The sequence below is a fragment of the Streptomyces sp. CRN 30 genome (genome assembly GCF_034105845.1).
In genome coordinates, this window is sequence record NZ_JAVRHI010000268.1 from 1 (window position 1) to 40,383 (window position 40,383).

Annotated in this window: 33 protein-coding genes; 17 read left to right on the forward strand and 16 right to left on the reverse strand. The window is 72.8% G+C overall.

Going from position 1 to position 40,383, the window contains the following annotated elements:
- Positions 1 to 400: 400 nt before the first annotated feature.
- The 3 genes from UW392_RS28630 to UW392_RS28640 form a co-directional block, all read right to left on the reverse strand.
- The gene (locus UW392_RS28630; RefSeq protein WP_320778022.1) at positions 401 to 1,465 is read right to left on the reverse strand and encodes a chaplin; all 1,065 of its coding nucleotides are present in this window, start codon (positions 1,463 to 1,465) and stop codon (positions 401 to 403) included.
- Between the two features lie 112 nt (positions 1,466 to 1,577).
- The gene (locus UW392_RS28635) at positions 1,578 to 1,835 is read right to left on the reverse strand and encodes a chaplin (RefSeq protein WP_320778053.1); all 258 of its coding nucleotides are present in this window, start codon (positions 1,833 to 1,835) and stop codon (positions 1,578 to 1,580) included.
- A gap of 285 nt (positions 1,836 to 2,120) precedes the next feature.
- A complete protein-coding gene (locus UW392_RS28640; protein ID WP_320778023.1) occupies positions 2,121 to 2,507 on the reverse strand; it encodes a rodlin in 387 nt (128 codons plus the stop codon).
- A 245-nt stretch (positions 2,508 to 2,752) separates the two neighbouring features.
- On the opposite strand from UW392_RS28640, the gene UW392_RS28645 reads away from it, so the two are divergent.
- Positions 2,753 to 3,142, forward strand: a complete 390-nt coding sequence (locus UW392_RS28645; RefSeq protein ID WP_320778024.1) for a rodlin — start codon at positions 2,753 to 2,755, stop codon at positions 3,140 to 3,142.
- Positions 3,143 to 3,254: 112 nt separating this feature from the next.
- Here UW392_RS28645 and UW392_RS28650 read toward each other — a convergent pair whose 3' ends face one another.
- On the reverse strand, positions 3,255 to 5,174 hold the full coding sequence (locus UW392_RS28650; protein ID WP_320778025.1) for a long-chain fatty acid--CoA ligase: 1,920 nt from the start codon (positions 5,172 to 5,174) through the stop codon (positions 3,255 to 3,257).
- Between the two features lie 346 nt (positions 5,175 to 5,520).
- Between UW392_RS28650 and UW392_RS28655 the strand changes: the two genes are divergently transcribed.
- Positions 5,521 to 6,726 carry a cytochrome P450 gene (locus tag UW392_RS28655; RefSeq protein ID WP_320778026.1) on the forward strand — a complete coding sequence of 402 codons (1,206 nt, stop codon included), beginning with the start codon at positions 5,521 to 5,523 and terminating at the stop codon, positions 6,724 to 6,726.
- Positions 6,727 to 6,771: 45 nt separating this feature from the next.
- On the opposite strand, the gene UW392_RS28660 is transcribed toward UW392_RS28655, so the two are convergent.
- Positions 6,772 to 7,635 carry an ABC transporter permease gene (locus UW392_RS28660; protein ID WP_320778027.1) on the reverse strand — a complete coding sequence of 288 codons (864 nt, stop codon included), beginning with the start codon at positions 7,633 to 7,635 and terminating at the stop codon, positions 6,772 to 6,774.
- On the reverse strand, positions 7,632 to 10,376 hold the full coding sequence (locus UW392_RS28665) for an alpha/beta fold hydrolase (RefSeq protein WP_320778028.1): 2,745 nt from the start codon (positions 10,374 to 10,376) through the stop codon (positions 7,632 to 7,634). Before UW392_RS28665 ends, UW392_RS28660 begins: the two co-directional genes overlap by 4 nt.
- A 367-nt stretch (positions 10,377 to 10,743) precedes the next feature.
- Here UW392_RS28665 and UW392_RS28670 point away from each other — a divergent pair, with 367 nt between their 5' ends.
- Both UW392_RS28670 and UW392_RS28675 read left to right on the forward strand, forming a co-directional pair.
- On the forward strand, positions 10,744 to 11,661 hold the full coding sequence (locus tag UW392_RS28670; RefSeq protein ID WP_320778029.1) for a sugar phosphate isomerase/epimerase: 918 nt from the start codon (positions 10,744 to 10,746) through the stop codon (positions 11,659 to 11,661).
- 261 nt (positions 11,662 to 11,922) lie between these two features.
- On the forward strand, positions 11,923 to 12,120 hold the full coding sequence (locus UW392_RS28675) for a helix-turn-helix transcriptional regulator (RefSeq protein WP_320778030.1): 198 nt from the start codon (positions 11,923 to 11,925) through the stop codon (positions 12,118 to 12,120).
- A gap of 83 nt (positions 12,121 to 12,203) precedes the next feature.
- Here UW392_RS28675 and UW392_RS28680 read toward each other — a convergent pair whose 3' ends face one another.
- Positions 12,204 to 13,247, reverse strand: a complete 1,044-nt coding sequence (locus UW392_RS28680; RefSeq protein WP_320778031.1) for a zinc-dependent alcohol dehydrogenase family protein — start codon at positions 13,245 to 13,247, stop codon at positions 12,204 to 12,206.
- 180 nt (positions 13,248 to 13,427) lie between these two features.
- Here UW392_RS28680 and UW392_RS28685 point away from each other — a divergent pair, with 180 nt between their 5' ends.
- A complete protein-coding gene (locus UW392_RS28685) occupies positions 13,428 to 13,667 on the forward strand; it encodes a heavy-metal-associated domain-containing protein (RefSeq protein WP_320778032.1) in 240 nt (79 codons plus the stop codon).
- Between the two features lie 34 nt (positions 13,668 to 13,701).
- Positions 13,702 to 15,972, forward strand: a complete 2,271-nt coding sequence (locus tag UW392_RS28690) for a heavy metal translocating P-type ATPase (RefSeq protein ID WP_320778033.1) — start codon at positions 13,702 to 13,704, stop codon at positions 15,970 to 15,972.
- A 626-nt stretch (positions 15,973 to 16,598) separates the two neighbouring features.
- Here UW392_RS28690 and UW392_RS28695 read toward each other — a convergent pair.
- Both UW392_RS28695 and UW392_RS28700 read right to left on the reverse strand, forming a co-directional pair.
- Positions 16,599 to 17,888, reverse strand: coding sequence for a citrate synthase (locus UW392_RS28695; RefSeq protein ID WP_320778034.1), 1,290 nt, complete (start codon positions 17,886 to 17,888; stop codon positions 16,599 to 16,601).
- A 335-nt stretch (positions 17,889 to 18,223) separates the two neighbouring features.
- The gene (locus UW392_RS28700) at positions 18,224 to 20,494 is read right to left on the reverse strand and encodes an ATP-dependent RecD-like DNA helicase (protein ID WP_320778035.1); all 2,271 of its coding nucleotides are present in this window, start codon (positions 20,492 to 20,494) and stop codon (positions 18,224 to 18,226) included.
- Between the two features lie 184 nt (positions 20,495 to 20,678).
- Between UW392_RS28700 and UW392_RS28705 the strand changes: the two genes are divergently transcribed.
- From UW392_RS28705 to rbsD, 5 genes are all read left to right on the forward strand, one after another.
- On the forward strand, positions 20,679 to 21,692 hold the full coding sequence (locus UW392_RS28705) for a LacI family DNA-binding transcriptional regulator (protein WP_320778036.1): 1,014 nt from the start codon (positions 20,679 to 20,681) through the stop codon (positions 21,690 to 21,692).
- Between the two features lie 121 nt (positions 21,693 to 21,813).
- The gene (locus UW392_RS28710) at positions 21,814 to 23,424 is read left to right on the forward strand and encodes a sugar ABC transporter ATP-binding protein (protein WP_320778054.1); all 1,611 of its coding nucleotides are present in this window, start codon (positions 21,814 to 21,816) and stop codon (positions 23,422 to 23,424) included.
- Positions 23,414 to 25,366, forward strand: a complete 1,953-nt coding sequence (locus UW392_RS28715) for a substrate-binding domain-containing protein (RefSeq protein WP_320778037.1) — start codon at positions 23,414 to 23,416, stop codon at positions 25,364 to 25,366. Before UW392_RS28710 ends, UW392_RS28715 begins: the two co-directional genes overlap by 11 nt.
- Positions 25,367 to 25,612: 246 nt before the next feature.
- The gene (locus UW392_RS28720; RefSeq protein WP_320778038.1) at positions 25,613 to 26,524 is read left to right on the forward strand and encodes a ribokinase; all 912 of its coding nucleotides are present in this window, start codon (positions 25,613 to 25,615) and stop codon (positions 26,522 to 26,524) included.
- Positions 26,521 to 26,910, forward strand: coding sequence for a D-ribose pyranase (gene rbsD / locus UW392_RS28725; RefSeq protein WP_320778039.1), 390 nt, complete (start codon positions 26,521 to 26,523; stop codon positions 26,908 to 26,910). Before UW392_RS28720 ends, rbsD begins: the two co-directional genes overlap by 4 nt.
- A gap of 76 nt (positions 26,911 to 26,986) precedes the next feature.
- On the opposite strand, the gene UW392_RS28730 is transcribed toward rbsD, so the two are convergent.
- The 5 genes from UW392_RS28730 to UW392_RS28750 are packed head-to-tail and all read right to left on the reverse strand — an operon-like array spanning position 26,987 to position 30,857.
- Positions 26,987 to 27,379: a hypothetical protein gene (locus UW392_RS28730; protein ID WP_320778040.1), complete on the reverse strand. Its 393-nt coding sequence runs from the start codon at positions 27,377 to 27,379 to the stop codon at positions 26,987 to 26,989.
- On the reverse strand, positions 27,376 to 27,657 hold the full coding sequence (locus UW392_RS28735) for an Arc family DNA-binding protein (RefSeq protein WP_320778041.1): 282 nt from the start codon (positions 27,655 to 27,657) through the stop codon (positions 27,376 to 27,378). Before UW392_RS28735 ends, UW392_RS28730 begins: the two co-directional genes overlap by 4 nt.
- A 52-nt stretch (positions 27,658 to 27,709) precedes the next feature.
- On the reverse strand, positions 27,710 to 28,555 hold the full coding sequence (locus UW392_RS28740; protein WP_320778042.1) for a sugar phosphate isomerase/epimerase family protein: 846 nt from the start codon (positions 28,553 to 28,555) through the stop codon (positions 27,710 to 27,712).
- On the reverse strand, positions 28,552 to 29,709 hold the full coding sequence (locus UW392_RS28745) for a dihydrodipicolinate synthase family protein (RefSeq protein ID WP_320778043.1): 1,158 nt from the start codon (positions 29,707 to 29,709) through the stop codon (positions 28,552 to 28,554). Before UW392_RS28745 ends, UW392_RS28740 begins: the two co-directional genes overlap by 4 nt.
- Positions 29,706 to 30,857, reverse strand: a complete 1,152-nt coding sequence (locus tag UW392_RS28750; RefSeq protein ID WP_320778044.1) for a Gfo/Idh/MocA family oxidoreductase — start codon at positions 30,855 to 30,857, stop codon at positions 29,706 to 29,708. Before UW392_RS28750 ends, UW392_RS28745 begins: the two co-directional genes overlap by 4 nt.
- A 421-nt stretch (positions 30,858 to 31,278) precedes the next feature.
- Here UW392_RS28750 and UW392_RS28755 point away from each other — a divergent pair, with 421 nt between their 5' ends.
- From UW392_RS28755 to UW392_RS28765, 3 genes are all read left to right on the forward strand, one after another.
- Positions 31,279 to 32,319 carry a LacI family DNA-binding transcriptional regulator gene (locus tag UW392_RS28755; RefSeq protein ID WP_320778045.1) on the forward strand — a complete coding sequence of 347 codons (1,041 nt, stop codon included), beginning with the start codon at positions 31,279 to 31,281 and terminating at the stop codon, positions 32,317 to 32,319.
- A gap of 208 nt (positions 32,320 to 32,527) precedes the next feature.
- Positions 32,528 to 33,328 carry a sugar phosphate isomerase/epimerase family protein gene (locus UW392_RS28760; RefSeq protein ID WP_320778046.1) on the forward strand — a complete coding sequence of 267 codons (801 nt, stop codon included), beginning with the start codon at positions 32,528 to 32,530 and terminating at the stop codon, positions 33,326 to 33,328.
- A 179-nt stretch (positions 33,329 to 33,507) separates the two neighbouring features.
- Positions 33,508 to 34,377: an MHYT domain-containing protein gene (locus tag UW392_RS28765; protein ID WP_320778047.1), complete on the forward strand. Its 870-nt coding sequence runs from the start codon at positions 33,508 to 33,510 to the stop codon at positions 34,375 to 34,377.
- Here UW392_RS28765 and UW392_RS28770 read toward each other — a convergent pair.
- Both UW392_RS28770 and UW392_RS28775 read right to left on the reverse strand, forming a co-directional pair.
- The gene (locus UW392_RS28770; protein ID WP_320778048.1) at positions 34,374 to 35,135 is read right to left on the reverse strand and encodes a peptidase E; all 762 of its coding nucleotides are present in this window, start codon (positions 35,133 to 35,135) and stop codon (positions 34,374 to 34,376) included. The genes UW392_RS28765 and UW392_RS28770 overlap by 4 nt on opposite strands.
- A gap of 47 nt (positions 35,136 to 35,182) precedes the next feature.
- Complete coding sequence (locus UW392_RS28775) at positions 35,183 to 36,136, reverse strand: EamA family transporter (RefSeq protein WP_320778049.1); 954 nt, start codon at positions 36,134 to 36,136, stop codon at positions 35,183 to 35,185.
- Between the two features lie 89 nt (positions 36,137 to 36,225).
- Here UW392_RS28775 and UW392_RS28780 point away from each other — a divergent pair, with 89 nt between their 5' ends.
- From UW392_RS28780 to UW392_RS28790, 3 genes are all read left to right on the forward strand, one after another.
- Positions 36,226 to 37,143: a LysR family transcriptional regulator gene (locus UW392_RS28780; protein WP_320778050.1), complete on the forward strand. Its 918-nt coding sequence runs from the start codon at positions 36,226 to 36,228 to the stop codon at positions 37,141 to 37,143.
- A gap of 411 nt (positions 37,144 to 37,554) precedes the next feature.
- On the forward strand, positions 37,555 to 39,414 hold the full coding sequence (locus UW392_RS28785; RefSeq protein WP_320778051.1) for a glycoside hydrolase family 3 protein: 1,860 nt from the start codon (positions 37,555 to 37,557) through the stop codon (positions 39,412 to 39,414).
- Between the two features lie 190 nt (positions 39,415 to 39,604).
- The gene (locus tag UW392_RS28790; RefSeq protein WP_414496710.1) at positions 39,605 to 40,207 is read left to right on the forward strand and encodes a hypothetical protein; all 603 of its coding nucleotides are present in this window, start codon (positions 39,605 to 39,607) and stop codon (positions 40,205 to 40,207) included.
- Positions 40,208 to 40,383: the final 176 nt, after the last annotated feature.

Sequence of the window (40,383 nt, forward strand, 5' to 3'; positions counted from 1 at the left end):
GGCGTCGGCCGGGGCGGGGCCACCGGCGGGGACGGAGCCGGGGGGTCCGCGGCCCGCGCCGCCACGGGACCCATGGCGTACCCGGGGCCCGCGGCGAGGGCGAGCGATGTGACGACACAGGCCGCGACGTACGCGGACGCCGGTCGTGTCCTGCGGGTCCACTGCTGCTGTGGGGCCATGGGTGCTCCTCCCCGACGTCGCGGCTCCGTGCGCTCGCGCGGTCCGCGTCAGCCGGTCACTTACTGACACCCAGTCATATGATCAGCCCCACCACCAACCGGAGCTAGTGCCTTCGGGTGGTCCGGTCGCCCGCACGGGTGAGCGGGGGCGGCCGGCGGCTTCCGTCCGGCAACAGGAAAAGCGGGCCGTGGCTGACGCACGGCCCGCTGAGGTGGTGCGGTCACCGGCCGGAGACGCCCCGGCCCCGCCGGTACAGGAGTGCTCCGCCCGCGAGCAGCGCGGCGCTGACCGCGGAGGCCGTGAACAGCCCCTCGCCGGCACCGGTCTCCGCCAGGACCGGCGCCGGGGCCGGAAGCGGGGCCGGAGCCGGCGGGGCGACGGTCGGCCGCCCGGGCGAGGACGACGACGGACGGTACGACGGCTCGCTCGGCGAGTCGTCGGGGCCCTCGGCTTCGTCGCGGTCCTCACGGTCCTCACGGTCGTCCGGGCCGTCGGGGCGGTCACCCGGTTCCTCGTCCGACGGGCCGTCCGACGGCGGGTCGACCGGATCCGGTGGTGCGTCGTGAGGCGGACGCGGGGTGTCACCGTCGTCGTCCGGCGCCCCGTCGTGATCGCCCGGGTCGTCCCCGTACCCCTTCGGCGACTCGTCGTGGTCCGTCGACGGCGTGGACGGCTCCCGGTCGTCCCCCTCCGGCGGAGCGTCGTGCTCCCGCGACGACGGCGCCTCGTCGCGTCCATCCGGCGGGGCATCGTGCTCCCTCGGCGGCGGGGCGTCGTGCTCCCTCGGCGCTTCCTGCTCACGCTTCTGCGAGGACGCCTGCTGCTCCTTCCGGGGCGCTTCCTGCTTCTCTCGCGGCCCCTCCTGTTCCTTCCGCGGCCCCTCCTGTTCCCTCGCCGGCCCTTGAGGTCCCTTCGGCGGCACATCGTCGTGGGCCTTCGGCGGCGCTTGCCGTCCGTTCGACGACGGCGGCGGCCCGTCATCCCGCCGCGTCTCCCGCGGCCCCTGCTGCCCCTGCGGCTCCCGCGGCCCCTCGTGCTCCACCGGCCCGTCGGCGCAGCCGTTGCCGAAGGCCGGATTCAGCAGCGCGATGACGTCGATGGTGTTGCCGCAGACGTTCAGCGGGAGGTCCACCGGCAGTTGGGCGGTGTTGCCGGCCAGCACGCCGGGCGAACCCGTGGCCGCTCCGGCCGCTCCCGAGTCCGCGGCGGCCGGGGTGCCGTACAGGGACAGGATGCTCGTCGCGGCCGCCGCCGCGACCATTCCCTTGTTCAGGCTCTGTCGCACTCTCGTGGTCTTCCTGATCGAAGAAGTGGAAGATGTGGAAAAGGCCGGCCTCGGATCCCGTGGTGACGGTCCGAGGCCGGCCATGACACAGCCGGTCGGCTGCTGCGCTACGTCAGTCGTTGACGCACTTGTTGCCGAACGCCGGATTCAGCAGCCCGATGACGTCGATGGTGTTGCCGCACAGGTTCACGGGAACGTGCACGGGAACCTCGACGACATTCCCGGAGATGACACCCGGGGAGCCGGTGGCGCCACCCTGGGTGCCCGAATCGGCGATGGCCGGGGCGGCCACACCCATGACCATGATCGCACCGGCGGCGACAGTAACGCTCTTCTTGAGCATCTCGTCTCTTCCCTTCTTAGCGGTCATGCCTCGATGACGGCCGAAACCGAGCGAGCCCAGCTGGATGACTCGCACCATGACCTGCAGCCTGTAAACGAGGAATAGACAAATCAAGAAACTACGGAACATGTGGCACGAGGGAATTCACTCGAATACTCCGCACCACACCCGATCGGCGCGTTACGAGTCGCCGATCCGGTGCGCGGCCGCGCCACGGTCTCGCGGCATCCGACCACCCGGCCGGGTGCCGCCATGGAAGAAGCCCGGACGGCCGCACGACAACGACGGACCGCCCGGACCGCTCCGGCAGGCTCAGCCGTCCTCGTGGGACGACGACAGGATGTCCAGGTCCGACAGGGTCTCCGACAGCGCGGCGTCCCGGTGTGCCTCGGTGGAGTTCTCAGCGCACTGCTGGTTGTCGTCGGTGGAGATGATCGGGATGTCCTGGAGGGCGATCACACCGACGTTGACGTCTTCGACAGCGACGCACGGCTTGTTCACCGAGCCCTGGATCAGAGACAGCCCCGGGCTCTGGTCGCCCTTGGTCACCTGATTGCCGAACGACGTCCCGGCACCGTTACCGCTGGCCGATGTCGGGCCGGCGTCGTCACTGATGGCAAGCGCCTGGGGCGCCGCCGCCACCGACATACCGATGACAGAGGCGGCGGCGGCCGCGGCGACCATGGCCTTCTTGAGCACTTCGCGTTCCTTTCCTCGTAGCGACGCATGTCCTACGGCCTCATCAACCCGACTCATCATGATTGGTTGCGGGGGTTCACCCAATCGGCCCGCACCGCATCAGTAATTCGTGCCGCTCACTCACTCCGGCCGACGGGGAACGACGTCCTCATCGGCCAACCGGGTGAACGGAAGAAACCAGATTGCCCCCATGCAGTTGATCGGAGTGCTCCGGTGACGGGGTTTCTTTCAGAAAGGACTGGCCAATGATCAAGAAGGTTATTGCCACCGCGGTTCTGGCCGCCTCCGTCGTCGGGGCTTCCGCCGTCGCGGCTCCGCAGGCGATGGCGAGCGATGAGGACAGTGGCCCGGCCGCCGCGAGCGGCAACGCCGCGATGGAGAGTTTCGGCAACGCGAGCACGTACGGCAACATGAGCCCGCAGATCGCGCTGATCCAGGGCTCGTTCAACAAGCCCTGCATCGCGATCAGCGATCTGCCGATCAGCGTGATCGGCCTGCAGGACATTCCGATCCTGTCGTCCGACGACAACATGCAGTGCACCGAGAACTCCACGATGACCAAGCGCGACGGGGCACTGGCGCACTTCCTGGACGACGTGGGCATCCTGGCGTACGAGTCGGAGAACGAGCGCTGATCCTGGTCCCGACGCGTGCCGCAGCGGGCCACCGAGTCGTCCGGTGGCCCGCTGCGCCGCGCCCGGGACGTGCGGCGCCGCGCCCCCGCACCGCTCAGTTCCCGCACAGGCCTCAGTTCCCGTACAGCGCCTCGATCTCCGCCGCGTACGCCTCCGTCACCGCCTGGCGCCTGATCTTCAGGGACGGTGTGAGCAGGCCGTTCTCCTCGGTGAACTCGCCCTCCACCAGCCGGAACCGGCGGATGGACTCGGCGCGGGAGACGGCCTCGTTGGCGAAGTCGACGGCCTCCTGCACGTCGGCGCGCAGGCGCGGGTCGTCGGCCAGCGCGGCGAACGGGGTGTCGGCGGGCATGCCGCGTACCCGCAGCCAGTGGGCGACGTCCTCGGGGTCGAGGCTGATCAGGGCGGCGACGTACGGGCGGTTGTCACCGACGACGACGCACTGGCCCACGGGCGGCCGGCTGCGCAGGCGGTCCTCCAGGACGGCCGGAGGAACGTTCTTGCCGCCGGAGGTGACGAGGAGGTCCTTCTTGCGGCCGGTGATGGTGAGGTAGCCGTCCTCGTCGAGGGCGCCCAGGTCGCCGGTGGCGAACCAGCCGTCGGTGAGGGCGGCGTCCGTGGCCCCGGGGTCGTTCAGGTAGGCGCCGAAGACGATGCCGCCCTTGATGAGCACCTCGCCGTCGTCGGCGATGCGGACCGCGGTACCCGGCACGGGGCGGCCGACCGTGCCCGGGCGGGGCCCCAGGGGCGGCACGAGGGTGGCGGCCGCGGTGGTCTCCGTGAGGCCGTACCCCTCGTAGATGATGATCCCGGCGGCGTAGAAGAACAGGCTGAGTTCACGGTCGAGCGGTGAACCGCCGCTGATGGCGTAGCGGGTGCGGCCGCCGAGCTCCTCGCGGACGCGGCGGAGGACCAGCAGGTCGTACAGGGCCCAGGCGGCGTACAGCCCGGGGCCCGGGCCCTTGCCGCGGCCCAGGAACCGTTCCAGATGGGCCCGGCCGAAGCGGACCGCGACCCGGTGCGCGCGGTCGAAGGAGGCGCCGCGGCCGATGCGCTCGGCGGTGGCGCGGCCCGTGGCGTGGATCCTCTCGAAGAGGTACGGGACGCCGACGAGGAAGGTGGGACGGAACTCCTTCAGCGCGGGCCGCAGTTCGGCGGGCCTGATGCTCGGCCAGTGGCCCAGCTCGATGCGGGCCATCAGGCACGCGATCTGGATCGTCCGGCCGAGTATGTGCGCGAGCGGCAGGAAGAGCAGGGTGGAGGCCACCTCGCCGGTGACCGCCTCGAAGACGGGGTGGAGGAGCTCGACGGTGTTGGCGGCCTCGGCGTGGAGATTGGCGTGGGTGAGCGCGCAGCCCTTCGGCCGGCCGGTGGTTCCGGAGGTGTAGCAGATGGTGGCGGTGGAGCCGGGGGTGAGGGCGGAGCGGCGCCTGGTGACCTCCTCGTCCGGGACGTCGCGGCCCAGGGCGGCGAGTTCGGCCGGCGCGCCGTCGTCCAGCCGCCACACGCGCGGCGGTGCGGCGTGCGCGGCGGTCCCGGTGCGGACGGCCTCCGCGTTCGCCGCGGTCTCCGCGAGCACGAAACGGGCCCCGGAGTCCCGCACGATCCACTCGACCTGCTCGGGCGAGGACGTGGGGTAGACCGGCACGGTCTCGCCGCCCGCCGCCCAGACCGCGAAGTCCAGGACGGCCCACTCGTAGCGGGTGCGGGACATCACCGCGACCCGGCCGCCCGGTTCGAGGCCGGCCGCGATCAGGCCCTTGGCGGTGACGGTGACCTCGTGGGCGAAGCCGGCCGCCGTGACGGGCCGCCAGGTGCCGCCCTCGTGGCGGCGCAGCACCACGGCGTCGGGGGCCTCGGCCGCGTTGGTGAAGGGCAGGTCGGCGATGCTGCCGCCGACCGGGGCCGGCACGAGGGCCGGCGCGCGAGCTTCGCGGACGGTGCCGCGCGCGTCCCGGGCGACCTCCACGGTGGCGCGGCCGGCCAGGTCACCGCGGTGTTTCGCCTGCTTCAGTTCCTTGCGTACGCCCATGACGGCTCCCGGTCGCGGCGGGTGTGCTGACGTGCTGCCGTTGGTACTCGCTCTGCTTACCCGGGAGTCAACTTACCGACGCGTAGGAAAATATCAATGACCGGGGGCCGCCCGGTCCGTCACCCGTTCGGCCCATCGGGGGCGGCCGTTCGGTGAGCGGGCACCGCGCCCGCGGCCGGTCCGGGGCCGCCCGCTGTCACCCGGGCCACCAGCAGGAACGATCGCCGCGGGCGGACGGTACCGGCGAGACCGCCCGGCCGTCCGCCACCTCCCGGGAACGAACGGCCGTACGAGAATGACGTGTGCGGAGAACGGCGAAGAACGGGGGGAAGGTGAGAGGTGCGCCATGGCGTCAGACAGCGAAACGATCACGTGTCCGTTCGACTTCCGCGAGGGCCTCGACCCGGACCCCTCGCTCACGGCCCTCATGGCCCGCGAGGCCATCGCCCGGATCCGGCTGCCGTACGGCGCGAGCGACGCCTGGCTGGTCACCGGGTTCGAGGAAGTGCGGCAGGTGACCACCGACCACCGCTTCAGCCGGGCCGCGGTGGTGGGCTCCGACTACCCCCGGATGACACCGGAGCCCATCGTCTCCCCGGAGTCGATCAACGTGATCGACCCACCGCACAGCAGCCGGCTGAGACACCTGGCCGCCCAGGCCTTCACGCCCCGCCACGTGGCGCGGATACGGCAGGACATCACCCGCCTCGCGGACACCCTCCTCGACGGGATGGCGGAGCACGGGCCGCCGGCCGACCTGGTGCGGCACCTGTCCGACCCGCTGCCCCAGCAGACCATCTTCGAGGCGCTGGGGGTCGCCCACGAGGACCGGTCGCGGCTGCAGCAGTACGCCCACGACCTGCTCGCCACCGGCCCGGACAGCCGCCGCACCGCAGCCGGCGCCAAGGCCGAACTGCGCCGGTACTTCGGTGAACTGGTCCGCCGACGACGCCGCTCCCCCGGCACCGACGTGCTCAGTGTGCTGGCCACCGCGCAGCAGGGGGCGGACGCGCTCGACGACCAGGAACTGACGGTCATGGCCCTGACGCTGATGCTCAGCGGCCAGGACACGGCCACCGTCGAGATCAGCGACATCGTCTTCACCCTCCTCACCCGCCATGAACTGATGCGGCACGTACGGGAACGGCCCGGCACCCTGCCGCGCGTCATCGACGAACTGCTCCGCGTCATCCCCTTCCGCAAGGGGGTCGGCATCCCGCGGGTGGCCCTGGAGGACGTGGAGATGGGGGGCGTACGGATCCGGGCGGGCGACTTCGTCCACGTCTCCTACCTGACCGCCAACCGCGACCCGGGCCACTTCCCTGACCCGGACGTCATCGCCCCGGACCGGGCCCCCGCCTCGCACATGACCTTCGGCTGGGGCGGGCACCGGTGCATCGGCGCGCCGCTGGCCCTGGCCGAACTGGAGGTGGCCGTCGGGCGGCTGCTGGAGCGCTTCCCCGGGCTACGGCTGGCGGTACCGCCGGAGGAGGTGCGCTGGGACACCGAGACGATCCGGCGGTTCCCGCTGGAGCTGCCCGTGGCCTGGTGACCCGGGGCGGCCCGGGGGCGGGGCCGCCGGGCCGCCCCGTCGCGCCTAGCTGACGATGTCCTTCCGGGCGAACCCGCGGAACGCCAGGGCGAACAGCACGAGCGCGTACGTGACGGAGATGGCCGTGCCCTGGATCATCCTGCCCCACTCGAGCTGCGGCTGGACGGCGTCGGTCCAGGCGTACAGCCAGTGCGCGGGCACGAAGTCGCGCCAGTCGCCGAGGGCGGTCACCTCGTCGAGCACCTGGCCCACGATGGTCAGACCCACCGCGCCGCCGACCGCGCCCAGCGGCGCGTCCGTCCTGGTGGAGAGCCAGAACGCGAGCGCGGCGGTGACCAGCTGGGAGACGAAGACGTACGCCACGACGATCGCCAGGCGCTGGGCCGCCGTACCGGTGGACAGCGCCCCGCCGACCGGGAGCTGCAGGGGTCCCCAGCCGTAGGCCACGGTGCCGACGACCAGCGCGACGACCGGCAGCAGCACCATCGCGGCCAGGCTGAGACCGAGCGCGACGACGAGCTTGGACCAGAGCAGGCGGGCGCGCGGCACGGGGGCCGCGAGCAGGTAGCGCAGCGAGGACCAGTTCGCCTCGGAGGCGATCGTGTCCCCGAAGAACAGTGCCACGGGGATGACGAGGAGGAAGCCCGCGGCGGCGAACAGGTTCACCGCCGCGAAGTTGGCCCCCGACACCGTGGCCGTGTCCATCAGGTTCACCCGGTTGTTGTTCCCGCCCGGTGTGCCCCCGACCTGGAAGGCGATCAGGAGGACGACCGGCAGGGCCGCCAGCATCCCGAACATGACGAGCGTGCGCCGGCGCTTCAGCTGGCGTACGAGTTCGACGCGCAGCGGCAGGGTGCGGCCCGGCCGGTAGCCGGGGGCCACCTCGCGCGACTCGGCGAGCGTGCTCATCCGGAACCTCCGATCAGGGTGAGGAAGGCGTCCTCCAGGCGGCGGTGCGGGCCGAGGGACGCGACGGGGACCTCGAGCCGTACCAGCTCGACGAGGAGCCGGGCGGCGGCGGTCGAGTGCGGTACCTCGGTGTCGCCGGCGGCGGGCGCGTCCGCGGCGGGCTCCGCCGGGCCGGCGCCCGGTACGAGCCGCACCAGCAGGCCGCCCTGCGTCCGTTCCGCCGACGCGACGCCCGGCAGGGCCGCGACCTTCTCCACCACCGGGTCGGTGACGCCCGCGGCCAGGCCGACGAGGAGGGTGTCGCCCGCGCCGATGATGTCGCTCACGGCGCCCGCCTGGACGAGTCGGCCGCGCTCCATGACCACCAGGTGCGTGCAGGACTGCTCGACCTCGGACAGGAGGTGACTGGAGACGATGACCGTGCGCCCGGCGGCCGCGTAACGGATCATCACCTCGCGCATCTCGCGGATCTGCGGCGGGTCCAGGCCGTTGGTGGGTTCGTCGAGGATCAGCAGGTCCGGCAGGCCGAGCATGGCCTGGGCGATGGCGAGGCGCTGCCGCATGCCCTGCGAGTAGGTGCGCACCGCGCGGGACAGGGCGTCGCCCAGGCCCGCGATCTCCAGGGCCTCCTCCAGGTGGGCGTCCTCGGCCGGCCTGCCGGTCGCCTGCCAGTACAGCTCCAGGTTCTCGCGGCCGGAGAGGTGGGGCAGGAAGCCCGCGCCCTCCACGAAGGCGCCGACCCGGGAGAGCACGGGGGCGCCCGGCCGGATGGCGTGGCCGAAGACGCGGATCTCGCCGTCGTCCGGCTTGATCAGGCCCATCAGCATGCGCAGGGTCGTGGTCTTGCCCGCGCCGTTCGGGCCGAGCAGGCCCAGCACCTGGCCGCGCTCCACGCGGAAGGACAGGTCCTTGACCGCGTACCGGTCGCTGGACTTCGCGTAGCGCTTGCTCAGACCGGTGATGGTCAGCGGGACCTCGGCCAGGTCCGGGTCGGGGGCGGGCGTGGCGGTGCGGCGGCGGGCCGTCAGCAGCAGGGCGAGCGCCACCAGGGCACCGGCCGGCGGCAGCCACCGGACCCATGCGGGCAGCAGCGCGTCCGCCGTGTCCTCCGCCAGGGCGGCCGGCACCTCCAGGTCACCCTTCAGGGAGACCGTGTACGTCGCCGGGGCGGCCGGGGAGGCGTAGCCGAGGTCGGTGGAGGCCAGGACCAGGCGGAGCCGGTGGCCGTCCTCCACCTCGTGGTCGATCGCCGGGAGGGTGATCGTGACGTCCTTGCCCTCCTTGGCGCCCTCCACCTTGACGGGCTCGACGAGTTGCGAGGGCAGCACGGGCTGGGTGCCGTCCGGGCCGACGTCGTACACCTTCGCGAAGAGGACGGCTTCGTCGCTGGTCGACTTCACGTGCACGGTCGCCGTGGGCGAGCCGGTGATCTGCAGGTCCTCCGTGAAGGGCGCCGACTCGAACGCGGCGAACTGCCCGGGGAAGTCGAGGGAGAGGCTGAAGCCCAGGGAGGAGAGCTGGGAGAGGCCGCCGAGGCCGCCGAGGCCCGGCAGGGAGGAGATGGAGGGCGGGCTGGCTCCCGCCGGATTGTCGAAGCTCTGCTCGCGGCCGGTCAGGGCGATCGGCCGCGTCCCGCCGTCGAGGCCGGGGTACTCGTCCGCGCTCGCGCCGGTCAGCGGCACGGTGCCGTCGCCGTCGGCCCGGCCGGCCTCCCTCGAGACCCGGAAGGCGGGACCGGTGTCGGTGCCCGTCTCGTCCTTGAGGTAGCGGTCGAACCACGCCGTGATCCGGGCCTGGACCCGGTCGGTCTCCATGTCGCCGCCGTCGTGGCCGCCCGCGATCCAGTCGACGTCCACGGGGGCGCCGTTGGCCTCGATCGCCTTCGCCGCGGCGTCCGCCTGGCCGAGCGGGAAGAGGGAGTCCGACTGGCCCTGCAGCAGGAGCGTGGGCACCTCGATGCGGTCGCCGACGGCGGAGGGGCTGCGTTCCTCCAGCAGCTCCACCGCCTCCGCGTCCGGCGTCCCGGACGTGGCGACGCGCTCGTACATCTCGCAGATCCGCGCCTCGAAGTCGTCGCACCCGCCGCCGCTGTTGATGAAGTAGCCGGCCCACAGCTTCTTGAACACGCCGTTCGGGAACAGGGCGTCCGCCAGGTCCCAGTACGTGATCGCGGGCGCGATCGCGTCGACCCGCTCGTCGTGTCCGGCGGCCAGCAGCGAGACCGCCCCGCCGTACGAGGCGCCGGCGACGCCCACGCGCGGGTCGCCGTCCCCGTCGAGCTCGACCTCGGGGCGTTCGGCCAGCCAGTCGACGAGCCGGGAGACGTCGGCGACCTCGGCCTCGGGGTCGTTGAGCCCGATCTTCCCGGTCGACTCGCCGAAGCCGCGGGCCGACCAGGTCAGGACCGCGTACCCGGAGCGGGCGAGGTCCTCCGCCTGCTGCCGCACGTCCGCCTTGCTGCCGCCGAAGCCGTGGGCGAGCAGGACGGCCGGGCGGCGCCCGTCGGAGCCGGCGGTGAAGTACGACGTGTCGATCCTCGCCCCGTCCATGGCCATCACCGCGTCCGCGCGGCGTACCTCGGGCGCGTCGTCCGAGGCGGTGGCCGTCCACACGCCGGCACCGGCGAGCACGGCGACGGCGGCGGCCACCGCGGCGGCCGCCCTGCGACGGGTGCCGGGCCCCCGCCGGGCCGGGGGGTCCCCGTCCGCGCCCCTGCGCGATCCGGGCAGTCGAAGATCCATACGTCAACGGTACGGGCCCCCGTCGGCGGCCGGTCAGCCGCCCGCCCGAACCCCCGCTCCACCTACGGGCGTACGCGCCCCGCCCGCGTACTGCGGACGCGGTATGCCCGCCGGTCGGATCCGGGGTGCGGGCGCGGGCGGCGGGGAGGGCGTGGACCTCCGGCGCGGGGCCGCGGCGGGCGGGGAGTCGTCGCCCGCTGTTCGCTCCTGCCAAAGCGAAGCGGCCGCCCGCGCCGGAGGCAGTCGACAGCCGGGGGCACCCGGGTGCCCCCAGAATTATCGGCAACCATGGACCCTGTCAATATTTTGTCCAGACATTCGGACCACGTCTTGACACCCTTCCTGAGGGACCCTCACGCTGACCGCCATGACGTCGTTGTCACCTCAAGGCTCACTCTCCCGCATCCGGATCGGCTCGGCCCCCGACTCCTGGGGCGTGTGGTTCCCCGACGACCCCCAGCAGGTTCCCTGGCAGCGCTTCCTGGACGAGGTCGCGCAGTCCGGTTACGAGTGGATCGAGCTCGGCCCGTACGGCTACCTGCCCTCCGACCCGGCCGTGCTGGCCGAGGAGACGGCGCGGCGCGGCCTGAAGGTCTCCGCGGGCACCGTGTTCACGGGCCTGCACCACGGCCCGGACGTCTGGGACAGGACCTGGGCGCATGTCGCGGACATCGCCGCGCTCACGCAGGCGATGGGCGCCTCCCACCTCGTCGTCATCCCCTCCTTCTGGCGGGACGACAAGACGGGCGAGGTGCTGGAGCCGGACACGCTGACGGCCGCCCAGTGGCGGCACCTCACCTCACTGACCGAGCGCCTCGGCCGGGAGGTGCGCGAGCGGTACGGGCTGCGGATCGTCGTCCATCCGCACGCGGACACCCACATCGACAGCGAGGAGAACGTCACCCGCTTCCTGGACGGCACCGACCCCTCCCTCGTCTCCCTGTGCCTGGACACCGGCCACTACGCGTACTGCGGCGGCGACAGCGTCAAGCTCATCGAGACGTACGGGGAGCGCATCGGCTACCTGCACCTCAAGCAGGTGGACCCGGAGGTCCTCGCCGAGGTGCGGGCGGACGGCACCCCGTTCGGCCCGGCGGTGGCCAAGGGCGTGATGTGCGAACCACCGTCCGGCGTCCCGGCGTTGGAGCCCGTACTGGCGGCCGCGCAGAAGCTGGACGTGGACCTGTTCGCCATCGTCGAACAGGACATGTACCCGTGCGAGCCGGACCGGCCGCTGCCGATCGCGCAGCGCACCCGGGCGTTCCTGCGGTCGTGCGGGGCATAGCCGCCCGGTCGCCCTCGACCGTCAACAGGGCCCTCGCGTACGTCACTCGCAGCGATATGTCTCGTGTGTCACAAAGAGAACTCTTCTGTCACACATGTCACGCCTGAGCGGCTCTTGGGTCACATCCGCTCCACAGCTGATTTCCCATGGTCGTCCTGGGCCGTTGAGGGGAACAGCCTTTGTGATCGCCGGCGCAGCGCCCCGGCTCACCCGACGGCCGGCCCCGGCCGCGACCGCGGCGCGCGCGAGGAGGTGCCTTCCATGACCGACCGCCTCTGGTCCTACAAGGAGATCGCCGCCCACATCCGCGTACAGCCCGAGACCGTGCGCTCCTACCGCAAGCACGGACTCCTGCCCCCGCCCGACCACGTGGAGGCGGGAAGACCCTTCTGGTACGCGGACACGGTCCGCGCCTGGGTCGCCTCCCGCCCCCGGAACCGCGGACGCAGAACCGATTGACCCGGCCGGCTGCCGACGGCCCCGCCCCCGCGCACCGGTCGACGCACGGGGCGGGGCCGGGCGGACCCGGTCGTTCTCCTCGGCTAGCTCCACGGCTCGACGACCGTGACACCTGCCCCCGGCGCCGTCCCCATCGCCTCCAGTGCGGCCGGGGCCGCGTCCAGCCCGATGGCGGAGGTGACGAGGAGGTCGGGGCGCAGCACGCCGGCCCGTACCAGCTCCAGCAGGGGCGGGTAGGCGTGGGCCGCCATGCCGTGACTGCCCAGGAGTTCGAGCTCCAGGGCCACGGCGCGGGGCATGGGGACCGGGGTGGTGCCCGACGGTGAGGGGAGCAGGCCGACCTGGACGTGGCGGCCCCGGCGGCGCAGGCCGTTCACCGAGGCCGCGCAGGTGGCGGGCGAGCCGAGCGCGTCCAGCGAGAGGTGGGCGCCGCCGCCGGTGAGGTCGCGCACGGCCGCGGCCGTGTCCGGCACCCGCGAGGCGTCCACGCACGCGGCGGCCCCGAAGGTCCGGGCCAGTTCCAGGGCGCGCGGTGAGACGTCGACCGCGACGACGCGTGCGCCGGAGGCCGCCGCGATCATCACCGCGGACAGTCCGACCCCGCCGCACCCGTGCACGGCCACCCACTGGCCGGCCGCCACCCGCCCCTGCGCCACCACCGCGCGGAACGCCGTGGCGAACCGGCAGCCCAGCGAGGCCGCCGTACCGTGCGACAGCTCGTCCGGCACGGCCACCAGGTTCACGTCGGCGTGCTCCAGCGCCACGTACTCGGCGAACGAACCCCAGTGTGTGAACCCGGGCTGCGTCTGCCGCTCGCACACCTGCTGGTCGCCCGCCACGCAGGCGGGGCAGGTGCCGCAGGCGCAGACGAAGGGCACCGTGACCCGGTCCCCGGGCCGCCACCGCGCCACTCCGCTCCCCACCGCGGCCACCTCTCCGGCCAGTTCGTGCCCGGGCACGTGCGGCAGCGCGACGTCCGGGTCGTGCCCCTGCCAGGCGTGCCAGTCGCTGCGGCACAGCCCCGTGGCCTCGACCCGCACCACGACGCCGTGCTCGGCGGGGGCCGGATCGGCGACCTCGCGCACCTCGGCCGGCTCCCCGAACCCCTCGAACAGCACCGCACGCATACGTCCTCGCCTCCGCCTCGCCCTCCACCCTCCCCCGCCACTCCTTGGTTAATACCCCCTAGGGGTATAGTCTGGAGGCGTGGGAGGGGAACTCCTGAACCGTCGGGCCCCTTCCGCCCCCGTACCACCACGCACCACCACCCGACAGACATCCACGCCCCACGCCCCGAGGAGAACGCCATGACCGGCCAGACCGACACACCGGGTTCCGTCACGACCGTCTACAAGGTGAGCGGGATGAGCTGCGGGCACTGCGAGGGCGCGGTGTCCGGCGAGATCTCCGAGATCCCCGGCGTCGGCTCGGTGAAGGCCGTCGCCGCGACCGGCGAGGTCACCGTGGTGTCCGCCGCCGCCCTCGACGAGGCGGCCGTGCGCGCCGCCGTCGACGAGGCTGGCTTTGAACTCGTCGGCAAGGCCTGAGCGCCCACTCCGGACGACCCCAATGGGAGCACCTATGACCAGCACCACCGTGGAGGCACCCGCGCACGACCCCCGCCGTCGGATCGAGCTGACGATCGGCGGAATGACCTGCGCGTCCTGCGCGGCCCGCGTCGAGAAGAAGCTCAACCGCATGGACGGCGTCACCGCCACCGTCAACTACGCGACGGAGAAGGCGCGGGTCGCGTACCCCGAGGACGTCGAGGTCGCCGATCTGATCGCCACCGTGGTGAGGACGGGCTACACGGCCGAGGAGCCACCGCCGCCCGCTCCCCCCGAGGACAGTGCCGCCCCCGCGGACGGCCGGGCCGCCACGGAGGACCCCGAACTCGCCGCCCTGCGTCAACGGCTCACGGTCTCAGCACTCCTCGCCGTCCCCGTCGTGCTGCTGGCGATGGTCCCGGCCTGGCAGTTCGACAACTGGCAGTGGCTGTCCCTGACGCTCGCCGCGCCGGTCGTCGTCTGGGGCGGGTACCCGTTCCACCGGGCCGCGTTCACCAATGCCCGGCACGGCGCCGCCACCATGGACACCCTGGTCTCGGTCGGCACCCTGGCCGCCTTCGGCTGGTCCCTGTGGGCCCTGTTCTTCGGCCACGCGGGCATGCCGGGCATGCGGCACGGCTTCGAGTTCACCGTCTCCCGCACCGACGGCTCCTCGGCGGTCTACCTGGAGGTGGCCGCCGGCGTCGTCACCTTCCTCCTCCTCGGCCGCTACCTGGAGGCCCGCTCCAAGCGCAGCGCCGGTACGGCCCTGAAGGCGCTGCTCGAACTGGGCGCCAAGGACGTGGCCGTCCTGCGGGACACCGGAACGGGCGTCCGTGAAGTACGGATCCCGGTCGCGCGGCTGGCCGTCGGCGACCGGTTCGTCGTCCGGCCCGGCGAGAAGATCGCCACCGACGGCGTGGTCGTCGAGGGCTCCTCGGCGGTCGACGCCTCCCTGCTGACCGGCGAGTCCGTACCGGTCGACGTCGCGGTCGGGGACGCCGTCACGGGCGCCACCGTCAACGCGGGCGGCCGGCTCGTCGTGGAGGCGGCCCGGGTCGGCGCGGACACCCAGCTCGCCCGCATGGCCCGGCTGGTGGCGGACGCGCAGAACGGCAAGGCCGAGGTGCAGCGGCTGGCCGACCGGATCTCGGCCGTCTTCGTGCCGGTCGTCATGGTGATCGCCCTCGGCACGTTCACCGTCTGGGCCGCCGTCACCGGTGACCTCACCGCCGCCTTCACCGCGGCCGTCGCCGTCCTGATCATCGCCTGCCCGTGCGCGCTGGGCCTCGCCACCCCGACCGCGCTGATGGTCGGCACGGGCCGCGGCGCCCAGCTCGGCATCCTCATCAAGGGCCCCGAGGTGCTGGAGTCCACCCGCCGCGTCGACACGGTCGTCCTGGACAAGACCGGCACGGTCACCACCGGGCACATGACGCTCCGAGGTGTGCACGTCGCCGAGGGCGCGGCCGAGGAGGACGTACTGCGGCTCGCGGGCGCCCTGGAGCACGCCTCCGAGCACCCGATCGCCCGGGCCGTCGCGGCGGGCGCCCAGGAGCGCGTGGGCACCCTGCCGCCGGTCGGGGACTTCGTGAACACCCCCGGACGCGGCGTGCACGGCCGCGTGGAGGGCCACGAGGTCACCGTGGGCCGCCCGGGGACCGGGCCGCTCCCCGAGGCGCTCACCCGGGCCGTGGAGGCCGCCGGGGCCGCGGGCGAGACCGCCGTCGTCGTCACCGTGGACGGGACGGCCGCCGGTGTCCTCACGGTCGCCGACGCGGTCAGGGACAGCAGCGCGGAGGCCGTCCGGCGGCTGCGCGCCCTCGGGCTCACCCCGGTGCTGCTGACCGGGGACGCCGAGCGGGTGGCCCGCTCCGTGGCCGGCGCCGTCGGGATCGACGAGGTGATCGCCGAGGTGCTGCCCGCGGACAAGGTGGCCGTGGTGCGCCGGCTCCAGGGCGAGGGGCGGAGCGTGGCCATGGTCGGCGACGGGGTCAACGACGCCGCCGCGCTGGCCGCCGCCGACCTGGGGCTCGCCATGGGCACCGGCACGGACGCGGCGATCGAGGCGAGCGACCTGACGCTGGTCCGCGGTGACCTGCTGGTGGCCGCGGACGCGATCCGGCTGGCCCGCAGAACGCTCACCGTCATCAAGGGAAACCTGGTCTGGGCCTTCGGTTACAACCTGGCGGCGCTGCCGCTCGCCGCCGCCGGACTGCTGAACCCGATGATCGCGGGGGCCGCCATGGCCTTTTCGTCCGTATTCGTAGTGACGAACAGCCTTCGCCTCCGGGCATTTTCCTGACGGCTACGTAAGAGTGCCTCTGGAGTCCAACGGCAGCCTCACATAAGCTCTTCACAAGGCTCGCGCATCATCCTTACGCTGGTTCTCCGACCGACGTACGGGGACTCCTGCGTATCTTCAGGACATACGCAGGAGACGCACGTCACAGTGGAGTGCACGTAACCATCGAAGGGGTTCGTGAGTCTAAGTTGGCGATGTCAGTAAGCGTCTTGGGGGGCGCCGACTGACATCTGGGAATGTCTTGGGGGACGTTCCCGGAGATTGCGTTGCCGGGGCACGTGCACCGGGGAGCTTTGAGCGGCCCTCCCGTCCGTACGTACCCCGGCAGACCGCAAGGAGTGGGACCTCGCGTTCCGCTCCCTGCGTGCACGCTCAGCGATTCAGGCGCTGGCCCACCAGACGCCCGGCCGGATCCCGTGGGGGGAATCCGCACCGGGACATGGGAAGGCGCCCTGCTCGCCGGCCCGTGGGGGGACCGGTGGCGCAGGGCGCCTTCTGTATTTTTTGTGGCTCACTCGCGGTTGCCCTGGAAGGGGCCCTGACGTGAAGCAGTCAGCCGGCGGACGGACCACTGGCCGGCCACTCTGTCGCCGTGGCCGGCCAGTAACCGTGAATGCGCGGAGCGCTCAGCGCTGCTCGACCGGGACGAAGTCCCGCTCCACCACGCCCGTGTAGATCTGGCGCGGGCGGCCGATGCGGGAGCCCGGCTCCTTGATCATCTCGTGCCACTGGGCGATCCAGCCCGGCAGCCGGCCGAGGGCGAAGAGGACCGTGAACATCTCGGTCGGGAAGCCCATGGCCCGGTAGATCAGGCCGGTGTAGAAGTCGACGTTCGGGTAGAGGTTGCGCGAGACGAAGTAGTCGTCGGAGAGCGCGTGCTCCTCCAGCTTCAGCGCGATGTCCAGCAGCTCGTCGGACTTGCCGAGGGCCGAGAGGACGTCGTGCGCGGCCGCCTTGATGATCTTCGCGCGCGGGTCGAAGGACTTGTACACCCGGTGGCCGAAGCCCATCAGGCGGACGCCGTCCTCCTTGTTCTTCACCTTGCGGATGAAGGAGTCGACGTCGCCGCCGTTGGCCTGGATGCCCTCGAGCATCTCCAGGACGGACTGGTTGGCGCCGCCGTGCAGCGGGCCCCAGAGGGCGGAGATGCCGGCGGAGATCGAGGCGAACATGTTCGCCTGCGAGGAACCGACCAGGCGGACCGTCGACGTCGAACAGTTCTGCTCGTGGTCCGCGTGCAGGATGAGCAGCTTGTCCAGGGCCGAGACGACGACCGGGTCGAGCTCGTACTCCTGCGCCGGCACCGAGAACGTCATGCGCAGGAAGTTCTCGACGTAGCCGAGGTCGTTGCGCGGGTAGACGAAGGGGTGGCCGACCGACTTCTTGTACGCGTACGCCGCGATGGTCGGGAGCTTGGCGAGGAGGCGGATCGTCGAGAGGTTGCGCTGCTCCTCGTCGAACGGGTTGTGGCTGTCCTGGTAGAACGTCGACAGGGCGCTGACCACGGACGACAGCATCGCCATCGGGTGGGCGTCGCGCGGGAAGCCCTTGAAGAAGTTCTTGACGTCCTCGTGCAGCAGGGTGTGCTGCGTGATGTCGCCCTGGAAGGCGGTCAGCTGGTCGACGGTCGGCAGCTCACCGTTGATCAGCAGGTAGGCGACCTCCAGGAAGGAGGAGCTCTCGGCCAGCTGCTCGATCGGGTAGCCGCGGTACCGGAGGATGCCCTGCTCACCGTCGAGGTAGGTGATGGCGGATTTATAGGCGGCGGTGTTCCCGTAACCGCTGTCCAGAGTCACCAGACCGGTCTGGGCGCGGAGCTTCCCGATGTCGAAGCCCTTGTCACCGACGGTGCTGTCGACCACCGGGTAGGTGTACTCGCCGTCGCCGTACCGCAGTACTACTGAGTTGTCGCTCACGTCTTCCCTCACCGACATAGTGCCTCATCTTCGAGGTGCCCTGACTGTCTCTACCATCCCCCATTTGGCTCAGGAGAGTGCACTCGGGGTCGACCATTGGGCTAATCGGCGGCACTCAGTGCCGCCAGCCTGCCCATCCTGCCCGCTCGGTCCCGGCCATGGAAGTGCTGTGTGACGTTTCCGACTCGTTTGATCGATCATTCTCCACAAGGGCCGTCCGGGGTGCGCTTCCGGCCCTTTCCGGCCCGCCCTCCCGGGCCGTCCGGCGTCCTCTCCGAGGGGGTACCCGGCCGGCCACGGACCACGTCCGGAGCCGTCCGTCCCGTCCGTCCGTATCAGCCGGCCGGCGGGTGGGGCGAGAGGCGGAAGTCGAGCGCCGTGCAGCGCCGTCCGGCCGACACCGTACGGACCGCCTGGCCGATCGCCTTCCGTGAGCCGACGAGGACGACGAGCCTCTTGGCCCGGGTCACCGCCGTGTACAGCAGGTTGCGTTGGAGCATCATCCACGCGCCCGTGGTCACCGGCACCACCACCGCCGGGTACTCACTGCCCTGGGAGCGGTGGATGGTCACCGCGTAGGCGTGGGCGAGCTCGTCCAGCTCGTCGAAGTCGTACGGCACCTCCTCGTCCTCGTCGGTCAGGACGGTCAGGCGCTGGTCGACCTGGTCGAGGGCGGTGACGACGCCGACGGTGCCGTTGAAGACGCCGTTCTCGCCCTTGTCGTAGTTGTTGCGGATCTGGGTGACCTTGTCGCCGACGCGGAACACCCGGCCGCCGAACCGCTTCTCGGCGAGGTCCGGGCGGGCCGGGGTGATCGCCTGCTGCAGAAGGCCGTTGAGGGTGCCCGCGCCCGCGGGGCCGCGGTGCATCGGGGCGAGGACCTGGATGTCGCGGCGCGGGTCCAGCCCGAACTTCGCCGGGATGCGGCGGGCCGCCACGTCCACGGTGAGCCGGCCGGCCTCCTCGGTCTCGTCCTCCACGAAGAGGAAGAAGTCCTTCATGCCGTCGGTGACCGGGTGCTGCCCGGAGTTGATCCGGTGGGCGTTGGTGACCACGCCCGACTGCTGGGCCTGGCGGAAGACGCGGGTGAGGCGGACGGCCGGGACCGGACTGCCCTCGGCCAGCAGATCGCGCAGCACCTCGCCCGCGCCGACGCTCGGCAGCTGGTCGACGTCGCCCACGAAGAGCAGGTGGGCGCCCGGCGCGACCGCCTTGACCAGCTTGTTGGCGAGGAGCAGGTCGAGCATGGACGCCTCGTCGACGACCACCAGGTCCGCGTCCAGGGGGCGCTCACGGTCGTACGCCGCGTCGCCGCCCGGCTTGAGTTCGAGCAGGCGGTGGACGGTGGAGGCCTCGGCGCCCGTCAGCTCGGCGAGGCGCTTGGCGGCGCGGCCCGTGGGCGCGGCCAGCACCACCTTGGCCTTCTTGGCACGGGCCAGTTCGACGATCGAGCGGACCGTGAAGGACTTGCCGCAGCCCGGGCCGCCGGTGAGCACGGCGACCTTCTCGGTGAGCGCGAGCCGGACGGCCTGCTCCTGCTCGGGCGCGAGCTCCACGCCCGTACGCCCCTTCAGCCAGCCGAGCGCCTTGTCCCAGGCGACGTCGCGGAAGCCGGGCATGCGGTTCTCGTCGGTGCGCAGGAGGCGCAGCAGCTGGGCGGCGAGGGAGAGTTCGGCGCGGTGGAAGGGGACCAGGTAGACGGCCGTGACGGGATCCGCCCCCGCGTCCGGGCCCGGCACCTTCTCGCGGACGACCCCGGGTTCCTCGCCGTCCTCCCCGGGCTCCGCGAGGGCGGCGAGGCACTCGATGACGAGGCCGGTGTCGACCTGGAGGAGCTTGACCGCGTCGGCGATCAGCCGTTCCTCCGGGAGGTAGCAGTGGCCCTGGTCGGTGGCCTGGGAGAGGGCGTACTGCAGGCCGGCCTTGACGCGCTCCGGGCTGTCGTGCGGGATGCCGACGGACTGCGCGATCTTGTCGGCGGTGAGGAAGCCGATGCCCCAGACGTCGGCCGCGAGGCGGTAGGGCTGGTTCTTCACCACGGAGATCGAGGCGTCGCCGTACTTCTTGTAGATGCGGACCGCGATGGACGTGGACACCTCGACGGTCTGGAGGAAGAGCATGACCTCCTTGATCGCCTTCTGTTCCTCCCAGGCGTCGGCGATCTTCTTCGTGCGCTTGGGGCCGAGGCCGGGGACCTCGATGAGGCGCTTCGGCTCCTCCTCGATGATCGTCAGGGTGTCCATGCCGAAGTGCTGGGTGATGCGGTCGGCGAAGACCGGGCCGATGCCCTTGACCAGGCCGGATCCCAGGTAGCGGCGGATGCCCTGGACGGTGGCGGGCAGGACGGTGGTGTAGTTCTCCACCGTGAACTGCTTGCCGTACTGCGGGTGGGAGCCCCAGCGGCCCTCCATCCGCAGCGACTCGCCGACCTGGGCGCCGAGCAGCGCGCCGACGACCGTGAGGAGGTCGCCGCCGCCTCTGCCGGTGTCCACGCGCGCGACCGTGTAGCCGTTCTCCTCGTTGGCGTACGTGATGCGCTCGAGCACGCCTTCCAGCGTGGCGAGCCGTCGCTCTCCCGCCGGAGGGCTCCCCGCCTGATCGGTCATGATCCGACGGTACCGCCCGGCACCGACAGGGCCGCCCGGCGCCGGAAGTCGCGGGTCCGTCGCGCTCGCGTCCTTCGGGTGCGGGCACATCACAATCCGGTCTCGGGGGCTTGCGGGCGACCCGTGTAATCGATTCCAATCCTCCGTGTAATCGATTCCACGGGCTCACGAGGAGGTGATCCCGATGGCGGGCATCAAGGATGTCGCCGCCGCGGCAGGTGTCTCCGTCGCCACGGTGTCCCGGGTGCTGAACGGCCATCCGTCGGTCAGCGCGGACGCCCGCACACGCGTCGAGGCCGCCGTCGAGACGCTGGGCTACCGCCCCAACGCCGTCGCCCGTTCCCTGCGCACCGACCAGACCCGCGCCCTCGGCCTGGTCATCAGCGACGTGCTCAACCCCTACTTCACCGAGCTGGCGCGCTCCGTGGAGGAGGAGGCCCGCGCGCTCGGGTACAGCGTCGTCATCGGCAACGCCGACGAGCGGCCCGACCTCCAGGACCACCACGTACGGACCCTGCTGGACCGCCGTATCGACGGCCTCCTGGTCTCCCCGACCGACGGCGCCTCGCCGCTGATGCTGGACGCCGCGCGCGGGGGCACGCCGATGGTCTTCGTCGACCGGTGGATCCCGGGCGTGGACGTGCCCGTGGTCCGCTCGGACGGCCGGGCGGCCGTACGGGACCTGGTCGCGCACCTGCACGGACTCGGGCACCGGCGGCTCGCGATAATCGCGGGCCCGGCGGCGACCACGACCGGCCGGGAGCGCGTGGAGGCGTTCCGGGAGGCACTCGCCGCGTACGGTCTCGAACTGCCCGACGACTGCATCGGCCAGGGCGACTTCCAGGCGGCGAGCGGACGCCGGGTCACCGAGGGCTTCCTGGACCTGCCCGAACCGCCCGAAGCCGTGTTCGCGACGGACAACCTGATGGCGCTGGGCGCGCTGGACGCCGTCCGCGCGCGCGGGTTGCGGGTTCCCGACGACATCGCGCTCGCGGCCTTCGACGACATCCCGTGGTTCGTGCACACCGACCCGCCGATCACCGCGATCGCCCAGTCCACCGGCGACCTGGGCCGGGCCGCCGTGCGCGCGCTCGTCGACCGCATCGAGGGGCGGCCCGGCGAGTCCGTCACCCTCCCCGCCCGTCTCGTCGTACGCCGCTCGTGCGGCGAGCCGGACGCCACGCCGCCCCGCGCCTGACCCCGGACTCAACACACGCCACACGCCCTCGTACGACCCGCGTCACCACGCACATCACCGCCACACCCGCATACCCGCACATCCCCGTACAAAGGAGTACGACGTGAGCGACCCGGACCAGGTGTCGCGCGACGAACCGCCGCGCACCGAGCCACCGCGCACCGAGCCGCCGCCGCCCGCCGAGTTGCTGCGCATCGAAGGCATCCGCAAGAGCTTCCCCGGAGTGGTCGCGCTCGACGGCGTCGACTTCGACCTGCGCCGCGGCGAGGTGCACGTGCTGCTCGGCGAGAACGGCGCCGGCAAGAGCACGCTGATCAAGATGCTGTCCGGCGCGCACCGTCCCGACGAGGGCCGCATCCTCGTCGACGACGAGGAGGTGCGCATCCACGGCGCCCAGGACGCCGAGCGCCTCGGTATCGCCACGATCTACCAGGAGTTCAACCTGGTTCCCGATCTCACGGTCGCCGAGAACATCTTCCTGGGCAGGCAGCCGCGCCGCTTCGGGATGATCGACCGCAAGCGGATGGAGGCCGAGGCCGCCGTCCTGCTGGAGCGCGTCGGTGTGACCGTGTCCCCGCGCGCGCGGGTGCGCGAACTCGGCATCGCCCGCCTCCAGATGGTGGAGATCGCCAAGGCGCTGAGCCTCGACGCGCGCGTGCTGATCATGGACGAGCCCACCGCCGTACTGACCTCCGAGGAGGTCGAGAAGCTCTTCGCGATCGTGCGCCGGCTGCGCGCGGACGGTGTCGGCGTCGTCTTCATCACGCACCACCTGGAGGAGATCGCCGCCCTGGGCGACCGGGTCACCGTCATCCGCGACGGGAGGAGCGTCGGCCAGGTGCCCGCCGCCACGCCCGAGGACGAACTCGTCCGCCTCATGGTGGGCCGCTCCATCGAGCAGCAGTACCCGCGTGAGCGTGAGGAAGCGGGCGAGGCGCTGCTCCAGGTCGAGGGTCTCACCCTGGACGGCGTCTTCCACGACGTGAGCTTCGAGGTGCGGGCCGGTGAGGTCGTCGGCATCGCGGGGCTGGTGGGAGCCGGCCGTACCGAGGTCGTCCGCGCGGTCTTCGGCGCCGACCCCTACGACCGGGGGAGCGTGAAGGTCGCGGGCAGCGCGCTGCGCCGCCACGACGTCAACGCGGCCATGGACGCCGGCATCGGCCTCGTCCCCGAGGACCGCAAGGGCCAGGGCCTCGTCCTGGACGCCTCCGTCGCCGAGAACCTGGGCCTGGTCACCCTGCGCGGGGCGAGCAGGGGCGGCTTCGTCGACCTGAAGGGGCAGCGGGAGGCCGCGGCCCGGGTCGCCGGGCAGCTCGGGGTCCGGATGGCCGGGCTGCACCAGCACGTGCGCACCCTGTCCGGCGGCAACCAGCAGAAGGTCGTCATCGGCAAGTGGCTGCTCGCCGACACCCGCGTGCTCATCCTCGACGAGCCGACGCGCGGTATCGACGTCGGCGCCAAGGTCGAGATCTACCAGCTGGTCAACGAGCTGACGGCCGCCGGGGCCGCCGTCCTGATGGTCTCCAGCGACCTGCCCGAGGTGCTCGGCATGAGCGACCGGGTGCTGGTCATGGCCCAGGGCCGGATCGCGGGCGAACTGCCCGCCGCCGAGGCCACCCAGGACGCCGTGATGGCCCTCGCCGTCAGCACGCCCACCACCCCTCCCACCACCCCTGACTCCATGACCGAAGTGACCGAAGTGACCGAAGTGGAGGCCCCCCGTGGCCGCTGACACGCTCAAGAGCAAGACGGGCGCGACCGGCGCCGCGGGGCTTCGCCGCCTCCTCCTCGACAACGGCGCGCTGACCGCGCTCATCGTCCTCGTCATCGCGATGTCGGCGCTGTCCGGCGACTTCCTGACCGCGGACAACCTGCTCAACGTCGGCGTCCAGGCGGCCGTGACCGCCATCCTCGCCTTCGGCGTCACCTTCGTGATCGTCTCGGCGGGCATCGACCTGTCGGTCGGCTCGGTGGCGGCCCTGTCGGCCACCGTCCTCGCCTGGACCGCCACCTCGGAGGGCGTGCCCGTCTGGATCGCGGTGATCCTCGCGATCGCCACCGGCATCGCCTGCGGCCTGGTCAACGGCGTGCTCATCTCGTACGGGAAGCTCCCGCCGTTCATCGCCACGCTGGCCATGCTGTCGGTGGGCCGCGGTCTGTCGCTGGTGATCTCGCAGGGCAGCCCCATCGCGTTCCCCGACTCGGTCTCGCACCTCGGTGACACCCTCGGCGGCTGGCTGCCGGTGCCCGTGCTGGTGATGATCGTCATGGGTGTGATCACGGCCGTGGTCCTGGGCCGTACGTACATCGGGCGCGCCATGTACGCGATCGGCGGCAACGAGGAGGCGGCGCGGCTCTCCGGCCTCCGGGTCAAGCGGCAGAAGCTCGTCATCTACGCGCTGTCCGGCCTGTTCGCCGCCGCCGCGGGCATCGTCCTCGCCTCCCGCCTCTCCTCCGCGCAGCCGCAGGCCGCGCAGGGGTACGAGCTGGACGCGATCGCCGCGGTCGTCATCGGCGGCGCCTCCCTCGCGGGCGGCACCGGCAAGGCGTCCGGCACGCTGATCGGCGCGCTGATCCTGGCGGTGCTCCGCAACGGGCTCAACCTCCTCTCCGTGTCCGCCTTCTGGCAGCAGGTCGTCATCGGTGTCGTCATCGCGCTCGCGGTGCTGCTGGACACGGTGCGGCGCAAGGCGGGGGCGGCCCCGGCGGCGGCCGGTGCCGGTACGCCGGGCGGCAGGGGCAGGCAGGCGGCGACGTACGTCATCGCCGCCGTGGTCGCCGCGGCGATCGTGGGTGCGATGTCCTTCCTGCACAGCGGCTCCTCCGCCGGGAAGAACGAGAAGGTCGGCCTCTCCCTGTCCACCCTCAACAACCCCTTCTTCGTGCAGATCAAGGAGGGCGCGCAGGAGGAGGCGGACCGGCTCGGCGTCGACCTGACGGTCACCGACGCGCAGAACGACGCCTCCCAGCAGGCCAACCAGCTGCAGAACTTCACCAGCTCGGGCGTCGGCGCGATCGTCGTCAACCCGGTGGACTCCGACGCGGCCGGGCCCGCGGTGCGCGGCGCCAACGAGGCCGACATCCCCGTCGTGGGCGTCGACCGCGGCGTCAACAAGGCGGAGACCGCCGCGCTCGTCGCCTCCGACAACGTGGAGGGCGGCCGGCTGGGCGCCGAGGCGCTGGCCGAGAAGCTGGGTGGCAAGGGCACCATCGTCATCCTCCAGGGCCAGGCCGGCACCTCCGCCAGCCGCGAGCGCGGCGCGGGCTTCGCCGAGGGCCTGAAGGAGTACCCGGGGATCAAGGTGGTCGCCAAACAGCCCGCGGACTTCGACCGGACCAAGGGTCTCGACGTGATGACCAACCTGCTCCAGGCCCACCCGGACATCGACGGCGTCTTCGCCGAGAACGACGAGATGGCCCTCGGCGCGATCAAGGCGCTCGGCGCGAAGGCCGGGAAGTCCGTCGCCGTCATCGGCTTCGACGGCACGCCCGACGGACTGAAGGCGGTCGCGGACGGCACGCTGTACGCGTCGGTCGCCCAGCAGCCGTCCGAGCTCGGCCGGATCGCGGTCCGCAACGCGCTCGACGCCGTGGGCGGCGAGGAGCTCGACGAGGCGGTCATGGTGCCGGTGAAGGTGGTCACGGCGGAGAACGTGGACGGCTTTACGGGCTGAGAGCCTGTGTCATATCCCCGGTCGGATCAGCGCGCGGCGTCTGGTGCGTGCGATCGCAAGGCGCCGGAGCGTCCTCAATGGGGGTCCCCCCGGGCCGTTCAGGCCTGGGGGAGGAGCTATCAGGGCGTTTCGGTAACGCGGCGAGCGTGCGTGCCAGGCGTCGCGCGCCCGGCCGGGGATATGGCACAGGCTCTGAGGTCCGGGACGGAACACGGGAAGCCGGAGAGACGGAGAGGGAGACAGCACATGTACGACTACGACCTGCTGGTCGTGGGGTCGGCCAACGCCGACCTGGTGATCGGGGTCGACCGGCGGCCCGCGGCCGGGGAGACCGTGCTCGGCTCCGACCTGGCCGTCCACCCGGGCGGCAAGGGCGCCAACCAGGCGGTGGCCGCCGCCCGGCTCGGGGCCCGCACGGCCCTGCTGGCCCGGGTCGGCGACGACGCGCACGGGCGGCTGCTGCTCGACTCGCAAGCCGACGCGGGCGTCGACACGGCCGGCGTGCTGGTCGGCGGGGCGCCCACCGGGGTCGCGCTGATCGCGGTCGACCCGTCCGGGGACAACAGCATCGTGGTGTCACTGGGCGCCAACGCCCGCCTCACCCCGGAGGACATCCGGGCGGCGGCCGGCCTCCTGCGTGCCTCCCGGGTGGTCTCCACCCAGCTGGAGATCCCGCTGGAGTCGGTCGTGGAGGTCGCCAGGGCCGTACGGGACCTGCCGGAGGGCACGACACGGCTCGTCCTCAACCCCTCGCCGCCGCAGCCCCTGCCCGAGGAGGTCCTCGCGGCCTGCGACCCGCTGATCGTCAACGAGCACGAGGCGCGGGTCATCGCGGGCGGCGACCTCGCGGGCTCCCCCGAGGACTGGGCGCGGGCGCTGCTGGCGCTGGGCCCGCGCTCCGTGGTGATCACGCTGGGCGCACGGGGCGCACTGGTGGCGTCGGCCGAGGGCACCGTACGGGTACCGGCGGTGACGGTGGAGGCCGTGGACACGACAGGCGCCGGTGACGCGTTCACCGCCGCGCTGGCCTGGAAGCTCGGGCAGGGCGACACGCTCGCCGAGGCCGCCGCGTACGCCGCCCGGGTCGGCGCCGCCGCCGTCACCCGGGCCGGCGCCCAGGCGTCGTTCCCCACCGCCGAGGAGGTCGCCGCGCTGTGAAGAAGACCGGGATACTGAACCGCCACCTGTCGGGCGCCCTCGCCGAACTCGGCCACGGCCACGAGGTGCTGGTCTGCGACGCGGGCATGCCGATACCGGCGGGCCCCCGCGTGGTCGACCTCGCCTTCCGCGCCGGGGTGCCGTCCTTCGCCGAGGTACTGGACGGGCTGCTCGACGAACTCGTGGTCGAGGCAGCGACCGCCGCGCACGAGGTCCGGGACGCCAACCCGGAGGCGGCGGCCCTGCTGGGGGCCCGCCTCCCCGCGCTGGAGCTCGTCACCCACGAGCACCTGAAGGAACGGTCGGCGCACGCACGGCTGGTCGTCCGCACCGGGGAGGCCCGGCCGTACGCGAACGTGCTGTTGCGGTGCGGGGTGTTCTTCTGAGCGGTGGCCGTGCGTACAGCATCGAGGGGCCCGGTCGTCGACCGGGCCCTCGGCGCCTGTTCCGCGGAACCGCCGGTCAGCGGTTCAGGTCCATGACTCCGGCCCCGAGCCCTTCGTACGGTTCCGGAGTCACCGTGGCGATCAGCGCCCCCGTGGGAAGCATCTGGTTCGGCCGCGCGGCATGGACCGCGGCCGAGACACCGAAGTCGACCCCCACCCGGCTCAGGTCGGCGACCGTCACCGCCATCGCGTAGTCGTCCTCGACCACATGCAGGACGTCCACCAGTACGCCCACGTGATCGACGATTCCCGTGCGCCGGCGTTCTGCCTCCAGGAGGCACAGGACAGGCACCCACAGGCGCACGTCATCGCTCGCGGCCGCGGCGTGGATGAGGCCCGACACCTGTTTGTCGCCCCCCATCGCCAGCAGGGTCGACGTGTCGAGGACGTAATGCTCGATCGTGCTCAACGAGGGGACTCCGCCTCCGCGAGGGCGGCCCGGCGAGCGGCTGACGCCTCCCGCATCCTGCGCCGCATCTCGGCGGACTCCTCGTCCGAGACGTCGTGCCCGAAACGCTCGGCGAGCAGGTCACGCGTACGCTCGGCCCGCTCCCTGATCTGATCGGGAGTCATCGTCTGAGCCGCTATGTCCTGCATCAGGGCACGCAGGCTGGTCCCCCGCGCCTCCGCCACCGCGGCGAGCTGGTCACGGACTTCGGCGGGCACACGGATCATGACATCGGACATGCGAGGAGTATACGCCAGCGCGTATACGTGACGTATACGCGCTGGCGCACCCCTACAGCGCGTGCTCCACGAACCGCGCCGCCGTCTCCGCCAGCAGCTCACGCCCGTCCCGGGCCCACAGCTCGTCGTTGAAGAGCTCGACCTCGATGGCGCCGGTGTAGCCCGCCGCCTCCACGTGGCCCTTCCACTCGCGCATGTCGACCGCGCCGTCCCCGACCTGGCCGCGCCCGTTCAGCACGCCCGCCGGCAGCGGGGTGATCCAGTCGGCGAGCTGGAAGGTGTGGATGCGGCCCGAGGCCCCCGCGCGGGCGATCTGCGCGGGCGCGTCCTCGTCCCACCAGATGTGGTACGTGTCCACGGTCACGCCCACCTGCTCCGCCGGGAAGCGCTCCGCGATGTCCAGCGCCTGCTTCAGCGTGGACACGACGCAGCGGTCCGAGGCGAACATCGGGTGGAGGGGTTCGATGGCCAGGCGGACGCCGTTCGCCGCCGCGTACGGGCCGAGCTCCGCCAGCACGTCCGCGATGCGCTCCCGCGCCCCGTGCAGGTCCTTCGAGCCGGACGGGAGGCCGCCCGAGACCAGCACGAGGGTGTCCGTGCCCAGGGTGGCCGCCTCGTCGACCGCCCGGCGGTTGTCGGCCAGGGCCTGCGCGCGCTCGTCGGGGTCGACGGCCGTGAGGAAGCCGCCCCGGCAGAGCGTGGTGACCGCCAGGCCCGCGTCGCGGACCAGTTTCGCCGCCGCCTCCAGGCCGTACGACTGGACCGGCTCGCGCCACAGGCCCACGGCCGGGATGCCGAAGTCGGTGCACGCTTCCACCAGTTCCGGCAGCGACAGCTGCTTCACCGTCTGCTGGTTGATGGAGAAACGGGTCAGGTCGAGACCGCTCGTGTCGCTCATCGGTCCTGCTCCACTCCGTACACGCCCAGCAGGTTCCTCATCCGCGTCTGAGCCAGCGCCGGGTCCGGGAACAGCCCCAGCCCGTCGGCCAGTTCGTACGCGCGGGCGAGGTGCGGGAGCGAGCGCGCCGACTGCAGGCCGCCCACCATCGTGAAGTGCGACTGGTGGCCGGCCAGCCAGGCCAGGAACACCACGCCCGTCTTGTAGAAGCGGGTGGGGGTCCGGAAGAGGTGGCGGGACAGGTCGACCGTGGGGTCGAGGAGCTTGCGGAAGCCGGCCTTGTCGCCCGTGTCCAGGACCCGTACCGCCTGAGCCGCCAGCGGGCCCAGCGGGTCGAAGATGCCGAGCAGGGCGTGGCTGAAGCCCTTCTCGTCGCCCGCGATCAGCTCGGGGTAGTTGAAGTCGTCACCCGTGTAGCAGCGCACGCCCCGGGGGAGCCTGCGGCGGAGGTCGATCTCCCGCTGGGCGTCCAGCAGCGAGACCTTGATGCCGTCCACCTTGTCCGAGTGGGCGGCGATGACCTCCAGGAAGGTGTCCGTGGCCGCGTCCAGGTCGGGCGAGCCCCAGTAGCCCTCAAGGGCCGGGTCGAACATCGGGCCGAGCCAGTGCAGGACCACCGGTTCCGCTGCCTGGCGGAGCAGGTGGCCGTAGACCTCCAGGTAGTCCTCGGGGCCCGAGGCCGCCGCGGCCAGCGCGCGCGAGGCCATCAGGATCGCCTGCGCGCCCGACTCCTCGACGACGGTGAGCTGTTCCTCGTACGCCGCGCGGATCTCGGCCACGGTGCCCGACGCGAGCTGGTCGGTGCCCACGCCGCACGCGATGCGGCCGCCCACCGCCTTCGCCTCGGCGGCGCTGCGGCGGATCAGCTCGGCCGCGCCCGCCCAGTCCAGGCCCATGCCGCGCTGGGCGGTGTCCATGGCCTCGGCGACGCCCAGGCCGTGCGACCACAGGTGGCGGCGGAAGGCGAGGGTGGCGTCCCAGTCGACGGCGGCGGGCGAGTCGGGGGACACGTCCGCGTACGGGTCGGCGACGACGTGGGCCGCGGAGAAGACCGTACGGGAGGTGAAGGGCGCGCCGGTGGTCACCGCCAGGGGTTCGGTGCGCGGGGTGTAGGTGCGGAGTGCGCCGTCCGCGCCCGGGAGTCGGATCGTCACAGCGCGATCTCCGGTACGTCGAGGCGGCGGCCCTCGGCCGAGGACGTGAGGCCCAGTTCGGCGAGCTGGACGCCGCGGGCGCCGGCGAGGAGGTCCCAGTGGTAGGGGGCGTCGGCGTAGACGTGCTTGAGGAACAGCTCCCACTGGGCCTTGAAGCCGTTGTCGAACTCGTCGTTGTCGGGGACCTCCTGCCACTGGTCGCGGAAGGAGTAGGTGGCGGGGATGTCGGGGTTCCAGACCGGCTTGGGGGTCGCCGAGCGGTGCTGGACGCGGCAGTTGCGCAGGCCGGCGACGGCGGAGCCCTCGGTGCCGTCGACCTGGAACTCGACGAGCTCGTCGCGGTTGACGCGGACGGCCCAGGAGGAGTTGATCTGGGCGATGGCGCCGCCGTCGAGCTCGAAGATCCCGTAGGCCGCGTCGTCGGCCGTCGCGTCGTACGGCTTGTCCTGCTCGTCCCAGCGCTGCGGGACGTGGGTGGCGGTGAGGGCCTGGACGGACTTCACGCGGCCGAAGAGCTCGTGGAGGACGTACTCCCAGTGCGGGAACATGTCGACGACGATGCCGCCGCCGTCCTCGGCGCGGTAGTTCCAGGAGGGGCGCTGCGCGGGCTGCCAGTCGCCCTCGAAGACCCAGTAGCCGAACTCGCCGCGCACGGAGAGGATGCGGCCGAAGAAGCCGCCGTCGATGAGGCGCTTGAGCTTGAGCAGGCCCGGCAGGAACAGCTTGTCCTGGACCACGCCGTGCTTGATGCCGGCCGCGTTCGCGAGGCGGGCCAGCTCCAGGGCGCCGTCCAGGCCGGTCGCGGTGGGCTTCTCGGTGTAGATGTGCTTGCCCGCGGCGATCGCCTTCCTGATGGCCTCCTCGCGCGCGGAGGTGACCTGGGCGTCGAAGTAGATGTCGATCGTCCCGTCGGCGAGCACGGCGTCCACGTCGGTGGACCAGTGCTCCAGGCCGTGCTGCTCGGCGAGCGCTTTCAGGGCGTGCTCGCGGCGGCCGACGAGGACCGGTTCGGGCCACAGCACGGTGCCGTCGCCGAGGTCGAGGCCGCCCTGCTCGCGGAGGGCCAGGATGGAGCGGACGAGGTGCTGGCGGTAGCCCATGCGTCCCGTCACGCCGTTCATGGCGATGCGCACCGTCTTGCGTGTCACGTCGGTCCCTTCGGTCGTGCGTCGCGTTCGTACGCCGCCCCCGCGGTCATGGGGCCCGTACGCCTCCTGCGCCGCGTACGCCCACCCGGTGAGCGTGACAGCAAGCGCTTTCTATCGAATGAGACGCTAGCCTCTGTGCGTCGGATCGGACAAGGGCGCGCGGGACGCGAGATACGCGGTCAGGTGGAAGACCCGGCCGCGGCGCGGCGCACGGACACCTGTCCAGTGATGCCCGTGTGCGCCCGCACGGCAACCGGCGCCGCCGTACGGGCGTCTGTGAGGCTGATCCCGCGGCCGTACGGCGACTCGTGCGGCCGCGGACGAGGACGAGACGACGTGACGACACCGGCGCGGTGTCGCGCGGGCCCCGACGGACCCGGGCGGCACCGCGGCGGGGACCGGACCGGAGGACGAGGAAACGATGACTGTGACCCTGGCGGACGTGGCGGCCCGCGCGCAGGTGTCCCCCGCGACCGTGTCCCGGGTGCTCAACGGGAACTACCCGGTGGCCGCGTCCACCCGGGAGCGGGTGCTGCGGGCCGTGGACGAGCTGGACTACGTCCTCAACGGTCCCGCGAGCGCGCTCGCCGCCGCCACCTCCGATCTGGTCGGCATCCTGGTGAACGACATCGCCGACCCCTTCTTCGGCATCATGGCGAGCGCGATCCAGTCCGAGATCGGCGGGCCGGGCGGGCGCGCGGGCGGGGAGCGGCTGGCCGTGGTGTGCAACACGGGCGGCTCCCCGGAGCGCGAACTGACCTACCTCACCCTCCTCCAGCGCCAGCGCGCCGCCGCGGTCGTCCTCACCGGCGGCGCCATCGAGGACGCGGCCCACGTCGCCGCCGTCGGCAACAAACTCCGCAAGCTGGCGGACGCGGGCACCCGGGTGGTGCTGTGCGGGCGCCCGCCGGCCCCCGGGGCGATCGCCCTCACCTTCGACAACCGCGGGGGCGGCCGGCGGCTCACCGAGCACCTCATCGGCCTCGGCCACCGCCGCCTCGGCTACATCGCCGGACCCGTGGAGCGCACCACCACCCGCCACCGCCTGGAGGGCCACCGCGACGCGCTCGCCGCCGCCGGCATCGAGGACGACCCCCAGCGCACGGTGTACGGCCGCTACGACCGCCTCTCCGGCTACGAAGCCACCCTCGAACTGCTGCGCCGCGACCCGTCGATCACGGCCGTGGTGGCGGCCAACGACACGGTCGCCCTGGGCGCGTGCGCCGCGCTGCGCGAGGCGGGGCTGCGGATCCCGGACGACGTGTCCGTGGCGGGCTTCGACGACCTGCCCTTCAGCATCGACGCGGTGCCCGCGCTGACCACGGTCCACCTCCCCCTGGCCGAGGCGGGCGCCCGCGCGGGCCGTATCGCGATGGGCCGCGAGGAGCCCCCGCCGGGCGGCATCGCGACGGTGGGCGGCGAGCTGAGGGAGCGGGGGTCCACGGGGGCACCCCGGGACTGAGCCGCCGGGCGGGCGCCGCGGCGTCCGCCGTCGGCTCCGGTGCGCGGACGGCGTGCGTCGGCCCCGTTACGCGGACGGCGTGGATCCGGTCGGTTCGGTCAGAACGGGCGTCCGGTCCCGCACAGTGGGCAGGTGTGACCCGTATCGTCCGCCGCGTGCCGTGCCCTGCCGCAGGTCACGCCGCCACACCCCAGCGAGGTGGGATTTCGTGAAACTGGCCTTCTCGACCCTCGGCGTCCCCGGTCTCCCCCTGTCCGACGTCGTCCGCCTGGCCGGCGAGCACGGCTACCACGGCGTGGAACTGCGCGCCCACCCCGAGGAGCCGGTGCACACCGGGCTCGGGGCGGAGGAACGGGCCGCGGCCGCCGCCGAGTTCAAGACGGCGGGTGTCGAGATCCTCGGCCTCGCGGGGTACGTGCGGGTGGCGGCCCCGGGCGACGACGAGCCCGTCCTGGCCGAACTGCGCGAACTCCTCGGCCTCGCACGTGACCTGGGCGCCCCCTACGTGCGCGTCTTCCCCGGCGGGGGCGAGGACCAGGACGCCGAGGAGGCGGACGCGACGGCGGCCCGGCGGCTCGGCACGGCGGCGCAGGACGCCAACGACGCGGGCGTGCGCATCCTGCTGGAGACCCACGACTCGCACCGTACGGGCGCCGACGCCATGCGCGTCCTCGGCCTGGTCGGGCACCGCCAGGTCGGCGCCCTCTGGGACGTCATGCACACCTGGCTGGGCGGCGAGCAGCCGGCGTCGAGCTACGCGGCCCTCTTCCCGTACCTGGGGTACGTGCAGGTCAAGGACATCGCCTCGGCCGACGACACCACTCCCCTGCCGCTCGGCGCGGGCGTCCTGCCGCTCACCGAGTGCGTGGACCTGCTCTCCCGGGAGGGCTGGGACGGCTGGCTGTGCTGGGAGTACGAGAAGCGCTGGTACGAGGGGGCCGCACCGCTGCCCGAGCTGCTCGCGGCGGGGCGGGAGCACTTGGCGCGCCTGCTGAACGAAGCGGCCTGAGCGCCTGCGAAGGAGGCCCTGACGGGGCGGCGGTGCCCGCCGCCCCCGCCTCGTAAAACCGGACAGATGCTCAGCTTTCCTGAGTTGACCGAGTGCTCACGGTACGGCTGGTTTTTGCGTTCCCTTTGACGTATACCTTCATCCCACATTCCAATTTGCGACTCGTGGGGGGTTTGCTGATGCAGGGGACGATCGACGGTTTCAGTTATGGAGCGGTCACGCCTCTGGTGGCGTACGTCATGGCGTGCCTGGGGGGCGCGCTGGGACTGCGCTGCGTGGTCCGGTCCGTGCACACCGAGGGGTCCTGGAGGCCCGGCTGGCTGCTGCTCGGCGCCGCCTCGATCGGGTGCGGCGTCTGGACGATGCACTTCATCGGCATGATCGGCTTCAAGGTCGTGGAGACCCAGATGCGCTACGACGTCGGGCTCACGGTGCTGAGCCTGGTGGTGGCGATCGTCGTGGTCGCCATCGGCGTCTTCGCCGTGGGCTACCGCGGGGCCTCCCGCGTCACGCTGGCCGCGGCGGGCGTCTTCACCGGTCTCGGCGTCGCCGGCATGCACTACCTGGGCATGGCGTCCATCCAGCTCAACGGCTCCCTGGAGTACGACCCGGTCACCGTCGCGCTCTCCGTGCTGATCGCGATCGCGGCCGCGACCGCCGCGCTGTGGGCGGCCGTCTCGGTCAAGGGCTTCCTCGCGAGCGTCGGCGCCAGCCTGGTGATGGGACTGGCCGTCTCCGGCATGCACTACACGGGCATGGCGGCCGTCGACGTGCACCTCCACGGCGCCACCGACAGCGTCATCTGGGCGGGCGAGGCGCCCACCTCCCTGCTGCTGCCCATGATGATCGGACCGGTGGTCTTCCTGGTCGTCGCCGCGGCGGTGGTGATGTTCGACCCGGTGCTGGTGATGGGTGACATGGAGCCCGCCCCGTCGTCCATGCCCCGGCAGCGGGTCGTGCTCCGCGGGCAGTCCGACGGCGTGGCCCCGCTGCCCGGCGACTCGGTCGCGCAGGCGTGGCCCGGCCCGAACGGCGGGCCCCGCAACTAGCGTCCGCGTCGGGGCAGCCAGCACCCGCTCCCGGGCAGCAGGCGTGGTACGACGAGGTCCTCGACGGCCGCGTCGCCCTCCCGCCGGACCACGTGGGCGCCCTTCCCGGGCACCTCGGTCACGGCCTCCACGAGTTCGGTCCCCCGGTAGACCAGGCCGACCCCGTCGTCGGTGCAGTGGGTGACGGGCAGCGTGCCGTCGACCACGAGCCGGTGGATCAGGGGGCGGCGGCCCGGTTCGCTGTCGTAGTGGACCCCGTTGCCGTACGGCAGGTAGCCCAGAGCGTTGGTGACCGGGCGCAGTTCGGGCCCGGAGGAGTCCGTGGTGCCGCCCCGGAACCAGCAGAGGGACCCGGCACTGATCCCGCTGAGCACGACGCCCGCCTCCCAGGCGCGCCGGAGGATCGAGTCGAGCCCGTGGACCCGCCACACGGCCGGCAGGTTGGCCACCGAGCCGCCCATGACCCGGACCAGGTCCTGGTCGGGCACGGCGGCCTCCACGTCCGCGAGGTTGGGCATCGCGAAGAGGGTCAGCGGGGTGAGGTCGAAGCCCGCCACGCGCGCGGCCTCGCCCGCCTGCGCGGCGAAGGCCTCGCTGTCCCCGATGGCCGTGCCGACGTACATGACCTTCGGCCGGCGCCCGTGCACCCCCGCGAGGTCGACCGCGTGGTGGACGAGGGGGCCGAAGGCGACTTTGGTGCGGTCTCCGGGCCGGAGTCCGCCCGAGGTGGCGACGATGGTGGGTTCCCGGGCAGCCATGGTCCAGGACCCTGGCAAGGGCCCGGCCGGGCATATGACACAGGTCCTCAGGGGGCGGGAGGCACCGTCTCGGGAGCCGCCGGGGCGGGTGCCCGGTCCGGGGCGGGTGCCCGGTCCGGCCGGGGCACCGGGGACTTCGGCGCCCGTGGCGCCGGCGCCAGTGAGGTCAGCGCCACCCCGCCGACCAGCAGGGCCGCCGCGGCCCACCGCAGACCGCTGACGGGCTCGCCCAGGAACAGGGCCGCCGACGACATCCCGAACACCGGGATCAGCAGCGAGAACGGGGCCACCGTCGACGCGGGGTGGCGGCGCAGCAGCCATCCCCAGGCACCGAAGCCGAGGACCGTGGCGACCCAGGCGACGTACAGGATGACGCCCGCGCCCTGCCAGTCGAGTGCGCGCAGGGCGGCCAGGTCGGCCTCGTACCCCTCGGTGAGCAGGGACAGCAGCAGCAGCGGCAGGACGGGCACCGTGCTCACCCACACCATGAAGTTGAGGGAGTCGGGCGGCGACGCCTTGCGGGTGAGGACGTTGGACAGGCCCCAGCAGGCGGCCGCCGCGACGACGAGCGCGAAGGCGCCGAGCGGGCCGCCCGTGCCCTCGTCCACCGCCGCGAGCCCCACCCCGCACAGCGCGACGGCCATGCCCGCCAGCCGCAGGACGGTGGGCCGTTCACCGAGGAACGCGAAGGCGAGCAGGGCCGTGAAGACCGCCTGCACCTGGAGGACGAGCGAGGACAGTCCGGCGGGCATGCCCGCGTCCATGCCGACGAACAGCAGCCCGAACTTGGCCACGCCCAGCGCGAGTCCGACCGCCAGTATCCACTTCCACGCGACCTTGGGCCGGCCCACGAAGAACACCGCGGGCAGGGCGGCCACCAGGAAGCGCAGGGCCGAGAGGAGCAGGGGCGGGAAGTGGTCGAGGCCGACCTCGATGACGGTGAAGTTGACGCCCCAGAGGGCGGCGACGAGGACGGCGAGACAGATGTGTGCGGGTCGCATGGTCCGAGCATCGGGTTCCCGTACCGTTCAGCACCAGCGATGATTGCTGCAAGGTCGGATGAAGCAGTGCTAACGGGAGGAGCCGCCCTGTGCTGGATCTACAACGCCTGCGTGCCCTGCACGCCGTCTCCGTGCACGGCACGGTCGGCGCGGCGGCGGCCGCCCTCGGCTACACGCCCTCCGCGGTCTCCCAGCAGATCGGGAAACTGGAGCGGGAGACGCGCACGGTGCTCCTGGAGCGCCAGGGGCGCGGGGTCCGGCTCACCGACCAGGCGCACCACCTGGTGGCCACGGCACGGGAGCTGCTCGCGATCGTGGAGCGGGCGGAGACCGAGCTGGAGCAGCGGCGCGGGGTGCCCGCGGGGCGGCTGACGGTGGCGGCGTTCGCGAGCGCGGCCCGGGGCCTGATGCCGGGCGCCCTCGCCGACCTGGCCGTGCGGCACCCGGCGCTGGACACCCGGCTCACGGAGGTGGACCCGCACCTCTCCGTCGACCTGGTGGCCAAGGGCGCGGTCGACCTGGCGGTGGCGCACGACTGGGACATCGCCCCGCTGCCCGCCCCGCCGGGCGTCGAGCAGGCGGTGATCGGCGACGACCTGTGCGACCTGCTGGTCCCGGCGGGGCACCCGTTCGCCGGGCGCCCCGCGGTCCGCCGGGAGGAGCTCGGGGGCGAGCGCTGGGTGTGCCAGCCGCCGGGCCGGGTCTGCCACGACTGGCTGGTCCGTACGCTGCGCGCGGCCGGCTGCGAACCCGACATCGCCCACCAGGCCGAGGAGAACCCCACCCTGGTCGCCCTGGTCGCGGCCGGCCTCGGGGTGGCCCTGATCCCGCGCCTGGGCCGCGGCCCGCTGCCCGAGGGGGTGGTCGAGGTGCCGCTCGACCCCATGCCCGTACGCCGGCTGTACGCCCTGTGGCGCACCGGCGCGGCACGGCGCCCGGCGATCGGGGAGACGGTGCGGACCCTGCGGGAGCACTGGCCCAGGGTGTCGGCGCACGCGCCGCGCTGAGCCGCGCGGGGGCGCGGGCGCGTACCGGCCGCCTGGCCGGAAGTGACCCTGGAATCCCGCTGCTTAACCCCCGTACCGACTTCTCGGCGACTTCGCGGAAATACCCGGAAACCGGGGAACCCGGATTCGCCCGGCGCCGTCATAGCGGCATGCTGCCGGATGAGTCTCCGCAGTGCGGTGTCGGCCTCGCTGCTGGCTGCGAACGCTGACCACCCTCTCCGCCGTCTGCGGCCGGCAGCACGCCGCCACCGGCGCGCCCCCCTCCGACAGCGCCGGTGGCGGCCCCTCCGCCCGCCCTGCCGCTTTCCTGTGCGATTCCCTGCGCGGTTCTTTGTGCGCTCCCTTGACCGGCGGAAACCTTCCCGTTATTCGTGATGCCTCGGAAGTTTCCTTCAATGGGAAGGAGCGCACGTGCGCGACTTCGGCAAAGGAAGCACCATCTCCCGTACGTCCGGTACGGGAAGCAGCGCGTCCAGACGCACCGTCCTCGCCGCGACCGCGGGCGTCACCGCCGCCCTCGCCGTCCCCGCCGTCCCCGCCCGCGCCGCCGGTTCCGCCGGGCCCGACGACCGGGCGCTGCGCGGTCTCGTCTCCCGCATGACCCTCGAGGAAAAGGTCGGCCAGCTCTTCGTGATGCGGGTGTACGGGCACTCGGCGACCGCGCCGGACCAGGCCGACATCGATGCCAACCTCGCGGAGATCGGGGTGCGGACGGCCGCCGAACTGCTCGACCGGTACCGGGTCGGCGGCATCATCTACTTCGCCTGGGCGCACAACACCCGTGACCCGCACCAGATCGCGGACCTGTCGAACGGCATCCAGCGGGCCTCGCTCGGCCTGCCGCGCGGACTGCCCGTGCTCATCTCCACCGACCAGGAGCACGGCGCGGTGGCGCGGATCGGCAGGCCCGCCACCCTGTTCCCCGGCGCGATGGCCCTCGGGGCCGGCGGCTCCCTCCGTGACGCCCGCGAGGCCGGCCGGATCGGCGGCGCCGAACTGCGCGCGATGGGCATCCGCCAGAACTACGCCCCGGTCGCCGACGTCAACGTCGACCCGGCCAACCCGGTCATCGGCGTCCGCTCCTTCGGCGCCGTCCCCCGGGACGTGGCGGGGCTGGTGGCGGCGCAGGTGAAGGGGTACGAGAGCGCCGGGATCGCGAGTGCGGCCAAGCACTTCCCCGGGCACGGCGACACCGACACCGACAGCCACGTCGACTTCCCCACTATCGGGCACACCCGCGAGGAGTGGTTCCGGCTGGACGCGCCGCCGTTCCGGGCCGCCGTCCGGGCCGGCATCGACTCGATCATGACGGCGCACCTCGCGGTCCCGGCCCTCGACCCCTCCGGCGACCCGGCCACCCTTTCCCGGCCGATCCTGACCGGCGTCCTGCGCGGGGAACTCGGCTACGACGGCGTCGTGGTGACGGACTCCCTCGGCATGGAGGGCGTGCGCAAGACGTACGGCGACGACCGGGTGCCGGTGCTCGCCCTGAAGGCGGGCGTCGACCAGCTCCTCAACCCGCCCTCCCTCGACGTCGCCTGGAAGGCGGTCCTGGCGGCCGTGCACGACGGCGAGCTCACCGAGGCGCGCCTGGCGGAGTCGGTACTGCGGATCCTGCGGCTGAAGTCGCGGCTGGGGCTGTTCCGGGACCCGTACGCCGACGAGGGGAGCCTGCGGCGGACGGTGGGCGCGCGGAAGCACCTGGCCGTCGCCGACCGCATCGCCGAGCGGACGACGACCCTGCTGGTCAACGAGCGGCGCCTGCTGCCGCTGTCCCGCCGTACGCACCGCCGCGTCCTGGTCGTCGGCGCCGACCCGGCCTCCCCGTCGGGCACCACGGGACCGCCCACCGCCGTCCTCGCGGGTGCCCTGACCGAACTCGGCTTCACGGCCACGGCGCTGTCCACCGGGACGGCGCCCTCCCCGGAGGCCGTCGACCGGGCCGTGGCGGCGGCCGCGGGCAGGGACGCGGTGGTGGTGGCGACGTACAACGTCACGGCGGCGAGCGCGCAACGCACCCTTGTGGAGCGGCTCGTCGCCACCGGCGTGCCGGTCGTCGCGGTCGCCGTCCGCAACCCCTACGACGTGGCCCGTCTGCCGGGCGTCGGCGCCTTCCTGGCGGCGTACGGCTGGACCGACGTCGAGGTGCGGGCCGCCGCGCGGGTGCTGGCCGGGCGGGTGGCGCCGCGGGGCAGGCTGCCGGTGCCGGTGCAGCGGGCGGACGATCCGGCCCGGGTGCTGTATCCGGTGGGGTACGGCCTGACGTACTAGGGCCTACGCCGCGCATCGGGCGGATCGTCACAGGTGGGCGCAGAGCATCCGCCACGTCTGGCGTGGCTCCCCGCGCGGGCGTCACGCTGGGCGGGGGACGCGCCGGATGGCGGCGTCAAGGGGGGCGGTGGTCGTGCGAGGTGAACGGACGGTGCCGTGGACCGTACCGGCGGTCGTCGTGGCGGCGGTGGTGGCGCTCGTCCTGGCGGCGGTGACGGTGCTGACCGGCTGTCAGCGGTCGTCCGGGGCGTCCGGGTCCGGCCCGGAGCCGTCGGGCGGGGCGGCGACGGTGGTGCGGACCTCGGGGTACGGGGCGGTGTTCCTCGGGGCCGGCGAGTGCAGCTCCTTCGGGACGACCAGCTTCACGGAGGTGTCCTGCGCCGGTGAGCGGGCCTTCGCGCGAGTGGTGGCCCGGCACGACGGCGAGGTCTCCGCAGGGCAGCCCTGCCCGGCGACCACGGACTTCGTCCTGCACATCAGCGAGTCCGGGGCCCTCCACGACGAGGACGGCGACGGCCGCATCGCCCAGGGGTACGCGTGCATGCGCAGGCTCCAGCCGCCGCACCCCGGCGACCCCGGCGGCGGGGGCGGGCCCCGCACGATCGTCGGCGACTGCGTGTACGGCGCGGGCCGGGGCGAGGTCCGCGAGACGGCCTGCGACGGCGGGGGCGGGCACGCGCCCGAGTACCGGGTGACGCGGGCCGTCACCGCCCGCTCGGAGTGCCCGGAGCCGACGACCCTGTACGTCGAGCTCGGCGGGCGCGAACCGGTGGGGTGCGCCCGGCCGGTGTGAGGGACGCACGGACGGGGTGCGGCCCCCGGCGGTTCGACACTGTTGGGAAACGAGCCGTGATCTTGCGTCCCACCGCCGTCAGGCGGTGGGACGCAGTGCTTCAAAGCGTGAGGTGCGGGTTCCGGCTCGAGGGTTGCCGGTGTTCCAGGCGTCGAGTCGGGTGAGGTTCATCGCAG

Bases quoted from the DNA above. Each gene is read 5' to 3' on its own strand.
- UW392_RS28735 (WP_320778041.1), bottom strand. From the start codon at position 27,657: ATGTCCGATGTCATGATCCGTGTGCCCGCCGAAGTCCGTGACCAGCTC.
- UW392_RS28740 (WP_320778042.1), bottom strand. From the start codon at position 28,555: ATGAGCGACACGAGCGGTCTCGACCTGACCCGTTTCTCCATCAACCAG.
- UW392_RS28765 (WP_320778047.1), top strand. From the start codon at position 33,508: ATGCAGGGGACGATCGACGGTTTCAGTTATGGAGCGGTCACGCCTCTG.
- UW392_RS28670 (WP_320778029.1), top strand. From the start codon at position 10,744: ATGACGTCGTTGTCACCTCAAGGCTCACTCTCCCGCATCCGGATCGGC.
- UW392_RS28700 (WP_320778035.1), bottom strand. From the start codon at position 20,494: ATGACCGATCAGGCGGGGAGCCCTCCGGCGGGAGAGCGACGGCTCGCC.
- UW392_RS28650 (WP_320778025.1), bottom strand. From the start codon at position 5,174: ATGGGCGTACGCAAGGAACTGAAGCAGGCGAAACACCGCGGTGACCTG.
- UW392_RS28690 (WP_320778033.1), top strand. From the start codon at position 13,702: ATGACCAGCACCACCGTGGAGGCACCCGCGCACGACCCCCGCCGTCGG.
- UW392_RS28775 (WP_320778049.1), bottom strand. From the start codon at position 36,136: ATGCGACCCGCACACATCTGTCTCGCCGTCCTCGTCGCCGCCCTCTGG.
- UW392_RS28645 (WP_320778024.1), top strand. From the start codon at position 2,753: ATGATCAAGAAGGTTATTGCCACCGCGGTTCTGGCCGCCTCCGTCGTC.
- UW392_RS28685 (WP_320778032.1), top strand. From the start codon at position 13,428: ATGACCGGCCAGACCGACACACCGGGTTCCGTCACGACCGTCTACAAG.
- UW392_RS28755 (WP_320778045.1), top strand. From the start codon at position 31,279: ATGACTGTGACCCTGGCGGACGTGGCGGCCCGCGCGCAGGTGTCCCCC.
- UW392_RS28635 (WP_320778053.1), bottom strand. From the start codon at position 1,835: ATGACCGCTAAGAAGGGAAGAGACGAGATGCTCAAGAAGAGCGTTACT.
- UW392_RS28660 (WP_320778027.1), bottom strand. From the start codon at position 7,635: ATGAGCACGCTCGCCGAGTCGCGCGAGGTGGCCCCCGGCTACCGGCCG.
- UW392_RS28720 (WP_320778038.1), top strand. From the start codon at position 25,613: ATGTACGACTACGACCTGCTGGTCGTGGGGTCGGCCAACGCCGACCTG.
- UW392_RS28655 (WP_320778026.1), top strand. From the start codon at position 5,521: ATGGCGTCAGACAGCGAAACGATCACGTGTCCGTTCGACTTCCGCGAG.
- UW392_RS28675 (WP_320778030.1), top strand. From the start codon at position 11,923: ATGACCGACCGCCTCTGGTCCTACAAGGAGATCGCCGCCCACATCCGC.
- UW392_RS28770 (WP_320778048.1), bottom strand. From the start codon at position 35,135: ATGGCTGCCCGGGAACCCACCATCGTCGCCACCTCGGGCGGACTCCGG.
- UW392_RS28665 (WP_320778028.1), bottom strand. From the start codon at position 10,376: ATGGATCTTCGACTGCCCGGATCGCGCAGGGGCGCGGACGGGGACCCC.
- UW392_RS28680 (WP_320778031.1), bottom strand. From the start codon at position 13,247: ATGCGTGCGGTGCTGTTCGAGGGGTTCGGGGAGCCGGCCGAGGTGCGC.
- UW392_RS28705 (WP_320778036.1), top strand. From the start codon at position 20,679: ATGGCGGGCATCAAGGATGTCGCCGCCGCGGCAGGTGTCTCCGTCGCC.